The 46,100-nt window shown below is 59.3% G+C and carries 42 protein-coding genes and 1 tRNA gene; 9 read left to right on the top strand and 34 right to left on the bottom strand.

Features of this window, described 5'->3' with window-relative positions; translation table 11 throughout:
* Positions 1–7 precede the first annotated feature (7 nt).
* The 4 genes from IPM06_18500 (at position 8) to IPM06_18485 (ending at position 4,135) form a co-directional block, all read left to right on the top strand.
* Entirely contained in the window at positions 8–205 is a 198-nt protein-coding gene (locus tag IPM06_18500; protein MBK8772393.1) for a hypothetical protein, read from the top strand.
* A complete protein-coding gene (locus IPM06_18495) occupies positions 205–1,443 on the top strand; it encodes a hypothetical protein (GenBank protein ID MBK8772392.1) in 1,239 nt (412 codons plus the stop codon). The genes IPM06_18500 and IPM06_18495 overlap by 1 nt, the downstream gene beginning before the upstream one ends.
* A gap of 1,127 nt (positions 1,444–2,570) precedes the next feature.
* Positions 2,571–3,839, top strand: a complete 1,269-nt coding sequence (locus IPM06_18490; protein ID MBK8772391.1) for a hypothetical protein — start codon at positions 2,571–2,573, stop codon at positions 3,837–3,839.
* Positions 3,840–3,916: 77 nt separating this feature from the next.
* Complete coding sequence (locus IPM06_18485) at positions 3,917–4,135, top strand: hypothetical protein (protein ID MBK8772390.1); 219 nt, start codon at positions 3,917–3,919, stop codon at positions 4,133–4,135.
* Positions 4,136–4,171: 36 nt separating this feature from the next.
* Here the strand turns inward: IPM06_18485 and IPM06_18480 are convergent, their stop codons facing one another.
* Complete coding sequence (locus IPM06_18480; GenBank protein ID MBK8772389.1) at positions 4,172–4,354, bottom strand: hypothetical protein; 183 nt, start codon at positions 4,352–4,354, stop codon at positions 4,172–4,174.
* Between IPM06_18480 and IPM06_18475 the strand changes: the two genes are divergently transcribed.
* The 3 genes from IPM06_18475 to IPM06_18465 all read left to right on the top strand — a co-directional run bounded on the left by IPM06_18475 (position 4,334) and on the right by IPM06_18465 (position 7,220).
* Entirely contained in the window at positions 4,334–6,289 is a 1,956-nt protein-coding gene (locus IPM06_18475; GenBank protein ID MBK8772388.1) for a hypothetical protein, read from the top strand. The two genes, IPM06_18480 and IPM06_18475, sit on opposite strands and share 21 nt — an antisense overlap.
* A gap of 91 nt (positions 6,290–6,380) precedes the next feature.
* Positions 6,381–6,680: a hypothetical protein gene (locus tag IPM06_18470; GenBank protein MBK8772387.1), complete on the top strand. Its 300-nt coding sequence runs from the start codon at positions 6,381–6,383 to the stop codon at positions 6,678–6,680.
* A gap of 36 nt (positions 6,681–6,716) precedes the next feature.
* The gene (locus tag IPM06_18465) at positions 6,717–7,220 is read left to right on the top strand and encodes a hypothetical protein (protein MBK8772386.1); all 504 of its coding nucleotides are present in this window, start codon (positions 6,717–6,719) and stop codon (positions 7,218–7,220) included.
* Positions 7,221–7,761: 541 nt separating this feature from the next.
* Here IPM06_18465 and IPM06_18460 read toward each other — a convergent pair.
* The 22 genes from IPM06_18460 to IPM06_18355 all read right to left on the bottom strand — a co-directional run bounded on the left by IPM06_18460 (position 7,762) and on the right by IPM06_18355 (position 35,801).
* Positions 7,762–14,484 carry a hypothetical protein gene (locus tag IPM06_18460; GenBank protein MBK8772385.1) on the bottom strand — a complete coding sequence of 2,241 codons (6,723 nt, stop codon included), beginning with the start codon at positions 14,482–14,484 and terminating at the stop codon, positions 7,762–7,764.
* A 208-nt stretch (positions 14,485–14,692) separates the two neighbouring features.
* The gene (locus IPM06_18455) at positions 14,693–16,285 is read right to left on the bottom strand and encodes a hypothetical protein (GenBank protein ID MBK8772384.1); all 1,593 of its coding nucleotides are present in this window, start codon (positions 16,283–16,285) and stop codon (positions 14,693–14,695) included.
* 7 nt (positions 16,286–16,292) lie between these two features.
* On the bottom strand, positions 16,293–20,876 hold the full coding sequence (locus IPM06_18450) for a hypothetical protein (protein MBK8772383.1): 4,584 nt from the start codon (positions 20,874–20,876) through the stop codon (positions 16,293–16,295).
* Between the two features lie 2 nt (positions 20,877–20,878).
* Positions 20,879–22,399: a hypothetical protein gene (locus IPM06_18445; protein ID MBK8772382.1), complete on the bottom strand. Its 1,521-nt coding sequence runs from the start codon at positions 22,397–22,399 to the stop codon at positions 20,879–20,881.
* 72 nt (positions 22,400–22,471) lie between these two features.
* Positions 22,472–23,053: an N-acetylmuramoyl-L-alanine amidase gene (locus tag IPM06_18440; GenBank protein ID MBK8772381.1), complete on the bottom strand. Its 582-nt coding sequence runs from the start codon at positions 23,051–23,053 to the stop codon at positions 22,472–22,474.
* Positions 23,050–23,196 (bottom strand): hypothetical protein, encoded by a 147-nt coding sequence (locus IPM06_18435; GenBank protein ID MBK8772380.1) that lies wholly within the window; start codon positions 23,194–23,196, stop codon positions 23,050–23,052. The genes IPM06_18440 and IPM06_18435 overlap by 4 nt, the downstream gene beginning before the upstream one ends.
* A 119-nt stretch (positions 23,197–23,315) precedes the next feature.
* On the bottom strand, positions 23,316–23,615 hold the full coding sequence (locus IPM06_18430; GenBank protein ID MBK8772379.1) for a hypothetical protein: 300 nt from the start codon (positions 23,613–23,615) through the stop codon (positions 23,316–23,318).
* On the bottom strand, positions 23,612–23,782 hold the full coding sequence (locus IPM06_18425; GenBank protein ID MBK8772378.1) for a hypothetical protein: 171 nt from the start codon (positions 23,780–23,782) through the stop codon (positions 23,612–23,614). Before IPM06_18425 ends, IPM06_18430 begins: the two co-directional genes overlap by 4 nt.
* A gap of 270 nt (positions 23,783–24,052) precedes the next feature.
* Complete coding sequence (locus IPM06_18420) at positions 24,053–24,469, bottom strand: hypothetical protein (GenBank protein ID MBK8772377.1); 417 nt, start codon at positions 24,467–24,469, stop codon at positions 24,053–24,055.
* 62 nt (positions 24,470–24,531) lie between these two features.
* Positions 24,532–24,711 (bottom strand): hypothetical protein, encoded by a 180-nt coding sequence (locus IPM06_18415; GenBank protein MBK8772376.1) that lies wholly within the window; start codon positions 24,709–24,711, stop codon positions 24,532–24,534.
* Positions 24,712–24,760: 49 nt separating this feature from the next.
* Positions 24,761–25,519, bottom strand: coding sequence for a hypothetical protein (locus IPM06_18410; GenBank protein MBK8772375.1), 759 nt, complete (start codon positions 25,517–25,519; stop codon positions 24,761–24,763).
* Positions 25,520–25,685: 166 nt separating this feature from the next.
* On the bottom strand, positions 25,686–25,952 hold the full coding sequence (locus IPM06_18405) for a hypothetical protein (GenBank protein ID MBK8772374.1): 267 nt from the start codon (positions 25,950–25,952) through the stop codon (positions 25,686–25,688).
* A 432-nt stretch (positions 25,953–26,384) separates the two neighbouring features.
* Positions 26,385–26,906 carry a hypothetical protein gene (locus IPM06_18400; protein MBK8772373.1) on the bottom strand — a complete coding sequence of 174 codons (522 nt, stop codon included), beginning with the start codon at positions 26,904–26,906 and terminating at the stop codon, positions 26,385–26,387.
* A gap of 2 nt (positions 26,907–26,908) precedes the next feature.
* Complete coding sequence (locus IPM06_18395) at positions 26,909–27,799, bottom strand: hypothetical protein (GenBank protein MBK8772372.1); 891 nt, start codon at positions 27,797–27,799, stop codon at positions 26,909–26,911.
* Entirely contained in the window at positions 27,796–30,309 is a 2,514-nt protein-coding gene (locus tag IPM06_18390; GenBank protein ID MBK8772371.1) for a hypothetical protein, read from the bottom strand. The genes IPM06_18395 and IPM06_18390 overlap by 4 nt, the downstream gene beginning before the upstream one ends.
* Before the next feature lie 3 nt (positions 30,310–30,312).
* On the bottom strand, positions 30,313–31,197 hold the full coding sequence (locus tag IPM06_18385; GenBank protein ID MBK8772370.1) for a hypothetical protein: 885 nt from the start codon (positions 31,195–31,197) through the stop codon (positions 30,313–30,315).
* 21 nt (positions 31,198–31,218) lie between these two features.
* Positions 31,219–31,818: a hypothetical protein gene (locus IPM06_18380; protein MBK8772369.1), complete on the bottom strand. Its 600-nt coding sequence runs from the start codon at positions 31,816–31,818 to the stop codon at positions 31,219–31,221.
* Positions 31,815–32,645: a hypothetical protein gene (locus tag IPM06_18375; protein ID MBK8772368.1), complete on the bottom strand. Its 831-nt coding sequence runs from the start codon at positions 32,643–32,645 to the stop codon at positions 31,815–31,817. The genes IPM06_18380 and IPM06_18375 overlap by 4 nt, the downstream gene beginning before the upstream one ends.
* A gap of 24 nt (positions 32,646–32,669) precedes the next feature.
* Positions 32,670–32,744 (bottom strand) — tRNA-Met (locus IPM06_18370).
* Between the two features lie 375 nt (positions 32,745–33,119).
* The gene (locus tag IPM06_18365; protein MBK8772367.1) at positions 33,120–33,785 is read right to left on the bottom strand and encodes a hypothetical protein; all 666 of its coding nucleotides are present in this window, start codon (positions 33,783–33,785) and stop codon (positions 33,120–33,122) included.
* The gene (locus IPM06_18360; GenBank protein ID MBK8772366.1) at positions 33,752–34,609 is read right to left on the bottom strand and encodes a hypothetical protein; all 858 of its coding nucleotides are present in this window, start codon (positions 34,607–34,609) and stop codon (positions 33,752–33,754) included. Before IPM06_18360 ends, IPM06_18365 begins: the two co-directional genes overlap by 34 nt.
* A 40-nt stretch (positions 34,610–34,649) precedes the next feature.
* On the bottom strand, positions 34,650–35,801 hold the full coding sequence (locus tag IPM06_18355; GenBank protein MBK8772365.1) for a hypothetical protein: 1,152 nt from the start codon (positions 35,799–35,801) through the stop codon (positions 34,650–34,652).
* Between the two features lie 566 nt (positions 35,802–36,367).
* On the opposite strand from IPM06_18355, the gene IPM06_18350 reads away from it, so the two are divergent.
* The gene (locus IPM06_18350; GenBank protein MBK8772364.1) at positions 36,368–38,233 is read left to right on the top strand and encodes a hypothetical protein; all 1,866 of its coding nucleotides are present in this window, start codon (positions 36,368–36,370) and stop codon (positions 38,231–38,233) included.
* Here IPM06_18350 and IPM06_18345 read toward each other — a convergent pair.
* The 6 genes from IPM06_18345 to IPM06_18320 form a co-directional block, all read right to left on the bottom strand.
* On the bottom strand, positions 38,219–38,776 hold the full coding sequence (locus IPM06_18345; GenBank protein MBK8772363.1) for a hypothetical protein: 558 nt from the start codon (positions 38,774–38,776) through the stop codon (positions 38,219–38,221). The two genes, IPM06_18350 and IPM06_18345, sit on opposite strands and share 15 nt — an antisense overlap.
* A 433-nt stretch (positions 38,777–39,209) precedes the next feature.
* Positions 39,210–39,449: a helix-turn-helix transcriptional regulator gene (locus IPM06_18340; GenBank protein ID MBK8772362.1), complete on the bottom strand. Its 240-nt coding sequence runs from the start codon at positions 39,447–39,449 to the stop codon at positions 39,210–39,212.
* Positions 39,450–39,808: 359 nt separating this feature from the next.
* Positions 39,809–40,075, bottom strand: a complete 267-nt coding sequence (locus tag IPM06_18335; protein MBK8772361.1) for a hypothetical protein — start codon at positions 40,073–40,075, stop codon at positions 39,809–39,811.
* 130 nt (positions 40,076–40,205) lie between these two features.
* Positions 40,206–41,084 (bottom strand): site-specific DNA-methyltransferase, encoded by an 879-nt coding sequence (locus tag IPM06_18330; protein MBK8772360.1) that lies wholly within the window; start codon positions 41,082–41,084, stop codon positions 40,206–40,208.
* Positions 41,081–41,614 carry an adenine methyltransferase gene (locus IPM06_18325; protein MBK8772359.1) on the bottom strand — a complete coding sequence of 178 codons (534 nt, stop codon included), beginning with the start codon at positions 41,612–41,614 and terminating at the stop codon, positions 41,081–41,083. Before IPM06_18325 ends, IPM06_18330 begins: the two co-directional genes overlap by 4 nt.
* A 300-nt stretch (positions 41,615–41,914) precedes the next feature.
* A complete protein-coding gene (locus IPM06_18320; GenBank protein ID MBK8772358.1) occupies positions 41,915–42,190 on the bottom strand; it encodes a hypothetical protein in 276 nt (91 codons plus the stop codon).
* 367 nt (positions 42,191–42,557) lie between these two features.
* Between IPM06_18320 and IPM06_18315 the strand changes: the two genes are divergently transcribed.
* Complete coding sequence (locus IPM06_18315; protein ID MBK8772357.1) at positions 42,558–42,950, top strand: hypothetical protein; 393 nt, start codon at positions 42,558–42,560, stop codon at positions 42,948–42,950.
* 468 nt (positions 42,951–43,418) lie between these two features.
* Here IPM06_18315 and IPM06_18310 read toward each other — a convergent pair whose 3' ends face one another.
* The 5 genes from IPM06_18310 to IPM06_18290 form a co-directional block, all read right to left on the bottom strand.
* On the bottom strand, positions 43,419–43,625 hold the full coding sequence (locus tag IPM06_18310; GenBank protein MBK8772356.1) for a hypothetical protein: 207 nt from the start codon (positions 43,623–43,625) through the stop codon (positions 43,419–43,421).
* Positions 43,626–43,761: 136 nt separating this feature from the next.
* A complete protein-coding gene (locus IPM06_18305; protein ID MBK8772355.1) occupies positions 43,762–44,199 on the bottom strand; it encodes a hypothetical protein in 438 nt (145 codons plus the stop codon).
* Between the two features lie 511 nt (positions 44,200–44,710).
* Positions 44,711–45,019: a hypothetical protein gene (locus IPM06_18300; GenBank protein MBK8772354.1), complete on the bottom strand. Its 309-nt coding sequence runs from the start codon at positions 45,017–45,019 to the stop codon at positions 44,711–44,713.
* A 320-nt stretch (positions 45,020–45,339) separates the two neighbouring features.
* Positions 45,340–45,567: a hypothetical protein gene (locus IPM06_18295; GenBank protein ID MBK8772353.1), complete on the bottom strand. Its 228-nt coding sequence runs from the start codon at positions 45,565–45,567 to the stop codon at positions 45,340–45,342.
* A gap of 143 nt (positions 45,568–45,710) precedes the next feature.
* The coding region (locus IPM06_18290; GenBank protein ID MBK8772352.1) for a hypothetical protein at positions 45,711–46,100 on the bottom strand (390 nt) is incomplete at its 5' end.

The following is a 46,100-nucleotide window of genomic DNA, read 5'->3' as shown; positions in this document are numbered from 1 at the left end:
CGCGGAGATGACGATTCGAGGCGCGATCACCGCTGCCGAGGTCCACGGCTGGCCTGCTGTGATCGAGCGCTTTCGTGAGGCCATCGCCCGCGAGTGGCGCGGCCCGAATCTCACCGAGCTACGAGCGCCCAAGACTGCGGCTCGCCAGCCGACCGCCATCGCCAAGCCATCCGACACCAAGAACCGTTCAACCATCACAATCTAATGAAAGACGATTTCACCACCCCGCTCGACGGCAGCTTACCCAAAGCAAACGGCTTGCTCGATTTCTCCGCCGCGCTCCGCAAGATGGAGGCCACTACGCAGCGCCAGTGCGCTGGATGCGGCGAGACCTTCAAGGCGCGCGGACTTGTCGCCTACTGCACGGTTTGCGGCGCTCAGTCACGCGACGAGAAGCCAAAGCGCACGTTCGCGCTCGATGCCTCGTGGCCGTCCCGCCACGTCTCGAAGATCCCGGCCATGCGTGGCCGTGGTGCTGACATTGCCGCGCGGCTCGCTCCGAAGTGGAGCGTCGGCGGTCGCCTGCTCGTGCTGGCTGGTGATCGTGGCCGGGGTAAGACGCAAATAGCGACGTTTATGGCGCATTGGCGCGGACAAAACGGCTATCGCACCGGGCTCTATGCTCGCGCGTTCGATGCGTGCTCATCGGTCGTCGGCTTCGACCGCGAGGCCAAGCTACTCCGCTTCCAAACCGCGTCGTTCCTCGCGCTTGATGAGTGCCACCGGCTGAAAGATGAGCACTTGCCAGTTCTGGAGTCCATCGTTGACGACCGATACGCCAACGAGCGCCCGACGGTGCTGATTGGCAACTGGACAACCGAGGAAGGGCAGCAATACGGCGAGCTTGGCCAGGGCAACGAACGTTACTCGGGGCTCGGCTCGTCACTGATTTCGCGACTGAACGAGATGGCACTCAACCAAACGGGCGGAACCATCTGGTGCGCGAGCGACGACAACGGCGAATGGCCGAACTACCGCGAGGAGACGAACGTCTCGGATCAGGCGACGGCGAGCGCAGGACGCGGCTTACACGACAGACAGCCTACGAGCCGTTGCCTGCATCCGATTTGTTCGCTGTTGGTTGTGGGTGATTGGGTTCCTTCTGAGGCTTTGACGTTCCTTGGTCTTTTGTTGGCACCGTTACTTTTGGTTTATCTGTGGGAGAAAAATATGGGGTTCCAATCTTTGAACACACCAAAAGTAGGAATCCCGCCATCATCAGACGGTTTCGGGAGTGATATAGAAATCCCATCTGCCGGTCTAGCTTATCCAGTATTGGATCGGCTGACTTGGCTCGACTGTGTTGAGCCTCCATCTTCTTGCGCCATCCGTCCATGTATTCCTGTTGAAGTGGAGGTAATGCCCCAAGATGAGGTTCGGCCTGTTTCAGTGCCTTTTGAATCTCCTGTGCGTCTCCGAGAGCCTGATTCTTTTCATAGCTGATTCCCAAATGATGATAATGAGCTTCAAGTCTTTTCAGTCCACAGAAGAACGATACGGCCAAGCACAAAATCGCTGCTGGCTCCAGCGTCTGCGGCGTCCATCCAAGGACTGCTGGCGTGTAGTTCTGGACGCTGTAGGCAAACATCGCTCCAATGGCCCCAGTAATAAAATACTCGAACTTCTGGCCCGCCTCGTGGCTGGCATCATAGAGTGTTTTCGCTACTTCGTGGGACATGGATTCAGTTCAGCGAACGCTTCGGATCAGCCAGCGAGCACAAAACTATGAATACTACACCGACACCTTCGAGCTTGGCTGCATCCGATTTGTTCGCCTGTTGCGCGCGCTGTGAACACGCTTTGCAGTGCGAGACCCAAGGCAAGTGCCTCAACGAATTACATCCCGCACCAGGATCGCAAGCGGCGGTGATCGCGGGTTGCACATGCCCACGAATGGACAACTGCCACGGGAACGGATTCATGGGGCTGAAGGGCATCTATGTTTTCAGCGGCCTTTGCCCGCTCCACGGCGAGAAGGCGAACGCTCCTACTCTGGCACGGGCCGGAGAGGACACCGCAATCACAGACCCGCTGCGGACGGCCCGTTGCCAGCAGTAGGTTTGTTCTCCCTGGCGGAGAGACTTCGACACCATCAAAGACATCTACCACCTATGTTCCATCAACGCGATAAAACCAAAGAGCAATGCAAGTTCATCTTCGGCATGGAGATGATCGCCTGCCCTTCGTGCGGCTCCTATAATCTTGGGTTCCAAACACCCATCAAGAGGAAAGGAGGCGAAACACTGAAGCAGCTGGTGGCAATGTCCATCCGTGGCGGCAATGAACTAAAGGGGCCAGTCTATATCAAATGTTGGAAGTGCCATCATGCAGGCCCATCGCTAGACTGCTCTGGACGCACTAGGGATGATGCTGGGCGTGATGCTCACGTAGCCGCCACGGTGAAAGCTCTCTGGAACTCGCAGACATCGCAGCCTGGCACAGAGCGGAGGGAGAACGTCAAAAATCAGGCACGCGAACCCAGCGTGCCGAATACAACAAAGACGCCCTAGAGCGTTGCCTGCATTTTTATTGTTATGCTTCTTTGAATCACCCCAGACACCGAAAACACCATGAACGAAATCATCATTCTTCCAGACGGCTCCCGCACTATTTGCGGCGAGGAAGCGCACAAAATGGCGAACTCCCAAGAGTGGGCAAACATCGAGGCTCAAATCGAACACGGGCGATTCTGTGTCTTTGAGGGGCAAATCCTCAAGGCGGCACAATCAAGCATTCGAGGCGCTCATTCATACCTGAATCCAGATCGCGTGCTCGTGTATTATCACGCCGCCTGTTCGGCGCGGGATGAGCAACGCAATGCGCTCGCTGAAGCCCGACTGAGAATCATCGCACGATATGAGCAAGTCGAGACGTGGATCAACCAGCCAGCTACAGAGTCAATGCTCTCCAACTGGAGCGGCATAATTGAAGGTCTCCGGCAAGCTCGTCGCATCATCGGCGGAATGTGGGATGAACTGCCCGTCCCGACACCGCAAGCCGTCATCGACCACAATGAAGAAAGCGCAGAAGCACTATTGGACTGGATCGACGAGGTGAACGCAACGCCACCAACACCAGAGGAAGAGGCAGCGCTCCGCAGAATCGACGAGCGTGTCAGTGAAGGTCTCGGCTTTCCTGTGGGCTACCTACGCGGAGAGCATAACGTCTCGGATCAGATACCGCGAACCCAAGACGTGGCAAATACGACAGATAGCCCAGAGCGGTTATCTGCATCCGTTTTGTTCGGCCCCGTTGCGGATGGTGGTTACGTCGATCCAAGGTTGGCATTCGCAATTGCTGTTGGATTAGGTGTCTTCATCTTTTGGAGATGGCTTCGCCATATCATTCTTGGGTTCTTTCTTTGTTCCCAGCATGAAATCCTTCACAACCTCGTAAACCCACTCTGGATTGTCGAATCTAGAGGCGTGGTGGTTAGTGTAGAGAAAGAATGCGAGCGGATCAATCTGGCGGAACAAATCGTCAGACTTCCAAGGATGATCAATGCGGCGAGCATCAAGGTAAGCAAAGAATCGGCGAAACTGGCTCTGCGCGGTGAACAGATGAACCCCAGCGGTTCTGAGGGCTTCGAGCTGGTCACAAATCTTCGTGTAGGGAATGTTGGTGCGAGCAAGAGTAAGGTCGATATAGCGCTTGGCGGTCTCTGTAACCTCATGGCGGCTGCTCTGCCAGACGTGAGCAAAGTAGCCCACGAGTCCAGCGAGAGTAACCCCAGCTACGTCGGAGAGAGCAAACTGTGTCCAAAAGCTAGGTTCTTCTGCAATCATGCGGGTGATTTTGTTTCTTGGCCGAACGCTTTTGCTGAGACACGCGAGCGATAGACTTTCAACCATGCGACAGACGACCTTCGAGCGTTGTCTCCAGCAAATTTGTTCGGCTCGAATTACCCAAGACCACTATGACCTTACAGCAAATTGCAGAAGACGAAGAACTGGCGAGCGTCCATGTGCATCTCGATGAATCAGCAACGCCTGAACTCAAATCAGCGCTGGGACGCATGGTTGAGCGGGCGAAAGACTGGGCTGCACGCACGTTTGCAGACAAATGGGATCACAAGAACGCCGAGCGGCTGCGAAGGAAGGCAGACAGAAAAGCTCTAGCGTCAAATGCTGGCTAGTATTACCATGCAACAATGAGCACGTTGACCGCCGATTCACAGATTGCCGCCTTCCTCGAAGGCCAGCCCTATCTTGCGCTGACCGAAGATGCCCACACGCCGCAGGTGATCTTTCGCGGGGCGCTCGAATTGGACCGCGAGCAAGAACAAATCCTCGTTGATCACGTCTTCCGTCGTGCTGGCGAGCTTGAGAGCGCGATGGGCTACGACAAGGTTCAAGGCGACGGCAAGGCCAGCTTCGCGTCACTCGTGAACGGCTCGACGTTCTCGCTTGATGATCTGACGTGGATGGAGAAGCGCCTTTTCTTCGATCATGTGTATCACATGAAATTCAACTGGCGTCGCGGTGCCGAGGGGATTTACAAGCAGGGCCAGAACATCCATTTCCCGATGACGCGAAAGAGCGCGCAGCAGATGGTTTCGCGCGCGCAGAACCATTTCTTCGGCTCCGACTCGTGGGCGACGGCCAAGCCGAAGGGCGCACAAGATCCCGCGTTGTCCGATGCTGCGAACTCGTGGGCGCAACTCAAGTTCAAAGAGGCGGGCTTGCGGAATAAAGGCATGAAGTCCGTCGAACTCGCGGGCATCCGTGGCGAGTGCGTAGTAAAGACGGGCTATCGTCACGAGGGTTACAGCTACGAGACGTATGCCACCGTTGCGATTGGGGCGGATGGCAAGCCTATCCGCGATGTATCCGGCGAGGTGATCACGGAAGGCGAAGATCAATGGGAGTTGAACGCGGATGGGCAGATGGTGCTCAGTCGCGACAAACAGACGCCGCAGCCCGAAGGCTACACGTTCGCCGAGATGAAGATTCGCCGCGATGTCACCACCTACAGCGGCAGCGATGCGCGCCCGGTTGACTTCCGTAACTTCCTCGCGCCGCTCGATGCGCCGGACCTCCAGGGCAAAGCCGCTGATTGCATTGTCGAATACTACGACATGACGGCCATCGAGATTGTCACGGAGTTCATCAAGCGAATGCAGGAGGCTGGCCGATGGGACGAACAGCTTTACCCGCGCACGCTCGACTACCTGCGCACCGCATCGAGCAACTCGCGCTCGTCGTCAGCCCCGACCAAGGTTGAGGCCGGTGCCGATGTGAACCGCCAGGAGCGCGCCGACCCTGTGATTCGCGTGGCCGAGGTGCATCTGTGGTTTGACGCCACGCAAACCGGACGCCTCGACAACGTTCACCTGCTCATCGACCGCGACACCAAGCGACCAATCCTCTACGACCACGTTGCGAACGTCTATGACGACGGGAAGCGGCCATACTACAACAACCCGTGGTGGCAAATTGACGGATGTTGGCATGGTATTGGTGCCGTCGAAATCTTTTGGGAACTCCAGCGATTCATCGACCTGACCATCAACCGTTGGGATTTGTCGCTATCCGAAGCGGGCACGGTCACGTTCTTCAATTCGGAACAGACTAAGGAGGGTCAGAACAACCCGGCGTTGAGGCTGAACGCTGGCACCACCTACCGGAAGCTCGATCCCAACTTGCCCGCCGAGCGAATCGTTGAACGCATCCCGCTCAACGAATTCAAGGGCGCGAAGCTGGAAGCCATCATGTCGGTGGCCAACCAGATGATGACCAACCTCTCAGGCACGGCGGGACCAAATGACGCGGCGATGGCTGGCCTGAACACCGTGGAGACCGCGACTGGCGCGAACCTCAACGAGAACACCGGGCGGGAGATGTTTAACCCGATCCTCGTCAACATGGAGCAGCCGATCACGCAGATTGTCGAGCGGTCGCTGGCCATCGAAATCGAGCACATGGACGACGAAGAGGCGTTCGAGGTTGAGGGCGAGGATGGTCTTTTGGCGCTACAGTCGCTCAAGAAACTGGATGCCAAGCGCTACAAGTGGCGAATCAGCCTCGAAGTCACCGGCAACGCCAGCAACGACGCGCAGGAGCTGCAAGCCAACGCCCAGGCGCGCGACACCGTGGAGCGCTATTACAGCCTCGCCCCGCTGATGCAGACGCGCGTTGCACCGATCTACCGGCAGATTCTCCGCAAGCTAAAAATCAAGAACGTGGACAAGCTGATTGTGATCCCGACCGCCGAAGAGGTCGTCGCCTACCAACAGGCGATGATGCAGCAGGCGCAACAGCAGCAGACCAAGCAACCGCCGCAACAGTAACCAGCATGAAACAACGCCTTTGGTTCACCGCCCTCGCTATCTGGACGCGCCACACGCCGCGCGGGACAATCCCAACCTTCCACACGACTGAATGAGCGAACCTGTCGCCATCGGCCCCGTGCAACAAGCCTACCGGAACCTTGAAGAGTTCCGAGACGTTCGCGCTTCGCCACAGTGGCAGCGGATGGCGGGCTTGATGCGCGACGAGATGGCGAAACTCACGCAGCAAGTGATGGAGTCCGATCTGACACCCGAGCAGCGCGACCAGCGCATCGCGGCTTACCGGGCAATCAAGAACTTCGCCACCATGCCCGAGCAACAGATTCAAACCATCGAAGCCTACACCAAGGAGCACTTCAAAGCCAACGCGAACGACGATGCACCGCCCTGATTTCACCCTCCCGTAACAGCAAACAACACCAAGCACATGGAACCCATAGCACTACCCTTCTACACCAGCCACAAAACCGTTCAGGCTGGCAAAATCGTCGAACTTCGCCCGGTGCAAACCGCGATGGAGGGCACTCCCGTTATCACGGATCTGGTTGTCATCTTCCCCACCGCCGAAGTCAATGGCCCCGAAACGACCATTATCCGTGTGTCTGCCGAATACGTGGGCAAGCACAAGCCCCTGGTCGGCGGCTACTACGTGAAGTATGCCGACGGCTACGAGTCTTGGAGCCCCGCCGACGTGTTCGAGAGCGGTTACAAGCTCACTCCGCTTGCCGTTGAAGCGCCCGCAAGCGAGCCGGTGACTGTCGTTTTCCCTGGCGGCGGGCCAGTCGTGCCACCTCCAGGCGTTCTGGTGGAACCTGAACCCGATGCCCCTGCTGCTGAAACAGCGGTTTTGGCGGAGCCGGTTGGCAACGCTGTGCCTGTCGCCGCTACCGAGGCCGCAGGCGAAGCGCCAGCCGAAACCCCTGCCGAGTAACCCCACGCGCCCGCCGTGCATCCGTGCGGCGGGCGCAACCCCACCATGAACCTACGGAAACAAAAGGACGCCGCGCGCATCCTCCGAATTCTCGACAACCTCCCTACCTCCTGCGATCCCGTTCACGAACCCATTTACGCCTCCCCGGTCACACTCAAGCATTGTGAGTCGGCTGGCAAGCTCTCCTATGAGAGCGAGGACCAATGCCGCAATGCCATCAAGCGCCGCAAACAACGTGGTGCCAACACGTCGTTCCTTCGTCCTTATCCCTGTGAAGTCTGCCACGGCTGGCACATGACAAGCCGCCAAAATCATCGCCGCCACTGATCTATGAAAGCAAGCAGAAGACAGTCAGACCGCTTGGTTGGTATGTATTTTTGCCACGCTTGCGGCAAACATGTGGAGCGCGAAGCCGAGCATGGATGGCTCAAGAAATGGCGGAACTCTCTTTGTCTAGCGACGGGCAAGCGCACGCGCATCTGGCTGATACTTACACCAGCGCCGCGCAAGCGCCCTGCTTGCACGGCCAGCTTGCAAGCACCTACCTCAACCGCTGCCCGAACACCTCGGCCAGCGTCGGCATAGGCCGCGCAACCTTCGGAGGCTGGACGCCAGCGCCAAGCAGGTTCTTCTTGGTCGCGTCATACGAGCGATCTTTCACCGAGCGGAGCCCGCGAACTTCCTCCGCAGCCGGTGCCGTCGGGCTGGCGAACTGCGCGATGGCATCCGCAGCAAAAGCGCGCCCGGCATCACGCCGGAAACGAGCAATCACGTCAGGCCGCATCTGCTGCCACTTGCCCTGCGCGTCCTTGAAGCGGAATACGCTTGGGTGAACCGGGTTGTATTGCTGTTGCGGGTCGCCCTCGTGGGCTTTGTTCCATCGTTCTAGCGCACGGTCTGCCGGTTGCATTGGCTGAATCTTCGTTGTGGCGCTACCAAGCGCAAGGCGTCCAAGCGGGCTGAAATCCTTCACAATCGGACGACCATACAGGTCGTAGAGCGGTTCTGCCAAGCTCGCGAGCGGGAGCGCTTGGTAATACCACGGCGCGTTGCGGGTATCGCGGGCAAAGCCATCAACGTTGCGCAGCGGTTGGCGCACAAGGTTTGGCACTGCGCCGGTCACGATGGCCTTCACGGCAGCGTCAGGGAGCGAGCGCGTGCGCCCGTCGATGAGTTGCATCAAGCCGTCAAAGCCCTGGAGGAACGTCTTGCTCCGAGCTTGGTCAGCAAGTGCGCGCGTGGCGTTCTCGATGGCTTTCGCTGGAGGCTCGCCGCCTGCTACCTTCTTCCATTCGCGGATCGCATCCACAAGGGTGCTGATCACCGTCGCAAACGGCTCAATTCGCCCGTAGTTGAACACCGGCTTGCCGTTGATCAAGATTGTCGTCTCGCCGCCGCGTGTGCGGTTGAGAAGCTGAGCCTCGCCGCGCGAGTCGTTTTGGCTGCGCGTGCCGGTGATGAGAATATGCTTCCGCTCGTCGTCAGGATCGCCCTCGGCCATGCCTGCCAGCACAAGCGCTGCCACCCATCCCACCAACTGCTCGGCCATGTCGCCAGCGAGCGCGGCTTTCGGGTAGCTGTCAAAGAACGGGCGCGTGCCCTTCCACGAGTCCACAAGGCCAGCGGTTGCTTTGCCAGCCATGCGGAGGGTGCCGAGTGGCGTCTTGCGCAAGCCGGTGGCAAAGATGTTGTAGGGCGTCCGCACGAAGGGGAACACCATCCGCAGGAAGAACTTGAGTGCGGCCCCGCCCGGTGTCGTCGCACGATCACGCAGCATGTCGTTTGCCTTCTTGAGCATGTCGGGCAGTTCGGAGGTGAACGTCAGGCGGTGCGCCTTGTCCACCGCCGCAAGCCACGCCTGGGAGCCGTTGGTATTAACCTGGGAAGCAACGAACTTATCGAACTCTTCGCCGGTCAGCCCGTTGGCCTTGGCCAGCCGGTGCGCCTGCGCGGCAGCTTCGAGCCCGCCGATGAGATACTTCGAGAACTCGTCGGCGAAGTTGAGCAAGCGCGAGGGCGTGCGGATCACACGGCCAGGAGTGCCGCCAATCACAAACTGCTCGGACTCGATCTTGCTGCCGCCGCCACGAATGACAAGCGGCTGATCGAGGCGCTCGGCATCGAACGTGCTTATTTCCGTTCTCCACGCTTGCTTTGCACGGTTGACCGCCGTGGCAAAGATCCCGCTCGCATACTTGGCCATGCTGCGGAACTCGCCAAGCTGAGCCCCAGCGGCGTCACGGAAGATCGTGGCGTTGATCATCGCCTCAAGCGGGCGCTGAATCGCGAACTCCAGCGCCATCGACGCGGTGTTGCCTGCGATGTTGGCCGTTTGTGTGGCCGGGCCAGATAGCAAGCCGTTGATCCAATACTCATAGATCATGTCGGAGGCGTTGCCGTCGGTGCGCTGGATGGCGCGAGCGACCATTGCGGCGTGCTCGGGCCGGTTGAGGTCGAAGCCAAAGCCATTGTTGCCATCGCCGAAACGGGCGGTGCGCTTGAGCGCGCCGGTATTGCGAGCCTCCGTAGTCGAGTTGATCGCACCGAGGATCGACTTCAAGCGCGCCGCCTTTTCCTCGGGCGTGATCTTTGCGCGGAGCGTTGCCCCCAGGAGATTACCCTTGTCGTCGATGATCTTGGCCGGGTCGATGCGGTTGCCTTGGTCGTCCAGTTGTTCGAAGTCTCCCAGGCTGAACCCGCGATCAAGCCACGGCTCCAACTGCTTGGTCAGCGCCTCATCGACGCGCGCAAACACGTCGGCGAGCGCTTTCTCGCTGATGCCGGTCTGTTTCTGAATCTGCCTGTCGCTCTTGCCTTCCATGCGGAGCCGCTGCGCGAGCGCTTCCTTCTGGTTGAAGCCTGTGAGCGCATTCTTCACGATGGCGGAGCCGCGAAGCCTAACCAGCGCCTCGCGCGAGACGAACAAGTCGTGAAGCGTCAGACCGTAATCGCGCAGCAACCCGGCCTCTATGGCGGCGATGCGCGCGGCGTTTGCCTCGGCGAGAAGCTGCGATTGATCCTTTTGCCCGCGAAGCTCGGCGATCTGCTTGTTGAGCGCCGCAACCTTGGCGTTTGCTGCCGCGCGAGCTTTGGCCAGATTCCCGGCCAGTGTTGCCAAGAACTCGCTGTTTTGGGCTGAGCGGTCGGTCATTTCCGCAAGCTGCCTTTCAAGCTGCGCTCGCGTGTCGGTGAGTTTCCGCTCAAGCTCGGCGATGCGCTCGTTCTTCTCTTTGAGCGTGATCGCCTTCTCGATCTGCGCTCGCTTGTGTGCTGGCGGCGTGAAGAGCATGTTGGCAATCGCTCGGCGGTGCAACTCTTCCGTGCTGGCGTGAACGTGATCACGCGCAGCCACGGCGCGGCCTGCCTGCGTGCCGGTCACGTTGTAGGCCCACAACAAGCGCTCCGCTGTCTCGCGGTCGGCTGGTGAGCGCTGGAGAAGCGCCCGCTGCGCAAGCTGGTCTGCCGCCATCTGCGCGAGCTTCACCTTCACCGGGTTGAAGCTCAGTCGCGCCGGGTCGGCTAGTAGTTCACGCACCACGCTGTCGAGGCCGTCGGTTTCCAGGATCTTCGCGGCGCTCGCAATCCATCCGGCGTGTGTTTCGCGCTCGCGTTGGTCTTGGTAGGCGCTCGTGATCCCGCCGTTGAGGTTCATCGCCACCTGCGCGGCTTCCTCCGCAGTGAAGTCGGGGCCATACTTCGCGCCAGCGGTGTCGCGCACGAGATCGCGCGCAGCATCCGAGAGCGGGATGAAGGGCGATTCACCGGGCGTCGTGAGTTCTTCCATCGCGGCGGCGAACTCAGGGTCAGCGTAGAGGCCGGGGCGCTCGGTGGCGTAAAGGATGCTGTTCGAGTCGCTATTGAAGCGCTGGCTCAGCGGAATGACATTGCCGGATTCGTCGCGGGTCACGGGATCGGCGGATTTGATTTTGAACTCATCCTCCCCCGTTTGCTTTGCGTCAATCTTAGAAAGAGATGAACGCATATCTCGTTCGGTGCTATCCACCATCAGTTCCCCCATATTTGCCAAAGCCTTGATAGCGAGAGGGCCGATGCCGCGTCCCTGCTTATTTGGGTTTAGAGCAAACATTAGAAAATGCGCAGGGCGATCATCGGTCTTGGGGAGATAGCCCTCAAACATTCCGATTTCATCGACTCCACGCCGATCTTTTTGCACTACTGTAACGCGATTTTCGCCGTCCCAGTGCAAATAGATTCCTTGTGCTAAATCCACAGGAAGCGCCCCACCCAAAGCCGCCCCCCTCGCCGCCGCGTCCACCATCCTTTGCGCCGTCTCCATGTCGCCGGACTCGACGGCGCGCATATACGCTGCATCCTGATCTGCCGAGACGGCTACGGGGCGCTCGGTGGCTGATAGCTCGCTTGGCTTGGGCGCTTTCTGCGCTGGCGGCGTTGCTGGCGCATCCACAGGCGCGGCCATCTCCATTACTACCGCGTGCGCGTCGCCAGCATCAAACGTGAACGTGTTTCGGCCCGTCTGAGTGCCTGCAACGCCGATGTTCACACTGTCATTCCCAAGCGCACGCATCGCCCGAAGAACCTCCATCACGTAGTCAGCATCAAGGACACCGATGGACTCCGCGCCGGGCGTGACGTTGTGCTCGTAGCTGCCGTTGATCTCGCTCGCGGTGTAGCCGGGCGTTGCGATCCCAAGCGAGCCGTCTGCATTCTTCCAGAACTCAATGCGCGGCGTCGGGCTCGTGAGCGTCACCTTTCTATTCGCCTTCTCTTCCCGAACGGCTTCCTTGTAAACCGCGCTGGCTTGCCTCGCGATCTGCCACAATCTGCCGGTGTCGATGTCACTGAACACGCGACGCGCATCCTTGGGCACGACTTGCCGCCATTGCGGATAGCGTTCCTCGCTCTCGGTCTTGCCGCCCGTGGGCTTGTAGAACACTGGCTTTTCCTGGGAGCCTTCGCCCGGTTGCTCGATGAAGAACAGAACCCGGCCATCCGTGGCAACCGCAGCATCGCCCGTGTCGGCGACAAACTTGATGCCTGGGCGGTCGTCATCCTTGGCGGCAAAGAGACCGACCACGCGAACCTTGTCCTGGGGCGGAACCTTACCCTTGGCGAGCGCCGGAATGCCCGACGCCCTGAGGGCCGTAGCCGTCGGCAAGTCAGGCTTGGGGACGGTCGTCGGGAAGCTCTTCGCCATGTCCTTGAACTCGCGAAGCGTCTTCTTGTTGTTCAGGATCGTGAAAGTGCCGTCACCTGGGATTTCGATTGTCACCACGCCATCGGCGCGGCGCGACTCTTGTAGCATGGCGCGTAGGTCGCGCACGAGGTCATACTTCGTGAGCTTGCTGGTCATGGCATAACTCGCCTTCAGCTTGGCCATCAAGCGCTTCCAGGCATCCGAGCCCTCTTCGGTTTGCTCGACTTCGGAAAGCGTCAGTTGAAGCCCCTGAGTTTTGGCGCTGAACCGAGTTTCTGCTGGAGCCTCCGCAATCGCGTCGTCAATCTTCTCCAGCAGGAACTTCTTCTGAGCGGTCAGCGCCGGGCCTTTGACTGGCTGCGACTCTTTAACCGGCTCAGGCGTGGACACTTCGGCGGCGAGCGCTTGCGGCGCATCAGCTATGGCAGCGGCCCCGTCTTTGGTCTCCTGTTGTGCCACCCTGGCTTCATCAATCGTTTTGCGGAAAGCCTGCTTATCGCCGCCAAAGATTTCCTTCACTACATCAACCTTGTCGTGAACGCCCTTAACGATGCCCTCGCCGCTGATAGTATAGCTCGATGGGTATCCGTCGCGGTCCATATTTACCCGCTCGATTGTGAACGACGCAATCTTGTCGCCTTTCTTCCACGTCAGCAGCTTTGCTGCTACCTCCGCTTGGTATCTCTTTCTCTTGTCGGCTTTTGCGGCCTTGTCGGCTTCGGTGCCTTTACCTGCAAGCAACGCTTCCACATCGGCGCGCAATAGCTTAGCCTTGTTGAAGAACTTCACGGCCTCGCCTGCTTTCTTCACACTTGCATCAATGCGCTGTTCGGTGCGTTTGGTCATGCGCGTGAACCCCACACCCATCGGGAACGAGTTTCCTTTGTTCAGCGGATCAGAAGATGCGCCAGACAAACGGTTGGCTTGTTTCTGAGCATCCTCAGCATTATCAAAGGCTTTGCGGATCTTCGCCTTGTCAGCGTCGGATAACACCACGCCAGAGGCCTCGGCATCTGCAATGCGCCGGTCAATCTCGGACACTTGCGGCGCATCCGTTGACGACAACGCGGTTTGTTGCTCACCAACCGGCGCTTCGTTTACAGCAAACTTGTCCGCCGTCTCCTGTCGCACGGCTCCGCGACGCTGGCGCTCGGTCGCCCATGCCTTGAACGCGGTCGCGCTATCAAACTTCACCACGTCGCCAGCGCCCTTCCAGCCGGGCGAGTAGTTCTTGAGGTATTCCGCGCGAGCTTGCTCGGCGGTCGTGATCGACGGGCCGAGAACGGCTTTGTGCTCATCAAACTCGCCGTATGTGTCTTTCTGATTCACGACGAACACCGGCCCCGCGAAGTCTTCCGGCGTGCCGGGCTCAACGAAGATGTCGATGTGATCCCCGTCGCGCGACTCTGTGCCCTTCACGTAGCCATAATGGTCGGCCATCGTGACAGACCACGCCTTGCCGCCCTTGTCAGTGCCCTTGCGCTCGCTGCCAGCCGGGTTCTCAACCGAGATGTCGAGGCCGCTGATGTTAAGATGGCCGAGCTTGTAGTTACCCGCTTCCTTCTGCGCCTGCGTTGGCTCGGCTCGGTCGTTCAGCGGCGAGGTTGCAGCTTCGTGGGCGGCTTGATCGACAGGAGATGCCTCGCCCGTTTCCGGCACTGGCATTGCAGCGGGCGTTTCCGCATTGGAGCCAGTGATGCTTTGCGAGGGCTTTGTGTCATCCGCAGGGGCGGAAGTTGGTTTAACCGGAAGTTTGGCGGTTTGCTCTTCGCCGCCTTCCGCTTCGAGTGTCACCGCGCCGTTTTCATCCACGGCGATTACCGGCCCCATGAATCCCTCAGCGTCGATAACCCACTGGCCAAGTGAGGGCGAGAACTCGGGCTCAGGCGCTTGTTCTGCCTTTTTGGTCGCATAAATCGAGATCCAGTCGTGCGTGCCGCTCAACTCGGGCGACACCGTGCCGAGGTAGTTCCACATTGCCTGCGAGAACTTCCGCAAGCGTCCGTCCGGCTGGATGCGATCAAGGAACGCGGCAAGCTCTTCGGGTTGTTTGATGCCGTCCTCAATGAGCGTATCAGCAAGATCCATGAACGCCGCGCGCCGGTCTCGGGGAAGGCCGGTTTGCTCGATGGTCGGGCGCTCGGTGGCGTAAAGGATGCTGTTCGAGTCGCTATTGAAGCGCTGGCTCAGCGGAATGACATTGCCGGATTCGTCGCGGGTTACAGGGTCGGCGGATTTGATTGACGGGTAAATGCGCCTCTCCACGCCGGCCCGCCGCCTCCGGCCTGCGTAATTTTCAGCCCCGCCTTTCCTCCCCGGGGGGCGGCCCCCCCAAAAAACCCCGCTCCCCCCCCCCCCCCCTGCCGCGGGGGGGGGCGCCCCCCCCCCCCTTTGGGGGGGGCGGGGTCGGGGCGCGGGGTGTGGCCTCCGCTCCACGCACCTCTGCGCCGCCCGTCCCCAGACCTGGCCTGCATATACCCTCTTGAGCTGAGTCACGCGAGAAATGAAAGCCCCCCCCCCCTGGCTTTCCGTTCTCTTCCAGGATAAAGCGCTGGCTCAGCGGAATGACATTGCCGGATTCGTCGTAGGTAACGGGGTCGGCGGATTTGATCTGGGAGGGGTCACGAACAACAAACTCCACCTCTCCATTCTGCACAATCCAGCCTCCGTTTTTTCCAGTTCCTTCAAGCGGCGTAGTTTTACCCGCCGCGATTTCTTCTGTTGTAAGACCTTTATTAAATTCATCAAATCCCGGTAACTCCACATCTAAGAAATACATTTGTGCATCCCCTCGAAAATCGTAGCGGTCGGCCTGCGTCTTATCCTCTGCAAAATATGCCCCAGCGCCGAGCGTGCTTCCGCCGGTTGTCTTAAATTCGTTTGGCGCAAGCCTCGTCTCTCTGGGTGTCCCATGAAATCCTGCTACTAATCCAGCCGCCTTCGCTGCCGCATCCACCATTCGTTGCGCCGTCTCCATGTCGCCGGACTCGACGGCGCGCATATACGCTGCATCCTGATCTGCCGAGACGGCTACGGGGCGCTCGGTAGCTCCAAGCCCCTCGAACGCTTTGCGCGCCTTTTCTATGGCTGCGTCCGACGCTTTGAAGCCGTTGTTACGCGCTTCATCAGGCGGGTTGCTCGCCTCCATGATCTTCTTGCGACGCTCCGCCTTGGGTTTGGTCGCTTTCGGCGCGGGTGGCGTCGCTGGCGCCTCGTCCTCGGGTGCCTGATAAACGACTTCCTCGCCGGGTGCGTTGTCGCGCCCTTGTCCGATTTCGTTTGATGTTGCTTCCGGTTGCTTGATAGTAGGCTCAGCATCAGCAACCGCTCCAAACGAACTTGAGGCGGTCGATTCGGCAGACGTGCCGGATGCGCTGACTACGCCGCCCTCGGATTGATCCCCTTGGGCGGCGTTGCTTTTGGCGGGCTTGCCAATCTTCTCCGCATCCACAGTCTTCACTTCGCCGGTCGCTAGCTTCACCTGCACACGACCGAAGGCATGGCCCACAATCTCACCGTTCACACCATCGACGGAAACGGCTTTGCCCACATGATTCGACGCCTCGTAGGCATCTTTTGCGGCGCGCTCCTTGGCGGTTAGCTTGCCGGTGATCTGGCGGAACCGAGCGGCATGGCGCATCCCTGCGGCCTTGAGCTTCTTTTGCTGCGTGTCGCGGTCATCGGTGAAGCTGTTGGCGTTAGCAACGTCCTTGGCGTGCTGCTCGTCGGATTCGCGCAGTAGGGCTTGCTGTTCTTCGCTGTAGCGGGAGTAATCCGGCTTCTTCTTGTCCGCTTTCGTGTCCACCTGGGTTTTCGCAGCGGCGGGCTTTGCGGCTTCTTTGGGCGTTTCGAGTTTCCCGGTGGGTATCTCGGTATCATTTGATACCATGACGTTTTCACCGCCTTGGGCGGTTTCCGCGATGGCGGGTCAGCGGCCCCCCCCCCCCCCCCCCCCCCCCCCCCCCCCCCCCCCCCCCCCCCAACCGCCATTTCCGCTGAACGACGCCCATCGCGCGCAGTGCATCAATCACGTTATCGCGGTGCGATTCGAGCGTTGTGCGGTCACTTGCGGGTAGTGCGGCGATTCGCATGTTGAGCCAGTCGGCAATCTTGAGCAGGAAGTCTCGAAGATCCGCGAGCAACCCCTTGTCCACGGCGACGGCCTCGCTGATTCGATGGGCGAACGCCTTGTCTTGCACCATCATGCGAATCAATTCGTGGCCAGCTTGGTAGTTCGTCCAGGCTGGCGGCTTCTCGTTACGCGCTTCGTAGGCCGCGAAGTAGGCGCGTTCCACCTCGCGCATCAGGCGCTTGCCTGCGTCGTGCTTGCCGAGACGCTTCCATGCGTTTGCTACCTGCTCCTTTGTCAGCACGCTATCAGCGGCAACGTGAATCACTTCATGGTTCAAGCGGTCGTCCAGGAACTCGGCAAGCTCTTGCCCTTGCAATCCCCTGGTGTTCAGCGCCAAAGCCTTGAGATTGATTGCTAGCGCCTTGCGATCAGGATCAAACGAAAGACCGCCAGGAGCGCCAGAGCCGGCGAATTCCACGCCTCCCTCAAAAATCTTGCCGTAGGAGCGTAGCACGCCATGCGCTGCGCCGATGGTGGCAACCGCGTGCTGCCGTGCCGCTTCGTCCGGCATCTTGGCGGTCAAAGCCAGGGCATTTGAGCGCCATTGATCGGCATCGAAGCTCTCGCCCCTGCCGTGGTTCACGCCCGGCTTCGGTTCACCAGCGGCGGGGGCGGCTTCGGTTGTCCCGTCCGAAACCACCCCCTCGGCAGTGTCTCCAGCGCTATCGGGCGCTATCCCCGCTGCCTTGCCGGTCCCGGCCCCGGCGTCGCCCTGCTGTGGCGTGGTCTGGGCGGTCGCTGTGGCCAATTCTTCACGTCGCTGCGTCTCACTCTGCCGGATGTAGTCAGCAGCAGCGGGTGCGATCTGTTGGAGTTCATCGCGCGCAGCGTCGGTGATGATCGAGCCTTGCGGCCCATATTCGACGGCATCGCCAAGGGCGCGCTGTTCCTGCGCGGTGAGCATGGCGTCACGGCCCCGCGCGATCTTGACCAAGGCGCTGGCGCGGTCGGCCTGCGTGCGCAATGCCTGGGCATACTGCAACGCGACTTGCTGCTCTTCAAGAGCACCCTGATTGATCGGCTCGCCAGCAAGACGAGCCTCTGACATATCGCCAGCCAGCGCCGCCGCATGTTGCTGCACGGTGTCTGCCTGCCGTCGGATGTCCTGAATCTGGCGAACCGCCGCAACGGCTTTCACCATGTCCATATCAGCCGCGCGGGCTCGACTGCGACTCTGTTCGAGCGCCATCATGCGGAATTTCGATGCGCGCTCCAAGTCACCCGATTGCAAAGCCTCATCACTGCGCTGCATGAGCGACTCAACAACACGGTCGATGTCACGGATGCTATCGACGCCCGCAACGTTCCCAATGAGGTCGCGCGCAGTCTTCACCTCCTCGGCGCTCACTTCGGAGCCAAGCGCTTCGGACAGGTGTTTCGCTGCCACGTCGGGCTTGGACAGCATGGCAATATGCTGCACGCCTTGGGCGTCGCTAGCCTGTAACTGAGAGTCCAGCTTGCCGAAGTGGCGCGTCACATCGAGCGCGCTCTTTGCGCCGGGAACGAGGAACGTCACGAACTCGGACGCAAGTTGCTCGGTTGTCGGGATCGTGATACCCCATTGCCCGGTTGAAACGCCTTTCCACAGGTCGCGCGCAAGGTCGCCAACGCGCTCTTCGCCCATTTCCGAGAGCGTCGAACCAATGTTGGCCTTGACGAGCACGCGCGAGAGCGTGGACACCGGAACGCCAGGGTTGGCAGACACCAGCGAGCGAACGAGCGCCGTCTTGAAAAGCCGTTCTTTGACCGGCGCGGCCATCTTGGTCAACGCCTTGCGGGCGGCTTTCGGCATGGCATAACCGAGCCAGCGCCCCGAGCGCTCAGACAGGTTCTCAATAAACGTATCTGCCACGGCATCAGCGATCCGCGCGACGTTGCCCCTGCGAGCATTCGGCGTCGTGCGGTCAATGGTCGCGACAAGATTCGTCTCGTCAGGCGTCAACGTGACGCCCTGAGTAGCGGCGTCGTGCATGTATTTTTCCGCAACGCGGCCAGCGCTCGCGAACGGCAGGCGAACCGCTTCTTGGGCGAGACCGGAGGCAAAGCGCTTGCCGAGATTGGTCGCACCCTGCTTCTCGGCCAGTTTGCGCAACGCAACGGACATGAGTTCACGCCCCTCGCTGGTCGCCATCTTTTTGAGCGCCATCGTTAGTCCCTTCATCCCGCCGAGCTTCACGGCGTTCGCGATGCCCTCGGTGGAAGCGAGTTCGATGGCGAAGCCGGGCAGGCTGGCGATACCATCCACCACCTGAGCGGCAAACGTCCGGTTTTGCTGACTGAACCGCACGAACTCGTTGAGTTGGTCGAGTTCTTCCTTCGATGGTTGCTCGCCGCGCTCCAGTTTGTTGGCCGTCTCAGCGTAGGGAAGCAAGCGCGTGGCTTCGATTACGCCCCCGACAAACGGCAGCTTTTCCGCCGCCCATGCGCCAACGCCACCCTTGGCGGCTACATTGGCCGCGACACCTGGGCGCACTTTGCTTGTGGCCTGCAACTCGGCGTTTGCAATGATCGCGTCATGAGCGCCCGCGTCGATGCCCATTTTGGTCAGTTCGGCGCGCAGTTTGTCAGCGTGGGCGGAGCGCAGTTGCGCAAGCTCCGCCTGCTTGTCCTTTGCGAGACCGTAAGAGCCCTCTGCTTTGAGTTGCGCGACCTCGTTCGCCAAAGCGAGCGCTTGGCCATTGAGCCCTGGATCATCGCTTGCGGATCCATCGCCGACGATGAGTTCGACGAGCTTCGCTGATGCGTCCTGGTGCTTTTGCAGTTCTCCAAGACGTTCCTTGAACGCCTCCACGCCGCTCTTGGCGCTTCCTGCGGCGTGAAACACCGTGTTGAGCGTGTCGGAGTCAATGCGGCCTTCCTGGAAGTCGCGCAACGCGTTGTCGCGCTTTTGGCTTGCCGCAACGAGGTCGGACTCGTGCGCCTTTTCATACGCCGCAAGCGCCCCGTCTTCCTCGGCTCGCGCTTCTTCCTGTGAGAGTTCACCCCGGCGCACACGGTCGGCGAGCTGGCGCACGGTGTCACGATGCGCGGACGCGCGCTCTTCGTTGAATTTCGTGAGGACACCAACGCTATCGTTCGCCGCCTTGGTCGATGCCTCGCGAACGTCAGGCGTGGGCGCGGTGCTGCGCGACGGATCCAGCCAAAATGCTTTGCTGCCACTCTTGGCCAACGCTTCGAGGCTGTCGGGCTGGCTGGTTTCGTGGGCGACAACCGCGCCTTGCGCATCCGTCACGGGCTTTGCTGCTTGTCGAGCGGCTTCTGGCGCAATGGTCGGAGCTGCATCATTGGTGAAGCGCGCGGGCGATCCTAAGCCCGCAACCTGCTCCTGGTGCATTGAGCGCTTCGCCTCAAATGCTCGCTGTTTGGCCTTGAGCGCGGATTCTTCATCCTTGAGCATCGCTAGTCGCGCGGCTTCATCGGTCTGCATCGCTCGCCATTGCGCGTGTAGCGCGATGGCCTGCGGGCCGGTGACACCACGCTGCAACATCTGCCCAAGTTCCTCGCGCTTGGCGCGGAGCGCCTGAATATCGCCGTCAAGACGCTGTAGCTTTGCGCTGTGCGCGGTGATGTCCGCCGTATCACGATCAAGCACACCCTGTTGCGCCGCAACCTGATACACATCGGGTTGCTGTTGGTTGTCAGCACCAAAGGTTGGAAGCTCATCCTCGGGCACACCCGCCGCGATAGCCTTGGCTCGTGCAAGCTGCTGTGTGGCGGCTTGATGCTTGTTGCGCCGCTCGGCGTCCGCATCGAGCGCCGCACGCTTCTTGTCGAGTTCATCGAACGGCGCGGGATTGAGCGCCCGCGCTTGGGCGAGGTCTTCGTCATTGAGCAACGTCGGGTCTGCTGCGCGCTGCGCCCGCTCGGCTACGGCTTGCGCTTCGGGCGTTGGTTTTGCTCCGAATCCCAGGAAGCCGCCCGTGGTCTTGTTGGCATTCGGATCTTTAGCGGTCGCGTCGGTCAACGTGCCTGCGGCGACTCCGCGCACGCTTTTCATGGCCTTGGCTACCTCACTTTCAGCCTTGGTCCGCTGCGCGTCGGTCATGAGTGGGCCAATGGTGGACTTGGTGAACTCCGCCTTGGCTATCTCGGCGCGCTGTGACTGCTTGCGCTCCTGCTCGGCTTGCTTGGCGGCAGTGGCTTGCTCGCGCTGCTGTAGAGACTGCTCGCGCTCAATCTGCCGCTGTTGTTCCTGCTGCTGCCGGAACGCCAGATTTGCCGCCTGCTGCTGTTGCTGCGCGGCCTTGTTTTCGGCATCCAGTTCATCGGCCCACAATGAGGCATTGCCACCTGCGGCAACGATTCCACGAGCACTGCCAAGGGTTTCGGAAAGGGTTGGAAGGGGCATGTTTAGGATTTACGAGAGGTTGCGCGCTTGCGTGCGTCTTGAATCAGTTCATCCCAGGTAATATCTCGCCCGGTTCCGTGTTGCTTGAAGGCGATTCCACCCGGCTTGAAGTATTGCTGAACACGCGACAACTCAGGCGTTGGCATTGTGCCACCCCCGCCCTCTGCTGAGCCTCCACTCAGTCCGTATTCGTGCAGCGTGGATGGATCAACGCCGATGGACTGCGCGTAATCGGTGATCTGCTCCAAATGGTTGTTCCACTGCTCAGTTCGTGCCGCATCGAGGTCTTTTGCTCCCTGCTGCTTTTGAGCATCCGCCTGCTTGGCTTCTTCGGCGGTGAACGACGGTGCCACATCGTAACCAGCTACCATCTTCGCGGCCTGCATCTGCTTTGGTTGATCAATACCCTGTGGAATGTGCGGCATCGGCCCCGAGGGTTTGGGCGGGCTCATTGCCTCCTGGAGTGATGGCATCTTGAAAGGCCCCGACTGCACAACATCGGTTGGCTTGGCTGTGGCTGGCTTTGGTGAACTCTTGGCAATTGCTGCGGGCGGCGTTCCGTCACCCGTGGTGAATCCGCCCGACTGGATGTAGTTCGTCGCCTTTGTCGCAACATTCGCGCCATACTGCGCCGCATTCGCATCGGCGTAGCTCTTCACCTCGCGGTTGCGATCTGCCTCAAGCCGCTTCGATGCGCCCGGCATCAGGCTCGCAATCCCGGTTGCAATCTGCTGTTGCACCTCGGGGCGCGTCTCGCCTGCCGTTGGAGAGTTTGCAAACGGCGTTCCAGGTGTAGGCGGGACATACGGAACCGGGCCGTTACCGCCCTTGTTGGCCATCATCTTGCCGACATCAACGGTGCCTTTTTCATCGCGGATCACGCCGGGCTTGCGTGTTTTCATCTGGTCAGGGGAGAGCTGCGTGGCAAACCCTGAGCCATACTTGTTGCTCATCACCTTGTTGCCGCCCCCAAGGTCTGTGATGCCATCCTTGGCGAGCCCTGCGGCCTGCACAGCTCGGGCGGCATCGACGGTTGCGGCGGGGTTTGCTACCTGGGATGCGTGCGCGGTTGTGACGGCCTTCTTCACTGCGGCGTTGCGATCCGTGTTCTGTTGAGCCATCGCGCCGAAACGTTGATCAACATTCACGCCGGGGTTTGGCCCGGCGCGGTCGGGTTGATTTGGCAGTGCGAGCACCGACGCTGGAAGCGCTGGCATGGCGGGGGCGGCTGCTTGATGTGAGGCAATGAGATCAGGCGGAGCGCCACTCTTTATCAGGAAGTCGATTTGCGAAGCGTGCGGCATCTTGTGCCACTCGGTGGCAGCGTTTAGCCTAGCGTCTGCAAGATCAGCGCCCTTGATTGCCGCCCCTTTGAATGCCGTGTAGCTGGAGCCGCCTTGTTTGAATCCGCCTGTTTCGCGTCCGCCTGACAGTCGCTTGGCTTGATAGAGCTCCAGCGCGGTTGGTCCTGGAAGTTGCGCGCCCGTCTCGGGCGTCGGGTCTGGTGTGGGTATCTGCGCCATACTGCCCGCAGTGTAAGGCTTGCTATGGTGCAATCCAGCCGGAAATGTTGGTTCCTGTGACTTGTTGTGACACTACTTAGTGATTGCGGCAGGAAATCCGCACGCTTCACGAAGTCGCTGCATGGGGAAGGCTGGGCCTGGATCATTCTTCCGATCCGGCGCAATGTCATCGTGTCCAACGATGTCATCGAGCTTGTAGCGCGCTACGAGAGCCTTGGCAATTTCGATGCACTTCAAAACCTGTGCTTCGGGGTAGGCTTCCCAGTAGGTCATTGGCCCGCCGTTCTTGTGACGGGCTTGGATGAGGGGCAGTTTGGACCATTTACGGGCAAGCGCGGAGTTGTCGCCAGCATTAGCTAGCTCAATGCCAATCGAACATGAGTTGAGCCCTTCAAAGCCCTTCCATTTTGACTTGCCAGCATGGCCGCATGTCCGATTGAATGGGCGGCACTGAATTGCCGATCCATCGCGATCAATAGCAAGATGCGCTGATGCGCCTTTGGCTTCCGTGGTCTTCCAGAAGTTGACGCTGCTTTGAGCGGTGGCACCGCTGGTGAAATGGATCACGAGAAAGCGCCGGACAGGCATCGGCGAACCTCCGGGAAGGATGTCTTGCTTACCTTCATCGAGCCAATGCGAATCAGTGACTTTCATAATTTACCTCCCAGGTAGAAAAAGGCATGAACGGCTGCGACCACGCCACACGCGGCCAGAACGCCACCGAGAACGAAGATAAACACGCCCGCCGTCGTGTTCTCGATCTTGTCGCGGAATTCATCGGGCGGCTCGTCGTTCATGACTTGGCGGCGGCGTGTGATTTCCCAAGTTCGTAGCCAGCGATTGCGCCCACGGTGCCAGCGAGAAGAACGAGCACGAATCCTGCAATGATGGCGTCGGCTTGCTTCATGCTTCCTCCTCAATGTTGATTGCACCAAATGCGCCCCCAAGGACTGCCGTGCCCCAACGCCTCGACGACGTTGCGCCCGTAGAATCTGGCGTCGCCTATTTCGACAAAGCCGAAACCCGGACGCTCCAGCGAGGGTCTGAATTTCAAGGGTTCGAACTCAATGCGGTCAGGGATCGGCATCGGCTCCACATTCGTGGCTTCGGGCTTGGGCTCCGCGATGGCGGTCAGCGTGCTTGGTTCAGGCGTCGGTTCAGCGCGCACGCGAACGCGCGGCATGTCCTTGAGCACAGTGAGCAGCGGGCCTTTCATTTGGCGCGCTCCTTGCGCAACACATTGATAAGCCCAACGAGCCCAAGGCCAGCGGCAACGATGGCGTTCGAGAGTTCAGGCGAAAGGTGGGCACCTGTAGCGGTGACAACGAGGATAATGCCTCTCCAGGTGGAGTTTTCAGCAAGGCGGTTGATGACGTAATCCATGGTTTTATGAGGTTGTTGGTAGTCGCGGGAAAACTCGGGAGGTGATGGAGCGGGGGGCTGCGTCGAGGCTGGTGTGTTCAGCAAAAGGACAGTCGGGAGCCGGACACGAGCGCAGCATCTCCTGGGCGGCCATGCCTGCAACGAGCTGTGATTGCAATCGAGCGACCACGCCCTCCAGCTTGATGTTCCGCTGCCAGAGCACGCCGATAGCACTCATGGCGACGCCCCAGGCTGCCACGCCTCCAATCACAAAATACTGGTCGCTCAAAGTCATACGTTGGGGATTTGATCTTTTGCCCACCGCCAGAAGATGCGCCGAAGAAGCGTGCCGTCTTTCTGGGTCAAGCGCTTGCGTGGAAAGGGCCTCGCATAAAGGATCGAATCCTCATCAGCCTCGTGCGCAAACTGCGCGATGTGGGCCAGCTCGTGCATGATCAGCGTCAGTGTGCTCACCGCGCCGAAGCGCATGAACCAGCGTTTCTTCAGATCCCAGTCCGCACGCGGATCGAGCTTCACCGTGAAGTCCTTACCGTTCGCGTCCTTCACCAGCTCCGCCGTCCCTTCGTCCGCTTCACCAAACTTGATGAACACCCGATAGTCCGACTCCGGCCACTGCTCCAAACGGAACTCCACGATACCCTCCAGCGCCGCATTGAACTGATTCAACGCGTGCTTCACATCCTTCACCAGCAGGGACTCAGAAAGGCCCTCTGGCAAAGTCAGTGATCGGAGAGTGACGCCGAATCGGATCATGGCTCGGTTGGTGGTGGGGGTGCTTCAAGGCTCTCCTTAGCTTCCATCCTCTCGATTTCGGCGATGAGCGCCGCTGCATGATCTTGCAGCACGGCGAGAATAACCGGTTGGTTCTTCGTTGCGGCTTCTGCTACGGCGTTGATCAGGCTGGCGAGTCGTTGAGATGCGGGCCTCATGATGGATTGTATGCTTCGATTGAGGGCATAGCGTGAGGGTGGTTGGTGGTTAGGCTGCGAGCACACCGCAGAGCTTTAGGGCGGAGATCAAATCATTGACGGTGTAGGCGGTTGAGCCGGTTGAACCGACGAATGTGGAATCATCGAGCACGGGATTGCCGGAGCCGGTGCCGTAGATTCCAGCGCCTCCAGACCAGTTGAACTGCGCGACCGGCGCAGCACCCCAGAAGCCGAGGAGCGACGCCATGCTTGAGCCGAGCCGGAAGCCGGAGCCTGTTCCGTTAATGGTCACGCCGTCTCCAATCTCAATGTAGTGAGAATTCAAGACGGAGAGGACATCAGCGTAAGTTTGTGCGGTGGAGCCGGACGCCCCTTGTGTAGTTCCTTGGAGCGCCAATCTTGCGGGATCGCATTCCCGTGGATTGGCCCGCACACATAGCAGCTTTCCGCCGCCGATGTTGGTTCCAACGCCGCTCGCAGCCTTGAAGCACTGAGTTGCTGGTGATGCGCCAGAAACACCCATCATGAGAACATGAGCGGCACCACCTCGACTGAGGTAGGTATCATAAAACTGAATCGTTGAAGTGGTTGAGCCCAGGAGGACGCCGTTAATGTCGTGGTTAATGCTGATTCGTCCGCTGCCGGAGCCTGCCTGCACTGAAAGACCCGCGAAGGTGCCGCCCGTGATTGCAACGGCGCTCGCCGCCTGTGTGGCCATCGTTCCGAGGCCAAGGTTTGTTCGCATTGCCGCCTGATCGGCGGAGCCAAGAAACGTATCAACAGCCGAGGTAAGTGTAAGGTCAGGCATAATCAGGGGCGAAGGTAAAGACTGGTGCCATCAGGGCGGCGATACTGAGAGACGCCATCAGGACGAAGATAGGTTGGAGCCGATGGCGTAGAACCACCCCCACTTCGTCCGCTCTGGGAGCAGCCGATGCCGACGGCACGAATGCGAGAACTGGACCGGCGAAAGATCATCGTTGAGTGTAGTTGAGTTGTGTCGTCTTACCGGAATCACACACGAGATACAATGTGCGGTTGGCCAGCGGTAGCCCATTGCCGCCGTAGCTGATTTGCTCACCTGCTGCGAGCTTGACGCCGGGATAATTTCCCGCCGATGCGGTCGTTACGGGTTCCCATCCACGGTAGATCGTCTCGGTGCCAACGTTCTCAAGCTCTAGGAGCGATGTCCCGGACTCAAGCGTGAGCGGCTGCGGTTTGTCAGTGACGGTCATTTTCATAGTGCTGATTCCTGTTGGTTGTTAACATCTACACAATGGCGACGTGACTTCCAGCGTAAAACTGATCTGCATCGCATAGTCATCGGGCTGGAGCGAGGTTTGCCCACCCCCGCTTACTTTGACATGCTTCACCACGGTTGGCGTGCTTTGCGTTGTCCGCTCGTTCGCAGTCGTGCTTTGCTTCGATGTCTCGGCGGTTGTTTGAACGCGCTTGTCCTCGCTGGAGTTTGAGCCATCGCGGACTGAGGTGTTGTTCTCGTCTCGCGTGCTGGAGGTGTCGCGGGACTCCGTAGTATCTCGCGTGCTGGAGGCGCGCTGATCCTTGATGGACTCCGAAAACTGCTCCTGCGCGGTGTTTTGGTTTGACGTGCTAGACGCGCCATCGCCGCCAGACGTGACCGCGACTTGTCGTGTTGAGTTTGCGGGCATAGCTTAGGCTTGGACGTATTCCGTCGTTGTCTCCTGTTTGGTGTTGTTGGACTGCACCTGAGAGTTGGTTTCGCTCTGCTTGGAGTTTGCGGTTTCTTTGGCAGTGTCGTTCGCTGTGGTCGTTGAGGCTTCAACGGCCTTACTAATACCCGAGTTCTTTTCCGCCTGCGAAACCTTGCCGGTTGTCGCCGTGGAGTCGCGGGAGCTTTGCGACTGCGTGGCCAGCGCATCCAGCTTGTTGTTGCTCTCGCCAAGCTGCTCGCCTGAGCGGACAGACTCAGTGACCGACGTAACCGGCTCTTCGGTTGAGTCGGTGAATTGGTCAGCAACCCTGCTTTCTGCCGGACGCTGCACGGCATTCAGCCCGCCCAATGACACCGTGGTGACGCTGAATGTGATTTTGAAGCGCGGCTCGATGGTCGTGCCGAGTTCCTTCGCTGCCTCGTCGTTGGCTTCGAGAAGTTGGCGAATGACCTCTTTGACGTGACTTTTTAGACCGTCGTTTTCGAGTAGGATGACAGGCATAATTACCAACCGGGCACAGTGCCCATAGCTTGAGGTTCAGTGACAACGTGCATAGTGCGGACAGCGATGGCCGCGCGTGCGTTCTGCGCATCGTAGGTAATGCGCTTGAAATCCGAGTCTTTCTTGAGCAGGTCAGCGCCCGCCGCGTAGTCGAGCGCCAGCGGCAGGATGATCGTGCTGCACACGTCTTCGGGAAGCGGTAGCGTCACGGGCGAGCTGAGCGCCGGAAGCGTGATCTGATACACGTTCACGATGGGGAAGGCGAGCGTCACGGCGCGCGTCGGCATCGGCCACACGCGGAGAACGAAGAACGGCGTGGAATGCGCGGCGGTGTTGATCGGCTCAATGCCGTAATACATCGGGTCTCCCGACCAATGAACGTGCCCCTCGAAGCTCCATACGGGCGGAACGATGGCATTGGTAAGAATGCGCTCATTGAACACGCCAGCGGAACGAATCAAGCGCACCGGGCTACCCACCTGGAGCAAGGTATCAGGCAGTGGAACCACATCATGCCAGACTTTGAACTCAACTGCGCCGGTCGGGCCATTGTAGGGGAACAGCAGTTCAGTCACGCTCATCAGGCGATTCCAGCGCGCATCGCCCGCAACCTGGACACTGGAGCCAATGCCGTCGGTCGCGAACCATGCGGGAGCGTTCGAGAGCACGATTGTCTTGCTGCCGTTGGTTGCGGTGCCGTTGATCGTGAGTGAGCCGCGCAAATCCGCGCCAATCGGCGTCGTCACATGCGGCATCGTGGCCTTTTGGAACCAATCCTTGAGTGCCGAGTTGATGGCGGTCGCGAGCGCATTAAGATCCTCAACCGCGAGGGCGGTCAGAGTTTTCGCTGGGGTGCGGCGCGCGATTTGTTGCGCGAGTTGGATGGTTGTCATTGTTCAATCCCTCCAACGTTGGCGGTTTGCGGCTCTGCGGCTTGCTTGGGCTTGGGATCGACAAGGCCAAGAGCGAGTTGCGCCTTCATGTATTGCGCTTCAATGGTCTGACGAAGCGCCTGATTGGTGAACAACCGGAAGCCGGTCGCTCGCTGGCGAACAATCGGCATCAGCAACGATTCCGCGTAAGTGCTCGGCAACTGGAGAGGGGTTGCAAGCTCAACGTCACGCCATGTGTAGCGCGGGGCGGCGTAGGCAACTTCCAAATCGACGTAGATTTGCGATGTCTGCACAGGCAACACCATCAGCTTACTCTTCACAACGTTTGCTTCCGGTTGTGTCCGCGTGTCGATGAAGTAAGCCATTGGATTGCCTGCCACGCCGTAAAGGTCGCCAAATTGCTGCGCATCTGCCAGCGAAGACAGGGAGGCTAGCGCTTTCGTTGTCGTCGCGTCTTCGGTGGCTTTCCAACGGGCCGTCCCAAGCACGGCTTGAATCGTGTTGGGAAGGTCTGCGCCGGTCGCGTTGGCTGGCACCGTGACAGTGAGCGTGGTTTTATTGAAGTAGTTGAGTCGGTGCGCGCGGCTGTAGATCACTTGTAGCGAGGCGTTCAAGTCCGCGATTGCCCGCTCTTTCACGTCGTCCTGAGCGCACAAGCAGCGCACACCAAGCCGCAGATTCCAGACGCCCATGCAATCAGCAACCACATCGCGAACCGACAGGCCGCGCCCGGTAATCACGAAATCGAGCGAGCCGCGAGTCAGCGCGCGAATCAAGGGCGTGCGCCGAAAGAAATTCGAGCCAGTCAAAGCGCCGCTTGCTCGCGAGGTCAGCGCAGGCGGGGCACCACGGAAAATCAACTCTTCACCGTGAGGACTGATGGTGATGACTCCCGCATGAAGCGTCGCGCGAGCCGTGGCGGACACTCGCAAATAACCGCCCGTCAGAGTCGGTAACTGCAACAGCCTGGAGCGAAGCGAGGGCGGTGCCGCCAAATCAAAAGTGATGTCGCGTTCGATGCTGCGGATGTCCGGCGACACGCGGACGCGCGACGTGATGAGTTGCGCCGGGAAGCGGATGAACTGGTTTTCCGCTAGGCCAACAAGGGCAGGGCCTTGCAGTAGGCGTGCCGCGATACGCTGCGCAGGAAAGACTATTGGGGACGCGCCGCGCGAAAGCACTGGGGCGGAAAGCATTTTGCCAGAGATGCCGCGTTCCACTCCAAACTCGAACACGAGCTTGGGCTTCTGGAAGATGCCAATGATGTGCGGGCCATTAGTGAGCGACCAAAACAGCGAATTTACCTCGGGCGGAACGGTCAGATCTGTGACTGGCGAGCCCCCCGTCTCCTGTGACCAAAGGTAGAACTGTTTCAGGCCAGACGAAGCACGGCGGAGATACCCGTAGCCCATGAGGTAGCTCTCGTATCCGGTGTTTGATGTGACGCGCACGGCGATGATGCAGTAATCGCCATCGCGCATGTCGGCCATTGTGCGACCATTGCCAACAAAAGTGTAGGTTGCGCTCGTTGATGTCGAGGCGTTCGCCGCCATTTCGATGACTGGGCCGATACTAATCGTTTGTGCCGATACCGAGCCGGACGCCGCAACACTCGTGGTGTTGGTGTCCTTGTGACTGATGGTGATCAGTGCGCCGAGCGTCATGTCGCCCGTAGTGCTTGATCCTGCGCTCGCCGATGCCGTAAAAGTGGTGTCGCTCGTGACGATTGAAATCGTCGTGCCTGTCGCAAAAGCGGCTGACGAAATGAGCTGTCCCGCGACGAGTCCGGCAGTCGATTCGACGGTCACGGTAGCGGAGGCCGATTGCGTGCTTGCATTGACCACTCGACGCGCTGCAACAACGCTGGTGCCAGTGGCAGCAATGGCCGTGCCTGCGGTTACGCTGGTGCCAGAAGAAAGTGTGAACTGCGTTGACGACGCGATGGTTGCCACCGTGTAGCCAGCCGGGACCGTTGGGGCGATGATCACCATGCCAATTCGCATTCCGGCAGTCGTGCCGCTTGCGAGGTTCACGGTTGCGCTTGCTGCCGTGGTGGTGATCGACAATGACACTGCGCGCGGCTGCGTCGCAGTGGCGCTCACCGCTGCGTTTGCGGGTATGTTGGTTCCAATTACTAGCCCGCCAACCGAAATGTCAGTGTCAGGCACGAGCGGGGATAGCGCCAGCACATGCGAGCCGCTCACGAGCTTCGTGCTCGTCTTTTGAGTCCCTGCCGTGACCTTAGTAACAGCCGTTGCGGAGGCGTAGCCTGTGCCTGTGCCGGTCGCGCCGGGAGCAACGCCAGACACATCGGTTCCGACTGCGGGCACAACGAGATTGACGCCCGATTGCACCGCCGCCGTGATCGCGGTCGATGCCGGGTAATCCACGAGCTGATTCACCAAAAGCGCCGTTTGCATCACGCCATCCATGTCCACCGTCTGCGCTGTGGGCACAGTGGTGGTCGTGAGGCGGATGCTCGCCGGGGTGCTACTCAGTGGATGCGCCATACTTTAGTCTCCCTGAATTGGCAGAGCGCCAGCGGCGATGCGCGGCTGATCGCCCGCCACCCAGTTGGAAGTGGTGTTCGGATTGAGCTTGGCGATGAGCGTCGCGCCAGCCAAAGCGCCGCCATAGAGGCACACACCCACAACAGACGACCACGAGCCCGAAGCCTGCGGCCACACGATCTGCTGACCGTTGCTCTTCTGGCCATTGCTGTAAGCAGGCCAGCGCGTTGCATCATTGGGAATCTGGACGCGGGAATAATTGTTGGTTGCAATCGTGAGTTCCGTTCCTGCCGAACTCCCTTCGTCAGCGCCGGGAAGCGCAGTCATCAGCGCGCCGTAAAGGTCTGCTGGAATCGTGGGGGCCGCAGGCGAACCAAAGAACGCATCTAGGAATGCGCGCTGAAGAGCGAACGACAAGACGCAGTTGGCATCGAGCGACGCATCAGCGTTGTTGAACGTGAACTGGAGTTCGAGCGCTTCGACACGCATCGTGTCATTGGCAGCTACAACGCGAGGCTGCGACCATTCCCACAGCCAAAGAAGGTTTCCACCGCTCGACGCGTCGTAGATGCCGCCGCCGCGCACTTCACCCCAGGCTGCGGTTGCCGTTGGGAATACCCATGCGGTCTTGTTCTTCTTCACGCCCTTTACAGCGCTACCGCTCGTGCTCGTCGGTGTCGCATCGAAGTTCGTGCTGTTGTTGCTGATGGGCGTGCGGGTGTAGCCCGTGCCGCTGGTGCTGACTTCGGAGCCATTCGCGCCGCTGTCATCCGGCATGGAGGTGAACAGCGCGACGTAGAGCGTGCCGGGCCAGTTGTAGTTTGGGATGCGACCAAAGACGGAATCGAGAACGAGCGCCTCGCCGAAGTTTGAGAGTGAACCGATCATAATGCTGTGTGGTGTTGGTTGCTAGTATGGCGGGCAGTAGAAACCGGCCACGAAAGTTGGTGAATCGTTTTGCGGCGTGTAGCGCCCGCCTGCATCGGTGCTGCCGATGATTTGATGCCAGATGAAGGTGGACGCAGGAGGCATCGAGTTTTCATAGACGCCTGGGAAAATCTGCTGTTCCCGAGGTTCGCCGCTGCCCCACTCCAGACGGCCACGAGTTGATGTGATTTGTCCGCTCCAGCCGGTGTCCGGCTTTTTGGGGTCAGCGGTCGGGTAACGAGCGGTGCCAAGACCATGCTCGATTGTGAGCCACAAGAACGCGCTGCGCGGAGGAACGGTGTAGCCTTCCACCCACGGCGCAAGCACAACGCCTGGGTAAACCAGCACAGGTGCGAGCTTGAGCCTGCCATCTTCCGCTTGGTAGTAACCGTGCGCCTCAAGCATTGCCCACTCGTCAGTGATTTCGTAGGCACCATGCACCTCGGTTGTCTGATTCAACGGACGCGTCGCGCCCGCGCCATCGGCCCAAGCCGTCGCGCCAAAGAAACGGTTTTGCTCGTCTAGTCGCCGCACGGTGTTGGTGGCTTGCCATGCGTTGAGGTCTGCGGCTTGGTCGGTCATTGCGGTTGCAGCCCTCCCAGCGTAAACGGCAACATCCACACGCGCCGTGTTGGAATCTCTCCTCGCGCGGCAGCGACAAAGTTCAGCACCACGGGGGCCGGTCGCTCAGGGGTTGGTGCAAGCAGATAAGCGAGCGGCGAGATGATCACGCCGGGGGTCCACGCATTGCCTGCCGGGTCGTATGAAAACGTTGTTGAGGTTGCAACATCGCCTTGCGCAAAAGCGACGGCAGCATTGACGATTGCAATACCTCTTTCCGAGTTTGTGAATTGCACGTCCAGGCGGAGGTGAAGAAGCCCTGTGCGCGCCGTGAAATCGGTGGCAGGAAGATCGAAATCCGCGTGACCTTCGATGTGCTGCGACACATTCAGTTTGCCGCTCGTGACAGTCCACGCTTTGCCGTTCCAGTTGGCGTCGCAGCCGAGCACAGGCAGGAAGCCAAGCGGAACCGCGTGGCCTTGCAGGCTACTCAAATCCTGCCCTGGCAGATGTTGGACGGTGAAAGCGCTCATCTTGGCTTGCAGTTGGCGGGCCTTGGCGGACACGCGGCCAAACAACATGTTTGGATCGGTTGGCTGTCCGAGGAGTGGTTTGGCGTAAACTGTGGGGTAAAGAGCCGACGTGTCGGCGTTCGGATCTTGGGCCATCACATACATAAGCCGGGCATCACTGCCCAAGGCGATGGTCGGGCGAAACTGGCCCAAGGCTCGCTCCATAGCGGTCACTTGGCGCGCCAGCGGCTCGACAGCATCAGCCTTACTTCGCTCGCTTCCGGCTATGGGTGCGAGTTTGATCACGACGGCGACTTTTGGGAGGCGGCGACGCATTCGCGGCAGCCTCCAGTAGGGAATTGGTTGCAGGAGCGGGAGTTGAACCCGCGTCTTCTGGATATGAGCCAGATGACTTTACCACTTGTCCATCCTGCGATTGTGCTAGAGGCGCGTGAGCGTCCCCGGTTACTCCTTCCACGCTTGGCGGATGAGCTGAAAGTTGTTCAATCCGCGCTAGCAACTCGGCATTCTGCGCCTCCAACTCAGTCACGCGGGGGTCAATGACCTCGCGCAACTCAATACGAAGCCGCTCGCCGTTGCGCTCAATACTGCGATCCCACTCAGGCGAGTGAGTCCACGCATTGAACTCTTCGACGGAAAGCGGCCTACCCTGCATGAGATGACGCCCGGTTGCCTCGTGCCATTTGAACTCGCCGACCGTTACCGGATGCGAGGTGTTGAGATGGCGGAGGGTAATGAGGACTTCAGACATACAGGGTAGGCGTTGAGATTGCTTAGTGCGGCTTGCTGTTACGGCGTCGGCAGCGGAGTGCCCGCATACATGCCCTTGTGCTGGAGGGTCAGCACGCCAGGAGCACGGCCCAAACGGTTGGTGCGCGGAGCCTGACCGAACACGGTCTTGAAATACACGTCGCGGACGAAACCGCCTTCGTGCTCCTGAACCGCACGACCGTTGCGCACCGCACCGTAACCACGGCGAGCGGATGCAGCGCCAAGGATGAGCGAGGTGAAGAGCGGCACAGCGTCAGAACCGACGAGCACGACCAGCGAGTTAGTCGCGTGAGTGTTGGAGTGCTTGGCAGCATTCCAGGCAACCGAGCCAAGGGTAGTCACCAGCGAAGGACCAGCGCCAGCCGCATGAGCGACAACCGTGGTGCCATCGACAAGAGCGGACTCAATCGTCAGCTTCACGCCGTCGTTTGCGTTGCACTTGTAGAAGCCATACTTGTTCGGATCGACTGCCGCGTTGGGCGGGTTGATGATCGCCACGTAGAAGCTGTCAGCCGCAGGACTCAGCGTGACGCCAGCCTGGAACTTGTAGGCATACTGTGGGAACCACTTCGTCGGCTTCACGAGGATGTCATTCGCGTCGTAGTCGCTGCCACCGCCGTAGATGTATTGAGCGGTGTTGTAGCTGGCCGTCACGATAGCGAGGTCAGCACCAAGGCGAGCCATAGGATTGAGCGGCGAACCAATCGCGCCGTAGCCATCATGCTCGACGGCCTCATATTCCTTGATGACGTGGCCACGAACAGGGTGTAGCCACCGCTGAACAGGTATTTGGCACCCTCTTCGTTGCGGGTGCTCTTGAGTATGTCGCGCCAGCCGGTGTCCAGTTCGAGCGAAGTGAGTGCATCGGTGCAAGCGATGACCGTGTAAGCGCGCACAGGCTTGCCTTTCGGGTCGCGGCCAACCATTGCAGGCGATGCGCCCCAACGCTTCATGATTTGCGCGTTGGTGCTGATCGCATCCCAATTCAGGCCGGTGGACAGAGTGAGCTTGTTTTCGCCCGGCACCTGCTCGCGGAACATCATGAACAGCTTTTCGGTTTTGAGACGACCGGCCCAATTACCGAGCTTCTCAGGCACGCGGCCCACGAGTTCGCCGAGCATACCCATCTTGTGCTCGGTGCGCTCGGTGTGACGCACCGAATGGCGGAACCAATCAACCGTCAGGTCGTTGGACGACAGGCGAAGCTCCTCGAAGTGGCGGGAATCCGTGAAGAGTTCATCGCCAAGGTGAGCTTCACCGTAGAGGCCGGAATCCACGCTGAACGTGATCTTCTGGCCAGCGCCTTTGCCGGTGTCGGTTTCGGTCTGCACGATGGAGAGCGGCGAAGCGCCTTCCATTTCGGCAAAGAAGTCAGCCGTTTCTTCGAAGGTATCGACGCCCTTCTTCCAAAGCTGGCGAACGGCGTTAGGTGCGAGCGTCGCGAGACGGTCGCCGGTTGTGGGAGCCGCGATGTAGCTCGGGCTCGAATATGCGGGATTAGTGGGCATGGTGTGCTAGAAGTTGCGGGTTGCTAGCACCTGCGGACGGCTATCGACGTTTGCCGACGAGTTGGCTCATGAGCGCTTCGTAGTCCTCGGCGCTTGATACCTTCTCGATGGCCTGCTCGATGGCTGGCACTGGTGCGGTAGTGACTCGCGCACCGGGCGAGGCAAGGGGGGCTGTCATTTGCACTCGGGCCGCTGGCCTCGGTTGCTGTGACGGTGCTGCGGTCGGGGGCTGAGCCGTGCCCTTCCGTTGTGGCGCGATGTTGAGTTCGCGCGCGGCCATCTGAGCGATGACCAAAGGTTTATTCGGGTCATTAATGAGAGGGTCGCCGGTTGCGGTGAGCGCATGCTCAATCTCGATCATGCGATTGAAAAACTCTGAGCCCTCTTGCGTCGCTTCTGGATAGAGCGAGGCGGCAGTTTGGGCGGACTGCTGTAGCGCGGTGAGAGTTTGCGTCTGCTGAACCTGGGCGGAGCGGGCTGTTGCCTCGCGGGCTTTCGGAATGGCATCGTAAACTAGATCATCGAGCTGCGCTTGAATGGTGGCTTGCTCGTCGTAGTCCAGGGATTCCCTGGCTGTCCTGAGCTTTGCCAGCAAATCAACGCGCGTTGATTCCAGCTCCTCAAGACTCACAACGGTTGGCGGCGTGGCCTGCTCGGTCGTCGTGGTTGTCTCTTGGTTTGGCGTTGCGGTTGATACGGCGGGCTCTTCAATGCCGAGCTGCGCGCGGGCTTTCGCCATCGCGGTCTCAAGCGGCATGTCTGGGTTCCGTCGCATGAACCACAACGCTTGCTCGCCGAGCTTGTCGCCTTTGGCTGGCCGCAAACGGAACTGCGGAGGCTTGTCGCCTTCCTGCGGTTGCTGCTGCGGTTCGTCCTGAGCGGGGAGCGGTGCGTCTGGATCTGCGGGAGGCACCACCTGCTCTACAACTTGCTCCTCCTGCTGTTGTGCCTGTTCCTGGGGAGCGGCGGGAGCCTGCTCGGTCGGAGTTGTGGTTTCAACAGGTTCGCCGAGGTCGTCGCGGGCGGTGCCGAGAACTTCGGCATCAGGATCACGAGGGCTATCGGTGAAATGTGGGTCAACGTATCCTTCGCGGGGTGCCTGCATCGCTGCCTGCACTTGAGCGTAGTAGTCGCTGACTGGATCGGTTGCGGGTGTCGCGGCGGGTAGCGCCTGCGTTGCTGGGTCGGCCATGCGGGCAGACTGTGGCCACGGCTCGACGGTGCCAATGTGGGCACTGTGCTAACAAGCAGCAATTACTAGCATCACGTCATAATAAGGAGTTGCCGAGCGACGGCCAGCCATGACAATCGGCCCGCATGTCACACGAGACGACCGTTTACAAGCCTGCGGACTGCTACACCTGGGTTCAGTTGGCGCACCGCTACTGCGTGCGTCTCGACTTGACGACGAGGAAGGGACGACACCGGGCGGGGCGCTCGTTGCTCTTCGCTCGTGAGCACAAGTCGCTTCCGTTCGTGCGATTCGGCACGCGCACCATCATGTATCCGAAGCCACTCGTGGATGAGTGGCTTCGGGCTCGTCAACATAACTGCACCACCACAGCGCTATGAGCTATTCCAGAGCGTGAAACCAACGTTTCTTTCCACAACACCATGACTGCTGACGACATCGACAAAGCCATTCAAACCGCATTCCAAAATTTCCGCGCGAACAATTGTGGCCGGAATCCAACGCATGTGCTCATGACCAGAGCGCAGGAGTCGGCAGTAGGAATACTGGCAACCAACAGTTAGCCAATGCTGAATACTCTTCGCCAATGGTGCTACATTCACAACCCGGTGACGTGGTTTGAAATTCACGGGCGCATCAAGACGAGCAAGATTGGCGTCGGTGCGAACCCTGGTAAGCGGCACGACCCCAACGAGCCTCCGCAAGCCAACGAAATGCAGGTCCAGGTTGGCGAGGCAATCAAGTGGTGCCTCGCGAACAAGGTGCCGGTGCGCCTGATCGAATACAAGCCGCGCCAGAAGGGTTGCAGCACGATCAACACCGCCGTCGGCTACGCACAGAGTCGGGGGCGCACGATGAACGGCCTTGTGATCGGCGGGCAGAACAGCCAGACAAACAACCTGTGGAAGATGCTGCGCTACTACGGGCAGAAGGACGAACACGATTGGGGTAACACCTGGAAGAGCGACACACTCAAGGCGTCCTGTTCCAACGGCAGCGAGTGGGAGCGAGAGACTGCTGGAGACAAGGAGGCCGGACGCTCGGGCACATATCACTTCGTTCTCGCCACCGAGGTTGCACGCTGGCGCAGTGAGGGCGAGATCAACGCGGCTGACGTGCTCAACTCGGTGCTCAACTGCGTGCCCGACGAGCCTGAGACATTCGTTATCATGGAGTCCACAGCCAACGGCCCGACTGGTATCTTTCCCGAAACCTGGGAGGGCGCTGTCACGCTCGATGAGATGAAGGCGGGCATCGCGGGCAACGGCTACATTAAGATTTTCGCGCCGTGGTATATCTTCGGCGACTCACGCACGCCGCTGCCTGCGGGTAAGGATGCGGAATGGCTGCGCGGCTACCTAGCCAAGATGGGCGACAAGAAGGCGCTCAAGGTGTGGGACGATCACGGCTTAGATCCCGAGCAGGTCTATTGGTATCACAGGAAACTCAAAGCGCCCGAATGCGGCGGAGACACAATGAAACGCGACCGAGAATATCCCACAACCGAAGTCGATGGTTTCAAGGCATCGGCACCATCCCGCTTTGCGCTCGAACCTCTCGACCAACTGGACGAATACGCGAAGCTGCGAGCGAACGACTTCCGTTACGGCGGTCTTCACTTGGCCGAAGAGCAGCGCCAGCTTCCCGTCAACCGCCGCGATTACCGGAGGGTCGTGTGGGTGCCGAGCACGGCGGAGCAGGCCGAGCTTGTGGTGCTCGATCCTCCGCGCGTGGGGATGCGCTACATCATCAGCGCGGACAACATGAAGGGGGGCAGCTACGTGGCCGGGGCTGACCCGGACACGAACGCCGTTCATGTCATTTGTGAGGGACATTACGACGCGCGCAACCGCTGGGTGCATCCCGAGAGTGTCGCCAGCTTGTTCCCGACCGGATGGGGGAACAAGGATGTGAAATCGCCCGGCAACCGCTGGGATATGGACCAACTGGCCGAACTCATCGCGCGACTGTCCGGCTACTATGGCTGGTGCCCGGTTTGCCCCGAAGCGAATCGCGGCGAATACCTCATCGGCGAGTTGAGGAAGCGCGGAGTGCCGATCTGGAAGCGCGAGCGACCAAAAGACGAAGTGGACTCGTGGGAAGACTCGGGGCTCTACGGCTTCGAGACGACAGCCGAGATGAAGAAGAGCCTTGTGGAAACCCTGGCGTCAGCAATGCGCGACCTGAACCAACCCGGCGCTGGCTTCCGTGTGGCGTGGCCGTGGTTTCTCAAACAATGCCGCACGTTCGTTCGTCACAAGGACGGCAGCGAGGGCGCGATGAAGATCGCGAATTGCCATGACGACGAAGTGATTTCGGTCGGCATCGGCTGGATGGTCAAAGCGGCGGCGCGCGAGTATTCGCCTGCGGCCCCGACGGTGGCGCTCCCGTTCGATCTGCGCGAGGACAACGAGCGGTCAGGCGTTTGGTAGCTGCCGCTTTGGCACGGCGAGCCGCTTTCTCAGCGATGCCATGAGCTTGTCCCATCCGCAGACAACCTCCTTACCCTTGGTTGTGACGCGGATGTTGTTGGCCCTCGGTCCCTGTCTGATTGTCCAGCGCCTCACGCTTCCGTCTGCGGCTTGCCACTGGAGCACGCCCAGGAACTCGCCATCGTCCAGCTTACGCGGCTCGTAGTCTGGCGGCGACTCCATGCGCTTACGCGCTTTAGCTGCATGGGCTAGCGCGGATGTTCGAGGCGTCCAATAGCCTTTACCGCTGCGGTTCATTCTCGGGAGATTGTGATAATGCTTTGTTCGCTGAAGAGAAAGCGCGATCATCGCGTCCCGAAATGGCTCGGGCGTGGCGTTGGCCTGCTTCCGCGTCAGAGCGGGTTTCTTGGAGTTTCTGCTGGCAGTTCCTTCCTTGGGCGGGTAGGCTACTTGGTGGGTTCCCACGATTCGCCGCCAGTCCAGTTCCATCGGCGGATTCTGGCCGTAGTAGTGAAACCACGTCGCTTTGTTGGCGATGCCCATAGGCGGACTGCCACACTTCGCAGACCCATCCACCGCAGAATGCGCGTTGCCATCCCATACCTTGCGGCGGGGTGATGTCGTGAGCTGCGAACGCCTTGGATGATCTTGGATGTTCCAGCACGCCCCCCGCAGCGTCTCACATGCACCACAGCGGCTGCGAAGCATCCTCCATCGTTGCCGGGTCGGTTGTGCTCGCCACCATACCGCTTGTAGTTCACGGCTGCGAGGTTACCCCATAGCTGGCAGGGCGGGTGCGCCACCACTGGCAGATTGCCGTCGTAGTTCCTCGCGTCCCGATCTTCCGGCCACGCATCCACGAATGGAAGATTGGCATAGCATCCATCCGGTTGCACGAACAACGCCGCCAAAGAATGCGAACAAAGCGGTGATCCCAACGGGGACTCGCCGTGCTGTCGAAGTTGTAGAGTAGCTATCATGATTTGAGTGTTTGCGGAGTGGCGCTGCCGTCCCCGTGGGATACCTCAGCGTTCTCTGACTTGCGTTTACCTCTCGGCCTGCGGAGCGACTGGATCGCTAGGACTGCCTCGTTTGTGATGGTCATGGTGCCGTTCTCCCGCTTCGCCACGGTCACACGATTCACGCCGAGCATGGCGGCGACTTCGGCTTGTGTGCCTAGGTGCTCGCGGGTGGCTTTGTAGTCGGTGGCGGTCATCGCATTGCGTGCAGAATATCAAACGTAATGCGAACCCAAGCCAAAAAGCACACTGACAGGACAGCGAACCCACACCACCAAAGAATGCACTCTTTCATTTTGCCTCCTTTGCTTGGCACATGATACAGCCGTGCTTTTGTTCCGTTTCATGGAGCCACGCCCCGCACTTTGTGCAGCGTGGTGCTGGAGCTTTTGGAGTTTCACCCACATAACAGCAAGCCACATGCGGACAACCCAGCTTGCCGTCGAGTGGGTTTATTCCCATCGCGGTGACGCAGGCGGGACATTCCATTTCCTCCTCGTAAGGAGGCGAGCACTCGTTTCCGGGGCATGATGATTCCCCACAGATTGGGCAGGCGTTACTTGATGGCGTCATAGTAGGCGGCGGCTGATTCTGCGGACACATAGAGGGGATGCTCTGGCATACGGGTGCGCTGAGTCTGCTCGGTGAGCATTTCAGTTGCCTGCTCATAGCGAGCGGCAGCTTCCTCGAACTGCGGCGATTGTGTGCCGTGGTCGGCTTGGGCGGCCTGCATCGCCTCATCTGAGCGGCGGCGCATTGCGCTGATTGCGAGGATTGCCTTTTGGCGTGAGGTGGTGAGTTCTGCGAATGGGATGATGGTCATATGGGTGGGATTGGTTGCGTTTCTATTATGTAGCATAAAGCTACATCATGCAAACTCTATTTGAAGATTTTTCACCAACGTCAGAGAACAATGAGATGCAGTCCAACTCGCTTAGGCTCAGTGGCTGATCTCAAGCGTTCTGTGGAGAGAAGAGTTGCAGCACATCCTGCGAGATTCGATCCTTGCAGATTTCCACGTATTCGGGGTTGATTTCGATGCCGATGAATCGGCGGTTTAGTTCCTTCGCGGCTTTCAGCGTCGTCCCGCTTCCAGCGAACGGGTCGAGCACCACATCGCCGGGATTGCTCCAGCTTGCCACATGGTCTTTTGCCAGCGCCAGAGGGAACACGGCGGGATGCCCTCCAGTGCCCTCATCCTCATCGCGCCCCGCGTAGTATCTCCAGATGTTTCCTCTGAGTCGCATTTCGCCCGTGGTTCTGACTTGGGTTCTCCCATTATCTTTCCCCTCGGCATTCAGCGGTCCTCGGCCAGCTTGATGCCCTGGCCTTTTCGTTTGTTCGCGGAGCGGATTCCACTTTGCTGGTCTCCCCTTTGAGATCACGAAGGCATATTCCCATTCCTGCTCATATCGGTTGTGCGTCAGTGGCGGTTTCTGTGTCGAGTAGATCATCGTGTCGTGGACATTCAGACCGCACACATCCTTGAAGTGGATCGCCTGCTTCATGCTGGTGAGTGTCTCGCTTCCGTTCACCGTCGCATCGGCCACCACCCACACGATCACACCGCCAGGCTTCAGCACGCGGGTTAGTTCGCTTGCCAGTCCCTCGAAGTCCCATGTGTGACCGCCGTAGGTGCGGAGATTGTCATAGGGCGGCGATGTCACCACCAGATCCACACTCTCCGCAGGCATGGCTGCGAGCGTTTCGCAGTTGTCGCCACAGATTACGGAGTCCAGCGCCAAAGACACAGAACAAGGCAGCGCAGGACAACCCGCTTCAGCCTCTAGTTGTTCGACGTTTTCCGGCTTCGATAGGGTCTGTTCCATCATTCAATAGTGTTAGGTGTAGCGTCAGCGGGTGCCTGGCTTTGGGTGTTCTGCCAAATGACCACGCACATCGGCATCCACAGCCCGCGCTCGAATCCTTTGAAGGCGACTTCGCCACGGATGAAGCGCACGGTTGCGATGTCTTGGATGCAGTCGTGCCACCAGCCAGTGTTTGTTCGTGCGGGTATCAGAGCCACCACACAGCAGCCCCGTTTCCATTCAGCATGAGCCTTCCGCACCCATTTTTGCATCACGCGGCCATACGGCGGGTTCATCCAGCACACGCCCGACCACGGTTGCACCAGACCGTCCTCGGCTGGCGTGTAGTGATTCGCACAGAGCGCGTTTTCGTGCGTGCTTGCCACGTCGAGCGTGAATCCGAACTCTTTGTCGAGCGGTTTCCAGATGCTATCGGGCGTTCCGTATTCAACCGATTTTGCATTGAACCACGATTGGTCAACGCGACGCTTTTGGCCTAACAAATCGCTGCACACAACGGCGCTCCCGCACGTCTCTTGAGATTCGATAGTCATGGTGTCGCGCCGTGTGTGAGCTTGTCGTTCGCCTTACGCGCCCAACGTGCCCCGGCGGCGATGATTCCAGGGATGTGGTTTTCGAGAGCTTCCAGTATATCAGTATCCGGCGGCATCGGCTGTTTAGGCTTTGATGGTTTACTCGTTCTTGCGCCATTCCTCGCCCAATCGCGGACATCTAACCATGCATCCCGTTGGGCAGTGGAGTCAGCGGCCTTGAACTCAAGCTGCGCCCACTCCGAAAGCTCTGCCAGCGCAAATCTAACGGCGGGCTTTGGTGTATTAGATTTAGACATAGATTTATGAGCCCTCCTCTCGGGAGAACTGATCGTTCGGCCTACCGTTGGCGATCCATCGAAGTTGGTTCACCACTTCGGCCACGCAGTCGATTTCATCATGTCGGTCCATGAGTGCCTTCTTTGATTCTTCCGCCCCGATTTTATGGCAGCGGTCCTGTTGGTCGCGGATCTCGCGTTGTCTGATTCGGATATATTCGAGCACCTTTTTCAGCGCGCCTTCCACGTCACCGGGGGCGAGTTCAAAGGCCGAACAATCGGATGGAGAGGAACGGCTCATAGTTGGTCTGGTGTGATTACAATCTCTTGTGTTCGCCGTCCCTCATCCATGGCGTTCGCCTTATCTCGGTAGCACTCAGGCACACCGAGCTTTTGAGCTAGCCTCCTGCACTCGTCTGGAGTCAGCGCAGTCCGCTTCCCCGTTGCCACTCTCATGAGTTCGCTTTCCACGTCCACGGAGCGATTGAGCCTATTCCCGTAATCGAGGAAGGTTGCGAGCCGATATTTCATCCGCACGCAACGCCACCAAAGGCGAACAATGGCACTGCACACAACGCCTATGGCGTTGGTGCCTTGTGTGTTTGCAATGTCTTTTCTCGCCATAGTCGTGTGTGAGTTTAGACGTTCGGGCAACCACCAAGATCACCATGAAGACCGACCTTTTCGTCATTTGTGACGCAGCCACGATTCACGCTGGAAAACTGAACATTCTTGGCACATTCGATACGATCATTGCAGACTCCGTGCCGTGTCGTCATGACTCTTTTACTGTCGCCGGGATTATCAGATATGCCGCAAGCGAGGCGGGAGACCACCGGATTAGAGTAGTCATAGTGAACGAGGATGGAGGCGTGGTTCATGAGATGCTCAATCGAGAGGTTTCGTTTTCGGAGCCGGAAAGTAGTCTTCACGGCTCTCATAAGATTCGCTGCACTCTGACCAATCAGTCGTTTGCTCAGTTTGGTGAATACTCTGTGCAGCTATCAGTTGACGCTCATCTTCTAGCAGAGGCGACCCTGTTCTTGTCTCAAGACAAATGATCTTTCCCCTCAATACCTTTACAAGATGAGATCCACCGTCACTCAAGCCCGAACAAAACGGATGCAGGCAACGGCTCGTAGGCTGTCTGTCGTGTAAGCCACGTCCTGCGCTCGCCGTCGCCTGATCCGAGACGTTCGCCCTGAACACAGGGTAATCACCCGGCACGGTGGTGGGCAGTCCTTTTGCGCGCTGTATCCACCATTCAGCGAAGGCTAGACACTCCACCGGATGCCCTACCATTGCTCCTTGCATCATGTCGGTTGCATCATCCCACAGCATCTCGCGAAGTCGGATGGCAATATTTTCGACCATCTCCCAATCAGCTTGCGAGACACCTGGACTGATGCACTCAGCAACAGTCTCACACTGCAACGTGTGTTTGCATCCCCAACACGGGGCGAACAAGGGCGATGGAGAGGAACCGCTCTGGGGCGGATTTGTAGCAGTGCTCATTGTGATTTGGTAGGTTAGTGTTCTTGCAAAGTGCCGCTACCGGAGCGGTCCCTCATCTCATCGTTCGCCAGACCCTTCATTTCGAGCAGTTCCTTCGCCCATTTGAGCGCCGACGATTGCTCCGAGCAGAGTTGTCGCAGCCGGTCATAATCAGCAATGTGCGCTTCGATTTCCTCCTTGGACATTGGTTTAGCGGTGTGACTCTCGATCTTGCCGAGCATCCACGTTCCTGACGCGGGGTGTAGTATGGGTGATAGCATGGCGAACAAATCAGATGCAGCGAACGGGCCGTAGGCTGCGTGTAGTATTAACGGAGGTCAGCGCGGCCCGTGCGCTGATCTGAGACGTTATCCCAATTCATAGCGGGCGATACGGGATGGGGAGCACCAGCTTCACGCCCTTCTCATTCTCGGCCATGTAGCGTTTCATGTTCTCCAGATTGTGCGTGCTGCTCAGCATGTGATGCGTCGGCTTGAACGCCCATCCGGTCTTGTCGTCTCCCTCCCATTTCCCCCCATCGAATTTTCCGCCCCACGGGTCAGGTTGTCCGTGATAGACGGATTCATTGCTGAACGTCGGATGATTCGGCTTCTTGTATGTGTCGGGCATGTGCCCAGCCGCTTCGGATTTGTAGCCTCCATTCAGCCAGTAGCCGCGCAGGTCATAGTCGATGTCGTCGTTGGACATATCGCGGCCACGGGCCTTTGATTGTGCGGCAGTCCAGTTCTTGAAACGAGCTTCGTTCTCGTCGCTCAGTTTGGTGTTGTAGTTCTGTTTCCAGTATAGGTCGCTCATGGTAGTGTGTTTTGTGTAGATTCCGCCAAGGGATAACAAAGCGCGGCAGACAACGGCGGGATGCCGTCTGTCGCGTGGCGGGGCGCTACTCCCGCCGTGTCTGCGCTTGATTCGTTCTCCCTCCGCTCTGTGCCAGGCTGCGATGTCTGCGAGTTCCAGAGAGCTTTCACCGTGGCGGCTACGTGAGCATCACGCCCAACATCATCTCTAGTGCGTCCAGAGCAGTCTAGTGATGGGCCTGCATGATGGCACTTCCAACATTTAATATAGACTGGCCCCTTTAGTTCATTGCCGCCACGGATGGACATTGCCACCAGTTGCTTCAGTGTTTCGCCTCCCTTCGTTTTGATGGGCGTTTGGAACCCAAGATTATAGGAGCCGCACGAAGGGCAGGCAATCATCTCCATGCCGAAGATGAACTTGCATTGCTCTTTGGTTTTATCGCGTTGATGGAACATAGGTGGTAGATGTCTTTGATGGTGTCGAAGTCTCTCCGCCAGGGAGAACAAACCTACTGCTGGCAACGGGCCGTAGGTTGTGGGTTTGTGATTGCGGAGTCCTCCTCGGCCCGTGCCAGAGTAGGAACGTTCGCCTGACGATAAGTCCGCGCCGTGACTCCAGTGAGCCCCAACTTGCGTATGCTCGCAGCAAAGCCGCCCCAGTTGGTCGCCGCGCCTTCCCTTTCGCAGATGCAGATTGCAGACCTGAGCAGGCTGGTCATTTCGTCCAGAGTTTCCAGCGCCTCTTTTCCGCGAGTGTGGAGGGCCGCGTATTCATCTGGCGGCGTGTATTCAGGCACCAGGGTCTTGAGTTCGTCCACTGCTGCCTCGTCCTTTCGCAGCACCTCCGCGATAAACGACGAAGGCGAACAAGGGCGCTGCTGGTCAACGGGAGGGGTGCTTGTTGGTGTATTCATGTCAGTCTTGGGTTGTAGGTTTGCTGGCTTCGGTGGAGCGTATCGCCGCCCCTCCCGTGCCAGAGCTTATTCGTTCTCCGGCCCAGAACGTCGCTTGGCGTTCAGAGCCTTCATGCGGTCGCTCCTGCGCTTGCGTTCCGCCTTCGAGAAGGCTTTTGGCTTTCCCTTTCCAGCCGCGCCCATGATGGACGCGGCATTGATTTTCATTCCGCAGTGTGGGCATTTCATGGGATGTTCGCGAGAATGTCGTTGAACTGCTTGATTTCATTCTTCTGGCGACGGCTCAGGATTTCGACCGCGCCATATCCACCCGATGCCAGCCGGATGATGCGTTCACGGTGATGAGCTTGAGGCTGCACCATCGCGCCGAGTTGATGGTCGGGGTAGATTTCCCAGGCGGCTTTTTCTTCGCGGGTGGCATTGGCTGGAGCGGTCAGAGTCTTGCGTTTCATAGTGTTTTATTGAGTTAAGTTTTCCTTCGACTCCCGATATTCTCACAATAAACGCTTATCGTCAAGCTCTTTTTCGGAAATCTTCGACCAGAGCCAGAACCAGCGGGATGCAGGCAACGGCTCGTAGCGCATCTGTCGTGAAATCAACGTTCACCGCTCGCCGTCGCCTGACTCTTGGCCTTCGCCGCCGACAGCGCCTCCAACAGCATGTCCAGCATCGCAGGCGACTTCGTGGCCTCCTCAAGCAGCGCGTCTGGTGTTTGCGGCTTCTCCGCGCGTATGGACATAGTCCGCTCAATCGGCCGTCCAACGAGGTAAGCAAGCGTCAAATCAATTGCCCGTAGTCGCGTCGGGTAGTCAGGACGACTCACAACATCTCCATCTCGCGTCAAAATAGGCGGCGTCGTGGCCGACATGATCGACTCCAATTTGTCCGCCAGCGCTGATGCAGGAAACCGCCGCGCCAGTTCGTCGATAATTTCCCCGTCCACCCTGCGTGCGCTCAATTCCGCGCGAACCTGCTCCAGCTCGTT

Source organism: Hyphomicrobiales bacterium (assembly GCA_016710435.1).
GTDB lineage: Bacteria > Pseudomonadota > Alphaproteobacteria > Rhizobiales > Aestuariivirgaceae > Aestuariivirga.
The sequence above is the reverse complement of the archived record's forward strand: the minus strand, read 5'-3'. Positions and strand labels throughout refer to the sequence as shown.

Excerpts from the sequence above, each read along its gene's own strand:
- IPM06_18465 (MBK8772386.1), top strand. The coding sequence starts at position 6,717 with ATGGAACCCATAGCACTACCCTTCTACACCAGCCACAAAACCGTTCAG.
- IPM06_18475 (MBK8772388.1), top strand. The coding sequence starts at position 4,334 with ATGGGCTACGACAAGGTTCAAGGCGACGGCAAGGCCAGCTTCGCGTCA.
- IPM06_18295 (MBK8772353.1), bottom strand. The coding sequence starts at position 45,567 with ATGAAACGCAAGACTCTGACCGCTCCAGCCAATGCCACCCGCGAAGAA.
- IPM06_18390 (MBK8772371.1), bottom strand. The coding sequence starts at position 30,309 with ATGGCGCATCCACTGAGTAGCACCCCGGCGAGCATCCGCCTCACGACC.
- IPM06_18430 (MBK8772379.1), bottom strand. The coding sequence starts at position 23,615 with ATGAAAGGCCCGCTGCTCACTGTGCTCAAGGACATGCCGCGCGTTCGC.
- IPM06_18335 (MBK8772361.1), bottom strand. The coding sequence starts at position 40,075 with ATGACCATCATCCCATTCGCAGAACTCACCACCTCACGCCAAAAGGCA.
- IPM06_18330 (MBK8772360.1), bottom strand. The coding sequence starts at position 41,084 with ATGATGGAACAGACCCTATCGAAGCCGGAAAACGTCGAACAACTAGAG.
- IPM06_18315 (MBK8772357.1), top strand. The coding sequence starts at position 42,558 with ATGAAGACCGACCTTTTCGTCATTTGTGACGCAGCCACGATTCACGCT.
- IPM06_18500 (MBK8772393.1), top strand. The coding sequence starts at position 8 with ATGACGATTCGAGGCGCGATCACCGCTGCCGAGGTCCACGGCTGGCCT.
- IPM06_18385 (MBK8772370.1), bottom strand. The coding sequence starts at position 31,197 with ATGATCGGTTCACTCTCAAACTTCGGCGAGGCGCTCGTTCTCGATTCC.
- IPM06_18310 (MBK8772356.1), bottom strand. The coding sequence starts at position 43,625 with ATGCTCGGCAAGATCGAGAGTCACACCGCTAAACCAATGTCCAAGGAG.
- IPM06_18405 (MBK8772374.1), bottom strand. The coding sequence starts at position 25,952 with ATGAAAATGACCGTCACTGACAAACCGCAGCCGCTCACGCTTGAGTCC.
- IPM06_18440 (MBK8772381.1), bottom strand. The coding sequence starts at position 23,053 with ATGAAAGTCACTGATTCGCATTGGCTCGATGAAGGTAAGCAAGACATC.
- IPM06_18435 (MBK8772380.1), bottom strand. The coding sequence starts at position 23,196 with ATGAACGACGAGCCGCCCGATGAATTCCGCGACAAGATCGAGAACACG.
- IPM06_18340 (MBK8772362.1), bottom strand. The coding sequence starts at position 39,449 with ATGACCGCCACCGACTACAAAGCCACCCGCGAGCACCTAGGCACACAA.
- IPM06_18450 (MBK8772383.1), bottom strand. The coding sequence starts at position 20,876 with ATGCCCCTTCCAACCCTTTCCGAAACCCTTGGCAGTGCTCGTGGAATC.
- IPM06_18395 (MBK8772372.1), bottom strand. The coding sequence starts at position 27,799 with ATGACAACCATCCAACTCGCGCAACAAATCGCGCGCCGCACCCCAGCG.
- IPM06_18345 (MBK8772363.1), bottom strand. The coding sequence starts at position 38,776 with ATGGGCATCGCCAACAAAGCGACGTGGTTTCACTACTACGGCCAGAAT.
- IPM06_18460 (MBK8772385.1), bottom strand. The coding sequence starts at position 14,484 with ATGGATCTTGCTGATACGCTCATTGAGGACGGCATCAAACAACCCGAA.
- IPM06_18375 (MBK8772368.1), bottom strand. The coding sequence starts at position 32,645 with ATGCGTCGCCGCCTCCCAAAAGTCGCCGTCGTGATCAAACTCGCACCC.
- IPM06_18495 (MBK8772392.1), top strand. The coding sequence starts at position 205 with ATGAAAGACGATTTCACCACCCCGCTCGACGGCAGCTTACCCAAAGCA.
- IPM06_18415 (MBK8772376.1), bottom strand. The coding sequence starts at position 24,711 with ATGAGGCCCGCATCTCAACGACTCGCCAGCCTGATCAACGCCGTAGCA.
- IPM06_18445 (MBK8772382.1), bottom strand. The coding sequence starts at position 22,399 with ATGGCGCAGATACCCACACCAGACCCGACGCCCGAGACGGGCGCGCAA.
- IPM06_18455 (MBK8772384.1), bottom strand. The coding sequence starts at position 16,285 with ATGGTATCAAATGATACCGAGATACCCACCGGGAAACTCGAAACGCCC.
- IPM06_18425 (MBK8772378.1), bottom strand. The coding sequence starts at position 23,782 with ATGGATTACGTCATCAACCGCCTTGCTGAAAACTCCACCTGGAGAGGC.
- IPM06_18380 (MBK8772369.1), bottom strand. The coding sequence starts at position 31,818 with ATGACCGACCAAGCCGCAGACCTCAACGCATGGCAAGCCACCAACACC.
- IPM06_18470 (MBK8772387.1), top strand. The coding sequence starts at position 6,381 with ATGAGCGAACCTGTCGCCATCGGCCCCGTGCAACAAGCCTACCGGAAC.
- IPM06_18350 (MBK8772364.1), top strand. The coding sequence starts at position 36,368 with ATGCTGAATACTCTTCGCCAATGGTGCTACATTCACAACCCGGTGACG.
- IPM06_18320 (MBK8772358.1), bottom strand. The coding sequence starts at position 42,190 with ATGAGCCGTTCCTCTCCATCCGATTGTTCGGCCTTTGAACTCGCCCCC.
- IPM06_18485 (MBK8772390.1), top strand. The coding sequence starts at position 3,917 with ATGACCTTACAGCAAATTGCAGAAGACGAAGAACTGGCGAGCGTCCAT.
- IPM06_18355 (MBK8772365.1), bottom strand. The coding sequence starts at position 35,801 with ATGGCCGACCCAGCAACGCAGGCGCTACCCGCCGCGACACCCGCAACC.
- IPM06_18490 (MBK8772391.1), top strand. The coding sequence starts at position 2,571 with ATGAACGAAATCATCATTCTTCCAGACGGCTCCCGCACTATTTGCGGC.
- IPM06_18305 (MBK8772355.1), bottom strand. The coding sequence starts at position 44,199 with ATGAGCGACCTATACTGGAAACAGAACTACAACACCAAACTGAGCGAC.
- IPM06_18365 (MBK8772367.1), bottom strand. The coding sequence starts at position 33,785 with ATGGCTCGCCTTGGTGCTGACCTCGCTATCGTGACGGCCAGCTACAAC.
- IPM06_18410 (MBK8772375.1), bottom strand. The coding sequence starts at position 25,519 with ATGCCTGACCTTACACTTACCTCGGCTGTTGATACGTTTCTTGGCTCC.
- IPM06_18325 (MBK8772359.1), bottom strand. The coding sequence starts at position 41,614 with ATGACTATCGAATCTCAAGAGACGTGCGGGAGCGCCGTTGTGTGCAGC.
- IPM06_18360 (MBK8772366.1), bottom strand. The coding sequence starts at position 34,609 with ATGCCCACTAATCCCGCATATTCGAGCCCGAGCTACATCGCGGCTCCC.
- IPM06_18400 (MBK8772373.1), bottom strand. The coding sequence starts at position 26,906 with ATGCCTGTCATCCTACTCGAAAACGACGGTCTAAAAAGTCACGTCAAA.